The following is a 57,671-nucleotide window of genomic DNA, read 5'->3' as shown; positions in this document are numbered from 1 at the left end:
GAGCACGCCGATAGGGGTGTTGTGCAGGGTGTCCTGGGCGGCGAGGCGGGTCAGGGCGAAGGCGGTGGTGGGGCTGGCCGCGTGGGCGTCGTGGACCAGCACCTGGTCGGCGTTGTCCGGGGTCACGGCCGCGGTGGTGAGGTCGCCGGTGGCCGGGTCTCGGAAGACGCCCTGGCCGTGGTCGGCGCCGAAACGGATCGGCTGCCCGTGCTCCAGCCGGATCAGCGCCTCGTCCCGGGTGGCCGGCTCCTTCAGGGCGTCGAAGGCGCCGTCGTTGAAGATGTTGCAGTTCTGGTAGATCTCCACCAGCGCGGTGCCCTGGTGCTCGGCGGCGGCGCGCAGCACCGACTGCAGGTGCTTGCGGTCGGAGTCGATGGTGCGGGCGACGAAGCTGGCCTCGGCGCCGACGGCCAGCGACAGCGGGTTGAAGGGCGCGTCCAGGGAGCCCATCGGGGTCGACTTGGTGATCTTCCCGACCTCGCTGGTGGGGCTGTACTGACCCTTGGTCAGCCCGTAGATCCGGTTGTTGAACAGCAGGATCTTGAGGTTGACGTTGCGCCGCAGGGCGTGGATCAGGTGGTTGCCGCCGATCGACAGCGCGTCGCCGTCGCCGGTGACCACCCAGACCGACAGGTCGGGGCGGGAGGCCGCCAGCCCGGTGGCGATGGCCGGGGCGCGGCCGTGGATGGAGTGCATCCCATAGGTGTTGAGGTAGTACGGGAAGCGGGAGGAGCAGCCGATGCCGGAGACGAAGACGATGTTCTCCCGTGCCAGGCCGAGCTCGGGCAGGAACGACTGCACGGCGGCCAGGATGGCGTAGTCCCCGCAGCCGGGGCACCAGCGCACCTCCTGGTCGGACTTGAAGTCCTTCATGCTCTGCGGGGCGGCGGCCTTGGGAATCAGGCTCAGCGAGGGAAAGGCGTGCGTTTCGGTGCTCACGACTGGACCTCCAGCTGGGCGGTGAGTGCGTCGGCGAGCTGCTCGGCCTTGAACGGGAGCCCGGTGACCTGGGTGAACGACTGGGCGTCGACCAGGTACTTGGCGCGCAGCAGATGCGCGAGCTGCCCCAGGTTCATCTCCGGGACGAGGACCCGGTCGTACCGGGCCAGGACCTCGCCGAGGTTGGCCGGGAAGGGGTTGAGGTGGCGCAGATGCGCCTGGGCGACCTGACCGCCGGACGCCCTGACCCGGCGCACCGCGGCGGCGATCGGGCCGTAGGTGGAGCCCCAGCCGAGCACCAGCAGCCCAGCTTCGCCCGAAGGGTCGTCAACGGCCAGGTCCGGGACGGCGATTCCGTCGATCTTGGCCTGCCGGATCCGGACCATGTGGTCGTGGTTGGCCGGGTCGTAGGAGATGTTCCCGGTGCCGTCCTGCTTCTCGATGCCGCCGACCCGGTGCTCCAGGCCCGGGGTGCCGGGGACGGCCCAGGGGCGGGCCAGGGTCTCCGGGTCGCGCAGATAGGGCCAGAAGCTGCCGTCCGGGCGGTTGGGCTCGGTGGCGAACGGGACGCGCAGGTCCGGGAGCTCGTCGGGCTCGGGGATGCGCCAGGGCTCGGAGCCGTTGGCCAGGTAGCCGTCGGAGAGCAGGAACACCGGGGTGCGGTAGGTCAGCGCGATCCGCGCGGCCTCCAGCGCGGCGGTGAAGCAGTCCGCGGCGGTCGCGGGCGCGACGATCGGCACCGGGGCCTCGCCGTTGCGCCCGTACATGGCCTGCAGCAGGTCGGCCTGCTCGGTCTTGGTCGGCAGGCCGGTGGAGGGGCCGCCGCGCTGGATGTCGATGACCAGCAGCGGCAGTTCCAGCGACACCGCCAGACCGATCGTCTCGGACTTCAGCGCCACCCCGGGCCCCGAGGTCGTGGTCACCCCCAGCGAGCCGCCGAAGGCCGCGCCGAGGGCGGCGCCGATGCCGGCGATCTCGTCCTCGGCCTGGAAGGTGCGCACACCGAAGTTCTTGTGCTTGCTCAGCTCGTGCAGGATGTCGCTGGCCGGGGTGATCGGGTACGAGCCCAGGAACAGCGGCAGCCCGGACTGCTCGGACGCGGCCACCAGCCCGTAGGCCAGCGCCAGGTTGCCGGAGATGTTGCGGTAGCGGCCCGGGGGGAAGGCGGCGGTGGCGGGGGCGACCTCGTAGGAGACCGCGAAGTCCTCGGTGGTCTCGCCGTAGTTCCAGCCGGCCCGGAAGGCGGTGACATTGGCCTCGGCGATGTCCGGCTTGTTGGCGAACTTCACCCGCAGGAAGCGCTCGGTGCCTTCGGTGGGCCGGTGGTACATCCAGCTGAGCAGGCCGAGAGCGAACATGTTCTTGGCCCGCTCGGCGTCCTTGCGGGCCAGGCCGCTGTCCTTGAGCGCCTCGACGGTGAGCGTGGTCAGCGGGACCGGGTGCACCGAGTAGGCGTCCAGCGCGCCGTCGCCGAGCGGGTCGGCCGCGTAGCCGACCTTGGCCAGGGCCCGCTTGGTGAACTCGTCGGTGTTGACGATGATCTCCGCGCCGCGCGGGACGTCGCCCAGGTTGGCCTTGAGCGCGGCCGGGTTCATCGCCACCAGCACGTGCGGGGCGTCGCCGGGGGTGAGGATGTCGTGGTCGGCGAAGTGCAGCTGGAAGCTGGAGACCCCGGGCAGGGTCCCTGCGGGGGCGCGGATCTCGGCGGGGAAGTTGGGCAGCGTGGACAGGTCGTTGCCGAAGCCGGCGGTCTCCGTGGTGAAACGGTCGCCGGTGAGCTGCATACCGTCGCCGGAGTCCCCCGCGAAGCGGATCACCACCCGGTCGAGCTTGGTCACCCGCTTGCCCTCGCCCTGCGGGGGCACCGGCAGTGGCTCGTCTTCCGTGGACTCCGAAACCTCGACCTGACTGGTCACCGGACTGGCCTCCCTAGACGCCCGGCACCGTAGGACCGGTGCCCTGCTTGGCATCCTATGCCGGTCGCCGACCGCTGTGCGGCAAGCCGACAACATGGCCTCTGACCTTGCCACTAGGTTATCTGACTATCAGTCAGATGTGTCGCAGGAGATACCGACCGGAGGTTTAGGAACTGAGATGCGTGAGCACCGCCAGCACCCTTCGGTGGTCGTCCGAACTCTGGGTCAGACCGAGCTTCATGAAGATGTTGCTGACGTGCTTCTCCACCGCGCCGTCCGACACCACCAGCTGCTTGGCGATGGCGCTGTTGGTCCGTCCCTCCGCCATCAGCCCCAGGACTTCGCGCTCACGCGGGGTCAGCGCGTCCAGCACGTCGTGCCTGCGGCTGCGGCCGAGGAGCTGCGCCACCACCTCCGGGTCCAGCGCGGTCCCGCCCTCGGCGACCCGCACCACCGCCTCGGTGAACTCCCGGACGTCCGCCACCCGGTCCTTGAGCAGATAGCCCACCCCGCGGGTGGAACTGGCCAGCAGCTCCGAGGCGTACCGCTCCTCGACGTACTGCGACAGCACCAGCGTGCCCACCTTGGGGTGCCGCTTGCGCAGTTCCACGCAGGCCCTGACGCCCTCGTCGGTGTGGGTCGGCGGCATCCGCACGTCGGCGACCACGACGTCCGGCAGGGCGCCCGCCGCCGCGAGGCTGTCGATCAGCGCGAGCAGCTCCTCACCGTCGCCAACCCCACCGACGACCTCCAGCCCCCGGTCCGCGAGGAGCCTGGTCAGGCCCTCCCGCAGCAGAACCGAATCCTCGGCGATCACCACACGCACCACAGCGCACTCCCCCGTTTTGGGCTCTGGTCTGTCGAGCGGGTGCGGGAGGTGCCGGGCTGGGGTTCGCGCAGTTCCCCGCGCCCCTAACTTGTGCAACTGGCCCGCTTGCAATCAGCTAGGGGCGCGGGGAACTGCGCGAACCCCAGCCATGCACAGAGCCGCACCCGACGTCACATCGTACGCAGCGCGACCACGTCGCAGAGCCCCTCCAGGGCCGACTTCGCGGGGCAGTCCGGCAGCGGAGCCAGCAACGCACGGGCCTCTTCCGAGTAGCGGAGCGTATCCTCGCGGGCCCGAGCGAGCGCGGGGTGGGCGCGGAAGAGGGCGAGGGCCTCCGCATGGCGCTCGTCCGCGGCCGGGTCGTCCGCGGGGAAGCCCGCGTCCAGCAGCTCGCGCAGCCGCACATCGCCGGGGACCGAGGGGTCCGGGGCGGAGGCCCGCAGCAGCAGTTCGGGGAGGGTCGGGACACCCTCGCGCAGGTCCGTGCCGGGGGTTTTGCCGGACTCGTGGCTGTCGCTGGCGATGTCCAGCACGTCGTCGGCGATCTGGAACGCGGTGCCGATGCGCTCCCCGTACTGGGTGACCACGTTCACCACGGACTCGTCCGCGCCGGCCATCAGCGCGCCCAGGTGGCCGGAGACGGCGATCAGCGAGCCGGTCTTGCCGGAGATGACGTCCAGGTAGTGCTGGACCGGGTCGTCCTCCGGCCGGGGCCCGGCGGTCTCCAGGATCTGGCCGGTGACCAGTCGCTCGAACGCGTCGGCCTGGACCCGAACCGCCTGGGGGCCGAGGTCGGCGAGGATCTTGGAGGCGCGGGAGAACAGGAAGTCGCCGGTGAGGATGGCGACCGAGTTGTCCCAGCGGGCATTGGCGCTGGGGGTGCCGCGCCGCATGACGGCCTCGTCCATGACGTCGTCGTGGTAGAGGGTGGCCAGGTGGGTCAGCTCCACCACGACGGCGGAGGGGACCACGCCGGGTGCGTTGGGGTCGCCGAACTGCGCGGCGAGCAGCACCAGCAGCGGACGGAGGCGCTTGCCGCCGGCCTCCTTGAGGTGCTGGGCGGTGACTGTGATGAACGGCACGTCGCTCTTGGTGGCCTCGGCGAGCGCCTGCTCGACGGCGGCAAGTCCGATCTGGACGTCTGCTTCCAGTGCCTGGTTATGCACGCTCAGCCCGAAGGGCCCCACGACGGTCACCGGGAACTCTCCTGTCGCTGGTCGGTCCATATGTCGATTCTCGTCACACGACGTCTCCACCGAGCCCGCCGCGCCCATGGTGTGCAGCGTATCCGGTCCGAAGAGGATCTCTGTGCCTGGCCGCCGCTCGGATCAACGAGCGAGAGCCCGGGCACGTGCCCGGGCCGGGCTCCTCCGCAGGGTGCGGAGGGCCCGGCCGGGAGGCGCGTCGTCGATGTCAGCGGACGAAGACAGAGGCCTGGTCGGCCAGATGGAGGAAGTACTGGGGCAGGATCCCCAGCCCGAGGGTGACCAGGACGCCGAGGGCGATTGCGGTCGCCGTGAAGGCGCTGGGGACGGCGACCGTGGGCCCGTCCGGCCTGGGGTCGGAGAAGAACATCAGCACGATCACCCGGATGTAGAAGAACGCCGCGACCGCCGAGGAGAGCACACCGACGATCACCAGCGGGGTCGCCCCGCTGCTCGCCGCCGCCTGGAAGACGGCGAACTTTCCGGCGAAGCCGCTGGTCAGCGGGATGCCGGCGAAGGCGAGCAGAAACAGCGCGAAGGTGGCCGCCACCAGCGGCGAGCGACGTCCGAGACCGGCCCAGCGGGAGAGGTGGGTGGCCTCGCCGCCGGCGTCGCGGACCAGGGTGACCACCGCGAAGGCGCCGAGGGTCACGAAGGAGTACGCGCCCAGGTAGAACAGCACCGCGGACACGCCCGCCTTGTTCATGGCGATCACGCCGGTGAGGATGAACCCCGCGTGGGCGATCGAGGAGTAGGCGAGCAGCCGCTTCACATCGGTCTGGGTGACCGCGATGATCGCGCCGACCGCCATGGTGAGGATCGCCACACCCCACAGCACCGGACGCCAGTCCCAGGTGACCCCCGGGAAGGCCGCGTAGAGCAGCCGCAGCAGCGCGCCGAAGGCGGCGACCTTGGTGGCGGCCGCCATGAAGCCGGTGACCGGTGTGGGGGCGCCCTGGTAGACGTCCGGGGTCCAGGCGTGGAAGGGGACCGCGCCGACCTTGAACAGCAGGCCGACGCCCAGCATGGCCAGACCGATCAGCAGCAGCGCGTCATTGGCGGTGGTGTTGGCCAGGGCCGGGGTCGGCGTGGCCGTGCCGGAGACGACGGCGGCGATGCCGCCGAGCGAGACGGTGCCCGCATAGCCGTAGATCAGCGCCAGGCCGAACAGGAAGAAGGCCGAGGAGAAGGCGCCGAGCAGGAAGTACTTGACCGCGGCCTCCTGCGACAGCAGCCGCCGGCGCCGGGCCAGGGCGCACAGCAGGTACAGCGGGAGGGAGAAGACCTCCAGCGCCACGAACATGGTCAGCAGGTCGCTGGCGGCCGGGAAGAGCAGCATCCCGCCGACGGCGAACAGGGTGAGCGGGAAGACCTCGGTGGTGGCGAAGCCGGAGCGGGCGGCGGACTTCTCCGCATCGCTGCCGGGGACGGTCGCCGCCTGCGGTGCGAAGGCGTCGACCGGCGCCCCGGTGGAGCTCCTGGGCTCCAGGTGGCGTTCGGCGAAGCCCAGCACGGCGACGATGGCGACCAGGGCGATGGTGCCCTGCAGGAACAGTGACGGTCCGTCGACGGCCACCGCGCCCATCGCGGCGAGGTGCGCGTTGGTGCCGGCGTAGCCCTTGGCGGCCAGCACCACGATGGCGACGAAGGCGCCGATCAGCCCGGCCAGGGCGATGCCGACCTGGGCCCAGTAGCGGTTGCGGCGGGGCAGGAACGCCTCGGCGAGGATGCCGAGCGCCGCCGCGCCGAAGACCACCAGCATCGGCGACAGCTGGCCGTACTCGATGTGCGGCGTCGGGATGGTCTGCGTCGTGGACGACGCGGCCACTGTCCACAGGCTGTGGACGGCGATGGGCGCGCTCACTGGCCACCTCCCTGGCTGTTGGCGGCTGCCACCTGAGCAGCCGTGATCGGGTGCGCGGGCGCGGGGTCGGTGCGGTGAACGTCCGACATGGTGTCCCGCACCGCCGGGTTGACGATGTCGGCGATCGGCCTGGGGTAGACGCCGAGGACCAGCAGCAGCGCGATCAGCGGGGTGACCACGACCAGCTCGCGGGCGTGCAGATCGCGGAAGCCGGCGACCTCGGGCTTGACCGGTCCGGTCATGGTGCGCTGGTAGAGCACCAGCACGTACAGCGCGGCCAGGACGATGCCGAGGGTGGCGATGATCCCGATGGCCGGGTAGCGGGTGAAGGTGCCGACCAGGACCAGGAACTCGCTGACGAACGGCGCGAGGCCGGGCAGCGACAGGGTGGCCAGCCCGCCGATCATGAACGTCCCGGCGAGCACCGGGGCGACCTTCTGGACGCCGCCGTAGTCGGCGATCAGCCTGCTGCCCCGACGGGACATCAGGAAGCCCGCGACCAGCAGCAGGGCGGCGGTGGAGATGCCGTGGTTGACCATGTAGAGGGTCGCCCCGGACTGGCCCTGGCTGGTCATCGCGAAGATGCCCATGATGATGAAGCCGAAGTGCGAGATCGAGGCGTAGGCGATCAGGCGCTTGATGTCCTTCTGCCCCACCGCGAGCAGCGCCCCGTAGATGATCCCGATCAGCGAGAGCACCAGGATCGCCGGCCCGAAGGTCTTGGAGGCGTCCGGGAAGAGCTGGAGGCAGAAGCGCAGCATCGCGTAGGTGCCGACCTTGTCGACCACCGCGGTGATCAGCACGGCGACGCCGGGGGTGGCCTCGCCCATGGCGTTGGGCAGCCAGGTGTGCAGCGGCCACAGCGGGGCCTTCACCGCGAAGGCGAACATGAAGCCCAGGAACAGCGCCTTCTCGGCGACCGGGGAGAAGTGCAGCTTCCCGGAGGCCAGCGCCTGGGTGATGGTGCTCAGGTCGAAGGTGCCGCGGCCGTCGGTGCCGATGCCCTGCTTGGCGGTGATGACGTACAGCCCGATCACGGCGGCCAGCATGATCAGGCCGCCGAGGAGGTTGTAGAGCAGGAACTTGACGGCGGCGTAGGAGCGCTGGCGGGCGTCCTCCCCCACGGTGCGGTCGCCGAAGCCGCCGATGAGGAAGTACATCGGGATCAGCATGGCTTCGAAGAACACGTAGAACAGGAAGACGTCGGTGGCCTCGAAGGAGAGCACCACCATCGCCTCGACCGCCAGGATCAGGGCAAAGAAGCCCTGGGTGCGGCGGTTGCGCTCGAAGGTGCCGGCGTCATTGGCGACCGGGTCGGCGTCGTGCCAGGAGGCGAGCATGACGACGGGCACGAGGACGGCGGTCAGGAGGATGAGCACCACGGCGATGCCGTCCACGCCGACGCTGTAGCCGATGCCGAAGTCCGAGATCCAGGAGTGGAACTCGGTCATCTGGTAGCGGGCGCCGCCGGGCTTGAAACGGATCGCGACCACGGCCGCCAGCACCAGCGTGAGGAGCGAGACCCCCAGCGGCAGAGCCTTGTTGACGTCCCGTCGCTTGGCCGAGGTGGCGGCGGGCAGCGCGGCGGTGAGGACCGCGCCGACCGCCGGCAGCGCGGCGGCGACCGTGAGGAGAGGAAAGGAACTCATGCGGCCCTCATCAGGAGAGTGGTGGCGACCAGCACCAGCGCACCGCCGAACATCGACAGCGCGTAGGAGCGGACGTAGCCGTTCTGCAGCTTGCGCATCCGGCCCGAGGTGCCGCCCACGGCGGCGGCGATGCCGTTGACCACGCCGTCGAAGCCCTTGGCGTCCAGGTAGACCAGGAAGCGGGTCAGGTGCGTGCCGCCGCCGACCAGCACGACATGGTTGAAGTCGTCCTGCAGCAGGTCGCGGCGGGCCGCCCGGGTGAGCAGCGAGCCGACCGGGGCGGTGGCCGGGACCGGCTGCCGTCCGTACATCAGCCAGGAGACCAGGACGCCGAGGGCGATCACGGCGAAGGTGACACCGGTGACGGTCCAGCTGCTCAGCGGGGAGTGGCCCTCGTCGTGGCCGGTGACCGGGGTCAGCCACTTCACGAAGGAGCTGTTCCAGGCGAACAGGCCGCCGGCGAAGACCGAGCCGAAGGCCAGCACCACCATGGGGATGCCCATGGTCTTCGGCGACTCGTGCGGGTGCGGCTCGTGGCCCTCGGCGTCCGGGACCCAGCGCTTCTGGCCGAAGAAGGTCATCAGCATCACCCGGGTCATGTAGAACGCGGTGACCGCAGCGCCGACCAGGGCGGCGCAGCCGAGGATCCAGCCCTCGCCGCCGCCGTGGGCGAAGGCCGCCTCGATGATCTTGTCCTTGGAGAAGTAGCCGGACAGGCCCGGGAATCCGATGATGGCGAGGTAGCCGAGGCCGAAGGTCACGAAGGTCAGCGGCATGTGCTTGCGCAGACCGCCGTACTTGCGCATGTCGACCTCGTCGTTCATGCCGTGCATCACCGAGCCGGCGCCGAGGAACAGCCCGGCCTTGAAGAAGCCGTGGGTGACCAGGTGCATGATCGCGAAGACATAGCCGATCGGGCCGAGCCCGGCCGCCATCACCATGTAGCCGATCTGCGACATCGTCGAACCGGCCAGGGCCTTCTTGATGTCGTCCTTGGCGCAACCGACGATGGCACCGAACAGCAGCGTCACCGCGCCCACGCACACCGTCGCCAGCTGCGCGGTCGGGGCGAGGTTGAAGATGGCGCTGGAGCGGGTGATCAGGTAGACGCCGGCGGTGACCATGGTCGCGGCGTGGATCAGGGCCGAGACCGGGGTCGGGCCCTCCATCGCGTCGCCGAGCCAGGACTGCAGCGGCACCTGGGCCGACTTGCCGCAGGCCGCCAGGAGCAGCATCAGGCCGATGCCGGTCAGCGTCCCCTGCGAGGCGGTGTGGGCCGCCCCGAAGACCGGGCCGAAGGCGAAGGTCCCAAAGGTGCTGAACATCAGCATGATGGCGACCGAGAGGCCGATGTCGCCCACCCGGTTGACCAGGAACGCCTTCTTGGCGGCGGTGGCCGCGCTGGGCTTGTGCTGCCAGAAGCCGATCAGCAGGTACGAGGCCAGGCCCACGCCCTCCCAGCCGACGTACAGCAGCAGGTAGTTGTCGGCGAGGACCAGCAGCAGCATGGCCGCCAGGAAGAGGTTGAGATAGCCGAAGAAGCGGCGGCGGCGCTCGTCGTGCGCCATGTAGCCGACCGAGTAGAGATGGATCAGCGAGCCGACGCCGGTGATCAGCAGCACGAACACGACCGAGAGCTGGTCGAGTTGGAAGCCGACCTGGGCCTGGAACCCCTCGACCGGCACCCAGGTGAACAGGTGGTCGAAGGCCGGGCGCTGGGCGGTCGAACGGCTCAGCATGTCGAAGAAGAGGGCGAGCCCCACGCCGAAGGAGGCGGTGGAGGCCAGGACGCCGAGCCAGTGGCCGAAGCGGTCCAGGCGGCGACCGCCCAGCAGGAGCACGGTGGCTCCGGCCAGGGGCAGCCCAACCAGTACGGGGATGAGATTGTCCACGGTCAGTCAGCCTCCGCCGCTACAGCTTCATGAGGTTGGTGTCGTCGACCGAGGCCGAGTGACGGGTGCGGAAGACACTCACGATGATCGCGAGACCGACGACGACCTCGGCCGCGGCGACCACCATGGTGAAGAAGGCGATGATCTGCCCGTCCAGGTTGCCGTGCAGCCGGGAGAAGGTGACCAGGGCCAGGTTGGAGGCGTTCAGCATCAGCTCGACGCACATGAAGAGCACGATCGCGTTGCGCCGGACCAGGACGCCGGTGGCGCCGATGGTGAACAGCAGCGCCGCCAGGTAGAGGTAGTTGACGGGGTTCATTCCTGCGACTCCTCTGCGGTCGGTGCCGGTGCCGACGGAGCAGCCGGCGCCTTCGCCAGCTCGGTGCCGTGCCGGGGCTTGGGGGTCCGGCGGCTGAGCCACCCTGCGGTGCTCGCCTCCAGCTCGCCCATCCGGTCCAGCAGGTCGCCGCTGACGTCGCGCATCTGGCCGCGGGCCCGCAGCGTCGGGTTGACGGTGAGCTCGGACGGCGTGCCGTCCGGCAGCAGGCCCGGGACGTCCACCGCGTTGTGGCGGGCGTAGACGCCGGGGGCCGGCAGCGGGGTGACCTGGGTGCCCAGCCGGACCCGGCGCTCGGCCAGGTCGCGCTGCGACTGCTTCTCCTCGGTGTGCTCACGGTGCGTCAGCACCATGGCGCCGATGGCGGCGGTGATCAGCAGCGCGCCGGTGACCTCGAAGGCCCAGACGTACTTGGTGAAGATCAGCGCGGCCAGGCCCTGGACGTTGCCGCCGGCCTTGGCGTTGGCGGCGCCGACCCCGGTAAAGGTCCGCAGCCTGGCGTTGGCGATACCGGCGATCAGCAGCACGCCGAAGCCGAGCCCGGCGACGACGGCCGCGATCCGCTGGCCCTTCAACGCGTCCTTCACGGCGCTTCGGTTAAAGATCTCGTCCTCGGCGGAGACCCCGACCAGCATCACCACAAAGAGGAACAGCATCATGATCGCGCCGGTGTAGACGACGATCTGGACGACGCCCAGGAAGACCGCGCCCTCGGCCATGTAGCAGACGGCCAGCGAGATCATCGTCGCGGCGAGGCAGAGCGCCGAGTGCACCGCCTTGCGGCAGAGCACCATGCCCAGCGCCCCGGCGACCGCGATCACCGCGAGGACCCAGAACTGGACGGCCTCCCCGGTGGACGCGGCCCCGGTGAGGGGGGTGGCGAGGTCGATCACGCCGACGCACCTTCCTCCGTGGGCTGCTCGCCCTTGCTGACGGCGACCTGACGGACCGTCCCGGGAGCGGCCTCGGTGACCAGCCCGCGGTAGTAGTCGCCCTCGTCGGTGCCCGGGAAGATCGAGTGCGGTGAGTCGACCATGCCCTCGGTGAGGCCGACCAGCAGCTGCTCCTTGGTGAAGATCAGCGACTCGCGGCTGCTGTCCGCCAGCTCGTACTCGTTGGTCATCGTCAGCGCCCGGGTCGGGCAGGCCTCGATGCACAGTCCGCAGAGGATGCAGCGGGCGTAGTTGATCTGGTAGACGCGTCCGTAGCGCTCACCCGGGGAGTAGCGCTCCTCCTCGGTGTTGTCCGCGCCCTCGACGTAGATCGCGTCCGCCGGGCAGGCCCAGGCGCACAGCTCGCAGCCGATGCACTTCTCCAGCCCGTCCGGATGCCGGTTGAGCTGGTGGCGGCCGTGGAAGCGCGGTGCGGTGGGCTTCTTGTACTCCGGGTACTGCTCGGTGAGCCGCTTCTTGAACATGGCCGAGAAGGTCACGCCGAAGCCGGCTGCGGGGCCCAAGATGTTGTCAGGCATCCTCGTCCGCTCCCTTCAGTGCTGCAACGGACTGTGCTGCTACGGATTCGGGCGTCCGCGACCTGCGGCGCGGTACGGGGGGAAGCTGCTGCCCGGGCAGCGGCGGAACCGGGAAGCCGCCGGCCATCGGGTCGAACGCGGGCTGTTCTCCTGCTGCCGCCGCCGCAGGCTCCTCCCGCTTGCGGACCATGTCCCAGACGATGGAGAGCAGCAGCAGGACCACCACGGCCCCGCCCACGTACAGCACGTCGGTGCCGAAGCTGTAGCCCTTGTTCCGCAGCGCCCGGAAGGTGGCGACCATGACCAGCCACACCAGCGACACCGGGATGAGGACCTTCCACCCCAGCTTCATGAACTGGTCGTAGCGCAGCCGGGGCAGGGTGCCGCGGAGCCAGATGAAGAAGAACAGCAGCAGCTGGATCTTGATGATCATCCACAGCAGCGGCCACCAGCCGTGGTTGGCTCCGGCCCAGAAGCTGCTGATCGGCCAGGGGGCCCGCCAGCCGCCCAGGAACAGGACGGAGGCGACAGCGGAGACGGTGACCATGTTGATGTACTCGGCCAGCATGAACATCGCGAACTTCAGCGAGGAGTACTCGGTGTTGAAGCCGCCCACCAGCTCGCCCTCGGCCTCGGGGAGGTCGAAGGGGGCCCGGTTGGTCTCGCCGACCATCGAGATGACGTAGATGACGAAGCTCACCGGCAGCAGGCAGACGAACCAGGTGTGGGTCTGCGCGTCGACGATGGCCGAGGTGGACATCGAGCCCGAGTAGATGAACACCGCCGCGAAGGACAGGCCCATCGCGATCTCGTAGGACACCATCTGCGCCGCCGAGCGCACCCCGCCGAGCAGCGGGTAGGTCGAGCCCGAGGCCCAGCCGGCCAGCACGATGCCGTAGATCCCGACGGAGGCCGCGGCGAGGATGTAGAGCATCGCCACCGGGAGGTCGGTGAGCTGCATCGTGGTCCTGGTGCCGAAGATGCTGATCTCGTGGTCGGCCGGGCCGAACGGGATCACCGCGACGGCCAGGAAGGCCGGGATGGCGGAGATCACCGGGGCGAGGATGAACACCACCTTGTCGGAGGCGGTGACGACCAGGTCCTCCTTGAGGGCCAGCTTCACGCCGTCGGCGAGGCTCTGCAGCATGCCCCAGGGGCCGTGCCGGTTGGGGCCGATCCGCAGCTGCATCCAGGCGACGACCTTGCGCTCCCACACGATGGCGACGAGCACCGTGACGAGCAGGAAGGCGAAGCAGAAGACGGCCTTGACGACGACCAGCCACCAGGGGTCGACCCCGAAGACGGTGAGGTCCTCGGCGGCCAGCTGACTGGCTGCCATGTGGAGTGCGGGCGTGCTCATCGGTTCGCCTCCGTGACGGCAGGGGCCTGCGCGAGCCCGACCACCCGGCCGGGGGTCGCTCCGAGGGTGCGGAAGGAGCCACCGGGGGTGGAGTTGAGCGGGATCCAGACCACCCGGTCGGGCAGTTCGGGAGTGATCAGCAGCGGCAGAGTGAGGCTCCCGGCCGGTCCGGTGACGCTGAGCGGGGCGCCGTCGGCGATGCCGACCTCGGCCGCGGTGGCGGGCGAGAGCCGGGCGACGGCGGGGTGACGGGTTCCGGCGAGGGCGGTGTCGCCCTCCTGGAGCGCGCCGTTGTCCAGCAGCAGCCGCCAGCCGCCGAGCACGGCCTCGCCGGCGCTCGGACGGGGCAGCGGACGGGCGAGCTCGGCCGGGGCGTCGACCCGGTCGCCGTGCCAGGCGCCGAGCCCGTCGAGCTCGCGGCGGGCAGCGGTGATGTCCGGCAGCCGCAGGCTGTCACCCATCGCGTCGGCGATCATGTGCAGCACCCGCAGGTCCGAGGTCAGATGACGGGTCATCATCTGATCGGCCTTCAGAGCCGGCTCGAAGAACCTGATCCGACCCTCCCAGTCCATGAACGCCCCGGCCTTCTCGGCGACCGCCGCGACCGGGAACACCACATCGGCGTGCTCGGTGACGGCGGAGGGCCGCAGCTCCAGACTGACCACGAAGCCGGCCCTGGACAGGGCCTCCTCGGCGGCGGCCGGATCGGGCAGGTCGGTAGTCTCGACCCCGCCGACGACCAGGGCGTCCAGGTCGCCGTCGGCGGCTGCGGTGAGGATGCCGGCGGTGTCGCGGCCGAAGCGCTCGGGCAGTCCGTCCAGGGCCCAGGCCGCGGCGATCTGCCGGCGGGCGTCGGGGTCGGTGGCGGGACGTCCGCCGGGCAGCAGGCCGGGCAGCGCGCCCGCCTCGACCGCACCCCGCTCGCCCGCGCGGCGCGGGATCCAGGCCAGTCGCGCGCCCGAGGCCCGGGCCAGCCGGACGGCCGCGCTCAGCGCGCCCGGCGTCCCCGCCAGCCGCTCGCCGACCAGCAGCACCGCGCCGGGCTGCTGCAGCAGTTCGGCGGCGCGGCCCGCGTCCCCGTCCAGCGGGTCCCCCTCGGCCAGCGCCTCCAGCCACTCGGCCTCGGTGCCGGGCGCGGCCGGGAGCAGCGCCCCGCCCAGCTTGGTGAGCCCGCGGGTGGCATGGGCGGCAACGCTGAAGACCTTGAGTCCCTTGGTCCTGGCGGCCTTGCGCAGCCGCAGGAAGACGATCGGCGACTCCTCCTCCGGTTCGAAGCCGACCAGCAGCGCCGCCGGAGCGGCCTCCAGCTGCTGGTAGGTCACCCCGCCGCCGTCCACGTCGATGCCGCGGCCGGCCACCACGGCGGCCAGGAAGTCGGCCTCCTCCGCAGTGTGGATCCGCGACCGGAAGTCGACGTCGTTGGTTCCCAGCACCGCCCGCGCGAACTTGGCGTAGGCGTAGGCGTCCTCGATCGTGGACCTGCCGCCGACCAGCACCCCGGTACGGCCCCGCACCAGCCCGGCCGCCGCCGCCCGCAGTGCCTCCGGCCAACTGGCCGGCTCCAGCTCGCCGCCCGCGCCCCGCACCAGCGGGGTGGTCAGCCGCTCCCGCGACTGCCCGTAGCGGAAGCCGAAGCGGCCCTTGTCGCAGGACCACTCCTCGTTCACCGCCGGGTCGTCCCCGGCCAGTCGGCGCATCACCTTGCCGCGCCGGTGGTCGGTGCGGATCGCGCAGCCGGACGAGCAGTGCTCGCACACGCTCGGCGAGGACACCAGGTCGAAGGGGCGCGAGCGGAACCGGTAGGCGGCCGAGGTCAGCGCGCCCACCGGGCAGATCTGGATGGTGTTGCCGGAGAAGTAGGAGCGGAAGTCGTCGCCCTCCCCGATGCCCACCTGCTCCAGCGCCCCGCGCTCCAGCAGGTCAATGAAGGGGTCGCCGGCGATCTGCTCGCTGAACCGGGTGCAGCGGGCGCACAGCACGCAGCGCTCGCGGTCCAGCAGCACCTGGGTGCTGATCGGGATCGGCTTCTCATAGGTGCGCTTGACGCCCTCGAAGCGGCTGTCGGACTGGCCGTGCGACAGTGCCTGGTTCTGCAGCGGGCACTCACCGCCCTTGTCGCAGACCGGGCAGTCCAGCGGGTGGTTGATCAGCAGCAGCTCCATCACGCCGTGCTGCGCCTTCTCGGCGACCGGCGAGGTGACCTGGGTGCTGACGACCATGCCGTCGGTCACCGTCATGGTGCAGGAGGCGACCGGCTTGCGCTGGCCCTCGACCTCGACGATGCACTGGCGGCAGGCCCCGACCGGGTCCAGCAGCGGGTGGTCGCAGAAGCGCGGGACCTGCACACCGATCATCTCGGCGGCGCGGATGATGAGGGTGCCCTTGGGCACGTGCACCTGGATGCCGTCGATGGTGACGGCCAGAAGCTCCTCGGGTGGTGGAGCCGCCGGAGTCCCAGGGGTGTTGGCCACGGTCGTCATGCGAGCACCCCCTTCTCCTGGGCGGACTGATGGGTGGGTACGTAGCCGCGCCGGCCGCGGGCGTCGTCGGCCCAGACCGTGGAGGCGGCCGGGTCGAACGGGCAGCGGCCCTCGCGGAGGTGCTGCTCGTACTCCTCGCGGAAGTACTGCAGCGAGGAGAAGATCGGACTGGCGGCACCGTCGCCGAGGGCGCAGAAGGACTTGCCGTTGATGTTGTCGGCGATGTCGTTCAGCTTCTCCAGATCGCCCTCGACGCCCTTGCCGGCCTCGATCCGCCGCAGCAGCTGGACCAGCCAGTACGTCCCCTCGCGGCAGGGGGTGCACTTGCCGCAGGACTCATGGGCGTAGAACTCGGTCCAGCGGGTGACCGCGCGGACCACGCAGGTGGTCTCGTCGAAGATCTGCAGCGCCTTGGTGCCGAGCATCGACCCGGCCGCGGCGACGCCCTCGTAGTCGAGGGGGACGTCGAGGTGCTCCTCGGTGAACATCGGGGTGGAGGAGCCGCCCGGGGTCCAGAACTTCAGCCGGTGCCCCTCCCTCACTCCCCCGGTGATGTCCAGGAGCTGACGGAGTGTGATCCCGAGCGGGGCTTCGTACTGCCCCGGGTTGGTGACATGGCCGGAGAGCGAGTAGAGCGTGAAGCCGGGCGACTTCTCGCTGCCCATCGAGCGGAACCACTCCTTGCCCCGGTGCAGGATGCTGGGCACCGAGGCGATCGACTCGACGTTGTTGACCACGGTCGGGCAGGCGTAGAGCCCGGCGATGGCCGGGAACGGCGGCCGCAGCCGGGGCTGGCCGCGCCGGCCCTCCAGCGAGTCCAGCAGCGCCGTCTCCTCGCCGCAGATGTAGGCGCCGGCCCCGGCGTGCACGGTGATGTCGAGGTCGAAGCCGGAGCCCAGCACGTCCTTGCCGAGGTACCCGGCCGCGTACGCCTCGGCGACGGCGGCGTGCAGCCGCCGCAGCACCGGCACGGTCTCGCCGCGCAGGTAGATGAAGGCGTGGCTGCAGCGGATCGCATAGCTCGCGATGATCATGCCTTCGATCAGCGCGTGCGGGTTGGCGAACAGCAGCGGGATGTCCTTGCAGGTGCCCGGCTCGGACTCGTCCGCGTTGACCACCAGGTAGTGCGGCTTGCCGTCGCCCTGCGGGATGAACTGCCACTTCATCCCGGTCGGGAACCCGGCGCCGCCCCTCCCCCGCAGCCCGGCGTCCTTGACCAGCGCGATCACGGCGTCGGGGTCCATCCGCAGGGCCTCGTGCAGGCCCTTGTAGCCGTCGTGCCGTCGGTAGGTGTCCAGCGTCCAGGGGCGGTCGTCGTCCCAGCTGTCGGACAGGACCGGGGAGAGCAGCTTCTCCGGGTGCTCGGCGGTCACTCTGCAGGCCCTTCCTCGTCGCGGGGTTCGGCGTCCGCGGGGGCGGCGTCGGCAGCGGTGTCGGCAGCGGTGTCGTGCGGAGGGTCCTCGTGCCTCGGAGCGACCACCCGGGTGGCGGCGGCGGTGCCCGGCAGGGTCTCGCCGCGGGCCAGCCGGAGGCCGGCCATGGTCGGGGCGCCGCCGGCGCCGGACTCGTCCACCGCGCCCTCGCGGGCGTCGGGGAAGCCGGCCAGGACGCGGGAGGTCTCCTTGAAGCTGCACAACCGCGCGCCGCGGGTCGGCCGCACCTCGGCGCCGTTGCCCGACCGCAGCTGGTCGACCAGCTCCTTGGCGCTCTCCGGCGTCTGGTTGTCGAAGAACTCCCAGTTGACCATCACCACCGGCGCGTAGTCGCAGGCGGCGTTGCACTCGATGTGCTCCAACGAGACCGTGCCGTCCCCGGTCGTCTCGTTGTTGCCGATGCCCAGGTGCTGCTGCAGCTCGGCGAAGATCTCGTCGCCGCCGAGGACCGCGCACAGCGTGTTGGTACAGACGCCCACGTGGTACTCGCCGGCCGGGCGCCGCCGGTACATGGTGTAGAAGGTCGCCACTGCGGTGACCTCGGCCGTGGTCAGCCCCAACTGCTCGGCGCAGTACCGGATCCCGGTACGGCTGACGAATCCCTCGGCGGACTGCACCAGGTGCAGCAGCGGCAGCAGCGCCGAGCGGCTGTCCGGGTAGCGGGAGATCAGCTCGGCCGCGTCCGGGTCCAGCTTCGCCCGTACCTCGGCCGGAAAGACCGGAGCCGGCAACTCGGGCAGCCCGAGCAGCGTCGGCCCTGACAGCCCTGGCCCGGACCCCGCCTCGTTCTCAGTGGTGGTCACCGGTCCACGCCTCCCATCACGGGGTCGATCCCGGCCACGGCGACGATGACGTCCGCGACCTGCCCGCCCTCACACATCGCCGCCATCGACTGCAGGTTCGTGCTCCAACATCCCGGGGAGCGACCCCCCGCACCCCCACGCAGCGGTACCGTCAGCTGACTGCTCACCGGTCCACGCCTCCCATCACGGGGTCGATCCCGGCCACGGCGACGATGACGTCCGCGACCTGCCCGCCCTCGCACATCGCTGCCATCGACTGCAGGTTCGTGCTCCAACATCCCGGGGAGCGACCCCCCGCACCCCCACGCAGCGGCACCGTCAGCTGACTGCTCACCGGTCCACGCCTCCCATCACGGGGTCGATCCCGGCCACAGCGACGATGACGTCCGCGACCTGCCCGCCCTCACACATCGCCGCCATCGACTGCAGGTTGGTGAAGCTGGGATCGCGGAAGTGCACCCGGTACGGGCGCGTCCCGCCGTCGCTGACGACATGCACGCCCAGCTCGCCCTTGGGCGACTCCACCGCCACGTACGCCTGTCCGGCCGGGACGTGGAAGCCCTCGGTGACCAGCTTGAAGTGGTGGATCAGGGCTTCCATCGACTCGCCCATGATGGTGCGGATGTGGTCGAGCGAGTTGCCCATGCCGTCCGGACCCAGCGACAGCTGAGCCGGCCAGGCGATCTTCTTGTCCGCGACCATCACCCGGCCCGGTCCGCCGCGCAGCCGGTCCAGGCACTGCTCGACGATCCGCAGCGACTGCTCCATCTCCGCGAGCCGGATCAGGAACCGGCCGTAGGAGTCGCAGGTGTCGGCGGTCGGGACGTCGAACTCGTACTGCTCGTAGCCGCAGTAGGGCTGGGACTTGCGCAGGTCGTGCGGCAGCCCGGTGGAGCGCAGGATGGGACCGGTGGCCCCCAGCGCCATGCAGCCGGCCAGGTCCAGATAGCCGACGTCCACCAGCCGGGCCTTGAACACCGGGTTGTTGGTGGCCAGCTTGTCGTACTCGTGCATCCGGCCGCGCAGGGTCTTGATGCCCTCACGGATCTGGTCCAGCGCGCCGGGCGGCAGGTCCTGCGCCAGGCCGCCGGGGCGGACGTAGGCGTGGTTCATCCGCAGCCCGGTGACCAGCTCGAAGATGTCGAGGATGATCTCGCGGTCGCGGAACCCGTAGATCATCAGGGTGGTGGAGCCGATCTCCATCCCGCCGGTGGCCAGGCAGACCAGGTGTGAGGAGATCCGGTTGAGCTCCATCATCAGCACCCGGATGACGGTGGCCCGCTCCGGGATGTCGTCGGTGATCCCGAGCAGCCGCTCCACCGCCAGGCAGTAGGCGGTCTCGTTGAACAGCGGGGTCAGGTAGTCCATCCGGGTCACGAAGGTCGTGCCCTGGGTCCAGTTCCTGAACTCCATGTTCTTCTCGATGCCGGTGTGCAGATAACCGATCCCGCACCTGGCCTCGGTGACGGTCTCGCCGTCGATCTCCAGGATCAGCCGCAGCACCCCGTGGGTGGACGGGTGCTGCGGACCCATGTTGACGATGATCCGCTCGTCGTCGGCCTTGGCCGCCGCCGTGACGATCTCGTCCCAGTCCCCGCCGGTGACGGTGTAGACGCGCCCCTCGGTGGTCAGTCGCTCCGGAGCTGTCGCCTGGCGGTCCGGAGCCTGCGGCTCTTGCGTCTGGCTGTCCATCAGTTGTACGACCTCCGCTGGTCGGGAGCCGGGATCTGCGCGCCCTTGTACTCGACGGGAATGCCGCCGAGCGGATAGTCCTTGCGCTGCGGGTGACCCAGCCAGTCGTCCGGCATCATGATCCGGGTGAGCGCCGGATGGCCCTCGAAGACGATGCCGAAGAAGTCGTACGTCTCCCGCTCGTGCCAGTCGTTGGTGGGATAGACGGCGCAGGTGGAGGGGATCACCGGGTCGTCGTCCGGCGCCGAGGTCTCCACCCGGATCAGCCGGTTGTGGGTGATCGAGCGCAGGTGGTAGACCGCGTGCAGCTCGCGCCCCCGGTCACCGGGGTAGTGCACCCCGCTGACGCCGGTGCACAGCTCGAAGCGCAGGGCCGGGTCGTCCCGCAGGGTCTGCATCACCTGCGGCAGGAACTCCCGCTCGACATGGAAGGTGATCTCGCCCCGGTCCACGACCGTCTTGTCGATCACCGCGCCCACGTCCAGGCCCTGCTCCTCCAGCGCGCCCTCCAGCTCGTCGGCGCACTCGTCGAACCAGCCGTGCCCGTACGGACGGGGCGAAGCCCCAGGCAGCACGATCGGCCGGACCAGCCGGCCGTAGCCCGAGGTGTCCCCGCTGTTGCCGCCGACCCCGGCGTCCTCGCTGGGGTTCGACCCGCCGAACATCCCGTGCCGGACGCCGACGACCTCCAGCTCCGTCGCACCTGCGCGCGGCGTCGGCACGCCGCTCTCCGCGGCTTCCGCTTCCGCGGCAGTGCCCTCTTCGGTGCCGTCACTCACCGCAGCAGCCCCTTCATCTCGATCGTCGGGACCGCCTGCAGCGCCTGCTGCTCCGCCTCGTCGTCCGCCTTGGCGCGCTGAGCGCCGAGCTTCTCGTGGCGGATCTGCTCGTGCAGCTTGAGGATCGCGTCCATCAGCATCTCCGGCCGCGGCGGGCAGCCCGGCAGGTAGATGTCCACGGGGATGACGTGGTCGACGCCCTGGACGATCGCGTAGTTGTTGAACATCCCGCCCGAGGAGGCGCAGACCCCCATCGAGATCACCCACTTGGGGTTCGCCATCTGGTCGTAGACCTGGCGGACCACCGGCGCCATCTTCTGGCTGACCCGGCCCGCCACGATCATCAGATCGGCCTGGCGCGGCGACCCGCGGAAGACCTCCATGCCGAACCGCGCCAGGTCGTAGCGGCCGGCCCCGGTCGTCATCATCTCGATGGCGCAGCAGGCCAGGCCGAAGGTGGCCGGGAAGAGCGAACTCTTCCGCACCCATCCGGCGGCCTGCTCGACCGAGGTGAGCAGGAAGCCGCTGGGCAGCTTCTCCTCGATACCCATCTGGTGTCCTCTCAGCTCGTCCGGACCGGATGCGGATGCTTGCGGCGTCTTGAGGCAGGCCGTGCGATCAGTCCCACTCCAGGCCCCCGCGCCGCCAGACGTACGCATAGGCGACAAAGACCGTGGCGATGAACAGCACCATCTCCACCAGGCCGAAGATCCCCAACGAGTCGAAGGAGACCGCCCACGGGTAGAGGAAGACGATCTCGATGTCGAAGACGATGAAGAGCATCGCCGTCAGGTAGTACTTGATCGGGAACCGCCCACCGCCCACCGGCTGCGGCGTCGGCTCGATACCGCACTCGTAGGCGTCCAATTTGGCGCGGTTGTACCGCTTCGGACCGGTCAGCGCGGCCATCGCCACGGAGCCGATCGCGAAGGCAGCCGCGAGGGCGCCAAGTACCAGAATCGGCGCATATGCGTTCATACCGAACGACCTCCCAGGCGTCAGTCCGAGCCGACGTCCATGTCGGTGACTGCGGGTTCGTACAGCTCGGGAGCTTGATCAGCTCATGTGAGGCAGTTCACAAGCCCCCAAGACGGCTGCATCCTATGCCCGTTCATGTGTGATCTGCGACACGGGGGTAAGCACCTTCAATGTGATCTACGCCACCCAATGAACGATCATGAGGTTACGGGCGGGTAAAATCGGCCACTCACTGTGTGCATGCGTTCACAAAGCGCCAACTGATAGGGCATCACTGCAGGTTGGAGGCCATGCTGCGTATCATTGACAGTGCTTCCATCGCAACTTTTGCCACCCGCAGGCGCACGTGTTATTAGTCGCGACCCCGAGAGAGTGGCGAGGCGATCGACGCGTTGACAGAGGCTCGGCGAGCAGCACAGGGGGTGGGCCGGGGGAGGCCGAACGGCGACGCTGAGTGATGCGGCAACTGCGGGTGGCTTACATGGCGCCACCGTTGCCGCCCGCCCCCGTCCGTGGCTTGTTGCTGTAGCTCGCTCCGCTCGCGGCGACAAGGCCGGGGAGGGGTGCGGGCGGCCCGCCGTTGCCGGGCGGCGGGGCGCCGTCTCCCGACGCGGGGCCGGTAGGTGGCTTACATGGCGCCGCCGTTGCCGAGTGGCACGTCCGTGGCTTGTTGCTGTTGCTCGCTTCGCTCGCGGCGACAAGGGCGGGGAGGGGTGCGGGCGGCCCGCCGCTGCCGGGCAGCGGGGCGGCAGGTGGCGGGTCGTGCAGAAACGTTCCTGCCGGGGGGGCTGGCCGGTTTTTGGGTCACTCCCTATACGTTCGGGTCACTCATCAAACGCCTCCTGCCCGCTATGTCCGGATTGGGCGTCGAGGGAGTGACCCGAACGTATAGGCAGTGACCCGAAAAGCCCGGCCCGAGGGGGAACCAGGGTCACTTTTGGGACAGGGCGTCACTTGATCATGCCGCAATGCCCCATTTACCCCCGTCTTGGCGTACCAAAAGTGCCCCGGTGTCCCAAAAGTAACCCCGGTTCGACCGAAGCCCTGCCGCAGAACCGTTTCTGCACGCCCCACCGCCGACCCCAGCCCGGCAACGGCGCTCGGCCCCGACCTCGCTCCCCCGCTGCTGTTGGCCCGCGAGCGGAGCGAGCAACAGCAACAAGCCACGGACGGGGGCGGGCGGCAACGGTGGCGCCATGTAAGCCACCCACAGCGGCCGCGACCAGCGGAAACGCCCCGCCTCCCCCGACTGCCGAGCCGAGCCCCGCCCCTACGCCCTCGGCGCCACCTTCGCCAGCCCGTTGATGATCCGGTCCATCGCGTCGCCGCCCTGCGGGTCGGTGAGGTTGGCCAGCAGCTTCAGTACGAACTTCATCAGCACCGGGTGGGTCAGGCCGTGCTGGGCCGCCATCCGCATCACCAGGGGGTTGCCGATGGCCTTCACGAAGCCGCGGCCCAGCGAGTAGTAGCCGCCGTAGATGTCCTTGAGGATGGTCGGGTACGCCTCCAGCGCCCGCTCCCGGCCCAGGTCGGTCTGCCGGGCCAGGGCCTGGACGATGACGCCGGCCGCGATCTGGCCGGACTCCATCGCGTAGGCGATGCCCTCGCCGTTGAAGGGGTTGACCATCCCGCCCGCGTCGCCGACCAGCAGGAAGCCGCGGGTGTAGTGCGGCTGGCGGTTGAAGGCCATGGGCAGGGCCGCGCCGCGGATCGGCTCGGTCATGTTCTCGGGGGTGTAGCCCCACTCCTCGGGCATCCCCGCGCACCACACCTTGAGCAGCTCGCGGTAGTCGATGTCCTTGAAGGACTTGGTGGTGTTCAGCAGGCCCAGGCCCACATTGCTGGTGCCGTCGCCCATGCCGAAGATCCAGCCGTAGCCGGGGAGCAGTTTCTCCTGGCCGCCGCGCCGGTCCCACAGCTCCAGCCAGGACTCCAGGTAGTCGTCCTCGCTGCGCGGGGAGTTGAAGTAGGTGCGATAGGCGACGCCCATCGGGCGGTCCTCGCGCCGGTGCAGGCCCATGGCCAGGGAGAGCCGGGTGGAGTTGCCGTCGGCGGCGACCACCAGCGGGGCTTTGAAGACGACCTCGCGCTTGTCCTCGCCGAGCTTCGCCGTCACCCCCGTGATCCGCCCCGTCCGCGGGTCGACGACCGGGCCGGTGACGTTGCACAGCTGGTGCAGCTTGGCCCCGGCCTTCTCCGCCTGGTACGCCAGCAGTTCGTCGAAGTCGGCGCGCTTGCGGACCAGCCCGTAGTCGGGGAAGCTCGCCAGCTCGGGCCAGTCCAGTTCGAGGCGCACCCCGCCGCCGATGATCCGCAGGCCCTTGTTGCGCAGCCAGCCTGCCTCCTCGGAGATGTCGATCCCCATGTCCACCAACTGCTTGACTGCGCGCGGGGTCAGCCCGTCCCCGCAGACCTTCTCGCGCGGGAACTGCGCCTTCTCCAGCAGCAGGACCTCCAGGCCGGCCCGGGCCAGGTGATAGGCCGTGGTCGAGCCCGCGGGACCGGCTCCGACGACGATCACATCGGCCTCGGCCTCGACGGCTGCGCTCTGCGCGGTCTGCTGGGTCTGCTGGGTCGACTGCGACACCGGGGACTCCTGCCTGCTCTCGTCGGACGTCTTCGCTGGTTCGGACCCGCGTCGGGCCACTCCGCAGTCTATGTCTGATCACCTACGCTGATCCGGATCCACGACCACACAACCACATCACCAGGGGCGAGCAGGGGCAGGCCATGCACATCGGCGTCATCGGGCACACGGACCTCTCGGAGATCACCGAGATGCTGGTCCGCGGCGAGCTGTGGAAGCTGGTGACCGGCTATCAGACCTACGGCCTGGTCGGCGTCAGCCCGTTGGGCCCGGGATCGGAGAGCTGGTTCGCCGCCGCCGTCCTGGAGCACGGCGGCACCCTGGAGGTGCTCGGCACCCCGGCCGGCCCCGGCGACGCGCTGGCCCGGCAGGCCCGCGCGGTGCACCGGCTGGGCCCCGGAACGGACCCGACCGCCGTTCTGCTCGGCCTGGTCGACGAGCTGGTCGCCGTCTGGGACGGATCGCCGGGCGGGCCGCTCGCCGATGCCGTCGCCCGCGCCGAGGCGCAGGGCACCTACGTCCACCGCATCTGGCCGGACGGCTCCGAGCGCAGCGCCTGAACCGCTTCCCCTGACGGCCTGACGGCTACGTCCGGGTGCCCCGGTGCAGGGCCACGATGCCGCCGGTCAGGTTGCGCCAGGCCACCTTGGACCAGCCCGCCGCCTGGAGCCGGGCGGCGAGGGCCGGCTGGTCGGGCCAGGCGCGGATGGAGTCGGCGAGGTAGACGTAGGCGTCGGGGTTGCTGCTGACGGCGGTGGCCACCGTCGGCAGCGCGCGCATCAGGTACTCCGAGTAGACGGTGCGGAACGGCGCCCAGACCGGGTGGCTGAACTCACAGATGATGACCCGGCCGCCGGGCCGGGTGACGCGCAGCAGCTCGCGCAGGGCGGCGTCGGTGTCCTGGACGTTGCGCAGCCCGAAGGAGATGGTGACGGCGTCGAACACGCCGTCGGCGAAGGGCAGCCGGGTGGCGTCGCCCGCGGTGAGCGGCAGCTCGGGGTGGCGGCGCTTGCCCTCCCGCAGCATCCCGAGCGAGAAGTCGCAGGGCACGACGGTCGCGCCGGCCTCGGCGAAGGGCAGCGACGAGGTCGCCGTCCCGGCGGCGAGGTCGAGCACCCGCTCGCCCGGCCTGGCGTCCACGGCACGGGCGACGGCCTTGCGCCACAGCCGGGTCTGGCCCAGCGAGAGCACATCGTTGGTGATGTCGTACTTGGCCGCGACGTCGTCGAACATGGAGGCGACTTCGTGCGGCTGCTTGTCCAGAGAGGCTCGGGTCACGGACCCCATTGTTCACCCCCGGGCCGCATGCTCCGGCACCGCTCCGGCACCCTCAGGCACCGGTCAGGCCCGGCGGTGGACGAGTCGCCCGCCGAGGACCGTGGCCAGGCAGCTGCCGTCCGCGGCGCGGACCGCCAGGTCGGCCCGGCCGCCGACGGCCAGGGTGGGCGTGTGTCCGTCCGTGGCCAGACCGTTGCGGTGGGCGGCGGCGCGCAGCTCGGGGTCGGCGAAGGCGGCGGGCTGGGCTGCGGTCGCGCCGGAGCGCAGCAGGGCGTACACCCGCTCCCGTGCGCTGGGCGCGTCCGGCAGCGCGCCCTGGTGCAGCGCGCCGGGCGTGACCACCCCGTCCCAGCGCCGCACCCTGGCCTGCGGGTAGGCGGCCGCCAGCTCGTCCGCCGGACCGTGGGCGGCAATGCGCTCGCCGTCCACGGCCACGGCGATACCGTCCGACCCGGTATGAAGAGTCAGCAACGCCGGGTCAGTTGGCGTTCAGGAGCTTGAGCTCCGGGTGTGCCGTTCCGCCGACGATCGCGGTGGAGGCGATGTGCGAGTAGGCGTGGTCGTTGACCGGGTCGTTCGCCGGGTCGTCGTGGACCACGATGTGCTCGTAGGTGGTGGCGCGCTGCGCGGGGACGCGTCCGGCCGAGCGGATCAGGTTGATCAGCTCCATCCGGTTGGACCGGTGCTTGGCCCCGGCCGAGGAGACGACGTTCTCCTCCAGCATCACCGAGCCCAGGTCGTCCGCTCCGTAGTGCAGCGTCAGCTGGCCCATCTCCTTGCCGACGGTCAGCCAGGAGCCCTGGATGTGCGCGATGTTGTCGAGGAACAACCGGGCCACCGCGATCAGTCGCAGGTACTCGAACAGCGTCGCCTGAGTACGGCCCTTGAGGTGGTTGTTCTCGGGCTGGTAGGTGTACGGGATGAACGCGCGGAAGCCGCCGGTCCGGTCCTGCACGTCGCGGATCATGCGCAGGTGCTCGATCCGCTCGGCGTTGGTCTCGCCGGTGCCCATCAGCATGGTGGAGGTGGACTCGACGCCCAGATTGTGGGCGATCTCCATGATCTCCAGCCAGCGCTCGCCGGACTCCTTGAGCGGCGCGATGGCCTTGCGAGGGCGCTCGGGCAGCAGCTCCGCTCCGGCGCCCGCGAAGGAGTCGAGCCCGGCGGCGTGGATCCGGCGGATGGCCTCCTCCGCCGTGACCCCGGAGATCCGCGACATGTGCTCGACCTCTGAGGCGCCGAGGGAGTGGATCACCAGCTGCGGGAAGTCCTTCTTGATCGCGGAGAAGGCCCGCTCGTAGTACTCCACGCCGTAGTCGGGGTGGTGCCCGCCCTGGAACATGATCTGGGTGCCGCCGAGCTCGACGGTCTCCGCGCAGCGGCGCAGGATCTCCTCCAGATCCCGTGACCAGCCCTTCTCCACATCCTTGGGCGCGGCGTAGAAGGCGCAGAACTTGCAGGCCGTGACGCACACATTGGTGTAGTTGATGTTGCGTTCGATGATGTACGTGGCGATGTGCTCGGTGCCGGCGTAACGGCGGCGGCGTACTGCGTCGGCTGCTGCGCCGAGGGCGTGCAGGGGGGCGTGGCGGTAGATCTCCAGCGCCTCCTCCGGGGTGATGCGCCCCCCGGCCGCGGCGCGGTCGAGGACTGCCTGCAGATCCGTCTCCTGGGGCTGGGCGGTCTCGAGCACCTCGGCGTCCTCTCTTGTCACTACTGCGGTCCAACGTGTCCATGCGGTCGCCGCCCAGACTACGCCAGCGCCCCTACCTCACCTTGTGCAAGTCACCGCTGGGCGTCCCGCTGCCGGCGCCGTTGTCCTGGTAGTGCAGGGTGCCATCGGCGTTGAGCGTGAAGACCTGGGTGCCGGAGGCGGTGGAACAGCTGCCCGTGCTGCTGCCGGGCAACAGCCGGTCCTTGAAGGTGATCGTGCTGGTGGTGGACGACGCGAGTTTGTCGGCGCCCAGGCAGGCCAGTCCGGCGAGCCCTGTGACGGTGGTGATGCTGGTGCTGTTCTCGGCCCCGACCGTCCCCGGCCGGATGGCGATCGAGTACGGCTCGCTGAGCAGACCGTCGGAGGTGATCAGCGTCCCGGTCCAGGTCCCGAGGAAGACGGCCGGGACGGCGTTCGGGCTGGTCGGTCCAGGGGACGGAGCGGCCGGCGGGGTCGGGCCGGCGCCCGTGGCGATCCCGGAGTGGGTCGCGGATACGGAAGGCGTCGCCGACGCCGTCACCGTGCTCGTCCCGGCGGCGCCCCCTGTGCTCCCTGTGCTCCCTGTGCTCCCTGTACCGCTACCGCCCTTCTTCGGCAGCAGCAGCGGGACCAGCACCGCGGCGAGCACCGCCAGCAGCACCACTCCGCCGACCAGCACCCGCGTACGACCGCGCCCCGGTCGTTGCGGTGGCGGCTGCTGCCGCGTCGGCGGGGTCGCCATGGGAGGAACGTCGGACACCGCCTCCGACCCCTGCGCCGGTGTTGCATCCATCACCGGCGCAGGACCGAACCCCCTGGGCGCCGAAGCCGAAGCCGAAGCCGGAGCCGAAGCCGGGGCGGCAACCTCCCCCACCGTCTCCAGGTCCAGCAGCTCGGCCGTCCGCCGCCCCACCGAGGCGACCAGCAGCGGCGGCAGCCAGCCGTCGGACGGGCCGACCCCGCCCAGCTCCGCGCGCAGCTCGTCCAGGCCCGGGCGGTCGCCCGGCTCCTTCGCCAGGCAGCGCTCCACCACCGCGCGCAGCGGTCCGTCCGGCAGTCCCTCCAGTCGCGGGGCCTCGTGCATCACCCGGTAGAGCAGCAGCACCGGCGAGGTCCCGCTCTCGCCGAAGGGCCCGGCGCCGGTCGCGGCGAAGGCCAGCACCCCGCCCAGCGCGAAGACGTCGCTCGCGGGTCCCGCCGCCTCTCCCGCGCCCTGCTCCGGCGACATGTAGCCGGGCGAGCCGACCACATACCCGGACCGGGTCAGCGCTGTCGCGGCGTCCAGGGCTCTGGCGATGCCGAAGTCGATCAGTCGCGGTCCGTCCAGGGTGAGCAGCACATTGGACGGCTTCAGGTCGCGGTGCACCAGTCCGGTCGCGTGCACCGCGGCCAGCGAGTCGGCGAGTCCGACCCCCAGCATCCGCACCGACTCCTCCGGCAGCACCCCGAACTCCCTTACCGCGAGGTCGAGTCCGGGTCCGGGGACGTAACCGGTCGCCACCCAGGGCTGATCGCTCTCGGTGTCGGCGTCCAGCACCGGCGCGGTCCAGACACCCCCCACCCGCCGCGCCGCCGCGACCTCCTGCCGGAAGCGGGCCCGGAAGTCGGTGTCGTCGGCCAGGTCGGTGCGCACCAGCTTGACCGCGACGGTACGGCCCCCCGCCGTACGCCCCAGGTAGACCCGGCCCATCCCGCCCGCGCCGAGGCGCCCCAGCAGTCGGTACGCCCCGATCTGTCGCGGATCTCCCGCCCCCAACGGTTCCATGACTCGCCATCATGTCCGCCGGACCGACGGCCTGTCAGCCGTCCAGCAGGATCACGTCCTCCGTGCTCGCGCCGATCCGGCGGGCGAACTCCCGCATGCCCTCCAACTGCCGCTCCCCGAAGGAGAAGTCCAGTGCCTCGGCGAAGTAGCGGCGCAGCAGCTCCTCGTCGAACAGCTCCCAGCGGGCGGTCTGCTCGGCGACCTTGTCGACCTCCTCCATCGACAGGTCCCGCGACGCCAGGAACGCCCGGCGCACCTCGCGGACCAGCTCCGGCTCGCGCTCCAGGAAGTCCCTGCGGGCGGCCCAGACCGCGAAGACGAAGGGCAGCCCGGTCCAGTCCTTCCACATCGCGCCCAGGTCGTGGACGTCGAGGCCGAGCCTGGGCCCGTCGAACATGGTGGCGCGCAGTGCGGCGTCGCCGATCAGCACGGCGGCGTCGGCCTCCTGCATCATCAGCGCTAGGTCGGGCGGGCAGGTGTAGTAGTCGGGCTGCACGCCGTACTGCTCGGCCAGCAGCAGCTGCGCCAACCGCACCGACGTACGGCTGGTCGAGCCGAGGGCGACCTTGCGGCCGTCGAGCTGGTCCAGCGGCACCTGACTGACGATCACACAGGACAGCACCGGCCCGTCGCTGCCCACCGCGATGTCCGGCATGACGACCAGCTGGTCGGCGTTGCGCAGGTACTCGACGCAGGTGATCGGGGAGATGTCCAGGTCGCCGGCGACCAGGGCGTCGCTGAGCCGCTCGGGCGTGTCCTTGCTGAGGTCCAGGTCCAGCAGGCTGCCGGTACGGGCCAGGCCCCAGTAGATGGGGACGCAGTTCAGGAACTGGATGTGCCCCACCCGCGGCCGCAGGCGACGGTGGTCGCTGCCGCTCCCGGTGGGAACGTCCACACTCTCGGAGTTGTCGGGGTCGCCGTCACGCTCGGTGTATGTATCCACACCCAGCACAGTAGTCCGGGGGATGAGATCGTCCCTGGCCGGGCCCGGAAGCGCGTGCTAGGGTTTTCGCAGTTGCAGTTTGATTTCCCATGCAGTACTCGAGCCTGCGGAGCATGTGACCGCGGGCTTCTGTCGTTTTCAGAAGCTTTGTCACAGCGAAGTACCTGAAGCGGGGCGATCAGCGCAGCGGACCGGGCGCCACGAGGTGTGGCGTCCTTTACGTCCCTCGCAAGGAGAACGGTATGGCGACCGGAACCGTCAAGTGGTTCAACGCCGAGAAGGGCTTCGGCTTCATCGCCCAGGACGGCGGCGGCCCCGACGTCTTCGTCCACTACTCCGCCATCAACGCGAACGGCTTCCGCTCGCTTGAGGAGAACCAGACCGTGGAGTTCGACGTCACGCAGGGTCCCAAGGGCCCGCAGGCCGAGAACGTCACCACGATCTGAATCCCACCCACTGATCACCCGCTCCTGATCATCCGTGATCAGGCCGCACGATCGACCGGTGGCTAGCACAGCACCAACCCAAGAGGGCCCGCGCCGCTGCAGCGACGACGGGCCCTCTGCCTGTGCCTGTTCCGGCGGGACGGACGGCGGGACGCGGACGGCAAGGCGGACGGCATCGGCATCGGCATGCCAGGTCCGCCCGCTGGTCAGGGGGCTTGCAGCCGCCGCCCGCGCAACGCCAACTCGATCTCGAAGCGGGCGTCAGGATCCGCCAGCGCCTCCCCGAACAGTTCCTCGATGCCGCGCATCCGCTGACGCACCGTCTGCGGGTGCAGCCCCAACCGGGCGGCGACCTCCGGGGCGCTACCGGTCGAGGTCTCCAGCCACGCCAGCAGGGTCTCCTCCAGCCGCTCCCGCCGCTTCCCGGTCAGCCCCTCCAGCGGTGCCAGCCTCCGCGTCCCCAGCAGTGCGACCAAGTCCTGGTCGCCCAGCAGCAGCACCGAGGACAGCTGCTGGTCGCAGTGCACCAGCCCCGGTGCCGCATCCGCGGGCTGCCGCGTGGCGACGGTGCGGGCCCAGCGCAGCGACTGCGCCGCCTGGGCGACCGGGACGGCGGGTCCCAGCACGGCGGTACGGTCCGCCAGGACGGCGGCCAGCTGGTCGGTCCGGCCGGGCAGCTCCGGGTCCGCGAGGAACAGGCAGGGCTCGTGGCCCTCCAGGTCCGCGAGCACTGCCGGCATCGTCCGCAGCCCGGCGGCCGCGCCGAGCAGCCCGTCCGGACGCAGCGCCACGGCGGCGATCCGCTCGGGCAGCGGGTAGCGGGCCGCCCGCGAGCACTCGGCCAGAACCGGCTCGGCCGCGCCGCCGACGAGCAGTTGCACCAGCCTCCGCCGGGCCCGCCGCAGCGTGCCGGCCGCGTCCGCCCGCGCTTCGGCGTAGCCCTCGACCGAGGCGGCGGCCATCTCGTCGATATGCGCGAAAATCGCCTCCGCCAGAGCCGTCATCGCCGCCTCCGGCACCCCGGCCCGGCGCGCGAGCCGGGCGTACCGGCGCCACGCCAGCCTGGCCCCGAGCCGGTAGGCCGCCTGCAACGCGTCCAGGCTGCGGCCCTCGCGCCACTCGCCTCTCCCCAGCGCCCGGTACACCTGCAGCGATTCCTCGGGGTTGGCACGATCATCCGCGACGAGCTCGGCGAACTGCGCCACCGCCCGCGCCGCACCCTGCTGGATTCCGGCCCCGAACCTGCCGTCCAGCGGCCTCGCGTACTCGGGAATCTGGCGGCGTATCTCCTGCACGATCTCCGGCACCAGCCGCACATTCTCGGCTCTGATCAACGCCGAAAGCCCGGAGGGCAACACCGCCCAGGGACGAGGCTGCAAGTACGCCCGGGCCTGGGCTTGAGCGGGTCCCTGTAGCTGGGTCGAAACGGCCATCAAACCTCCTGCGTCGGTCCGCAATACCTGCCGATGCAGCAATTTCGATAATTGCCAGCAATCGATGGCAAGTTCCGGAGAATCACATCCCCCGACGTGAAGAATCCGCCCACGATTTCCTGCAACAATGAAAATTCTTGATGCCTGGGACGCAGTATCTGTCGCGTGTTACCGGAGTGTCAACATTGAAAAGCGGACGGGGATCACCCGGATAGGGTGGTGGACGGGGGAGGCCGGGCGGCGTAGCGCGCTGGTCCGGAAGCTGCAGGTGGCTTACATGGCGGCACCGTTGCCGCCCACCGCCGTCCGTGGCTTGTTGCTGTTGCTCGCTTCGCTCGCGGCGACAGGAGCAGGAGGGGTGCGGGCGGCCCGCCGTTGCCGAGCGGCGGGGCGGTTGGTGGTGCCTGCAGAAACGATTCGCCAGGTAGGTGCCCTATGCATTTGGGGTCACTCGACCTACTTTGGGGTCACTCATCCGACAGATCCCGCCCTGAATGTCCGATATGCCGTCAAGTCAGTGACCCCAAAGTAGGTCGAGTGACCCCAAAACGGACCACACCGACCGCCGCACGCCCCCCGGCCCGCCCCGCGCCCCCGCCGCACGGGCCCACGGCGCCCGGCCCACGCCCCCGCTCCCTGTAGTTGGCCGCTTTCGGGGCGGAGCCCCGGAGACAGGGGGCACCCCCGCCCGGAGGGTGGGGGCGGGCGCCGTCGCGGCCCGGCGAATGCCGTTGCAGCCAGGGGCGAGACACCGGACGACCTCGGTCCCCCTAGAAGCAGAGCGACCCGGCTTTTGCTCCCACGTAAGTTATACGTATAACCTAGAAGCCGAGCCACCACCCCCCACCCGAGGAGACCAGCCGCTGTGGGCTACCTCACCGTCCTGCGCAGCCCCCGGGTCGCCCGGCTGCTGCTGGGTACCCTCACCGGCCGTCTCCCCGCCGGGATGACCGTCGTCGCCATCGCCCTCGCGCTGCACGGCGCGGGCGCGCCCTACGCCAGGATCGGGCTGACCACCGCCGCGTACGCCGTCGCCGCCGCTGTCGGCGGTCCGGTGCTGGGGCGTCTGGTGGACCGGGCCGGGCAGCCGCGTGTGCTGCTGGTCTCCGCCTCCGTCGCCGCCTGCGGCTATGCCGCGCTGGCGGTGGCGCCGGGGAACCCGGCCGCCGCCCTGGCCGGCGCCGCGCTGGCCGGGCTCGCCATGCCGCCGCTGGAGCCCTGCCTGCGCTCGCTGTGGCCGGACATCGTCGCCCCGGCGGCCCTGGAGACCGCCTATGCGCTGGACTCGGCCGCTCAGCAGATCCTCTATGTGGCCGGGCCGCTGCTGGTCGCCGGGGTCGCCGCCTTCGGCAGCCCGTCGATCGCGCTGTGGCTGGCCGCCGGGCTGGGCATGCTCGGCACCGTGACCGTGGCGACCTCCGCGCCGGCCCGCGCCTGGCGGGCCCCGGTGCGCGCGAACGGCGCGGGCGCCGGCTGGCTGGGGCCGCTGCGCTCCCCCGGGTTGGTGCTGCTGCTGGTCGCCTTCGCCGGGACCGGCTGGGCCATCGGCGCGCAGAACATCCTCTTCGTCGCGTACGCCCAGGAGCACCCCGGCATCCCCGGCGGCGCCGGCGCCCTGCTCGCACTGGCCGCGCTCGCCGGGCTGCTGGGCGCCCTCGGCTACGGCGCGGTCCGGTGGAAAGCCCCGACCTCCACCCGGACCTGGGCCCTCGCCGTCGGCATGGCGCTCTGCTACCTGCCGTTGCTGCTGGTCCCGAGCCCGGGGTGGATGGGCGCAGCGGCGTTCGCCTCCGGCCTGGGCCTCGCTCCGCTGCTCGCCGCCGCCTTCCTGCTGATAGCCGAGCTGGCCCCGGTCGGGACCAGCACCGAGGCGTTCGCCTGGCTGGTCACCCTGTTCGCGACCGGCAACGCCCTCGGCTCAGCCGTCTCCGGTGCGGTCGTCGGCGGCTCGCTGCGTGCCGCCGCGCTGATCGCCGTCGGCGGGATCGCGGCAGGGGCGGTGCTGTTGCTGACCACCCGGCGGCTGCTGGTCGCCGCGCCGGCGGTCGGTTACAGCGGCTCCGACATCGCCGATTCCGATTCCGACTCCGCCGTGCCCAGCGCCCACTCCGCCACCGTCTCGTAGTGCGCTGGCCCGGCGCCCAGATGACTGCGCATCAGGCGTAGCGAGGTGGCTGGCCACTCCGTGCCGGAGAAGTCCGCGAGCGCACCGGCCAGCGCGTGCAGGCCCCTGCCAGCCGCCGTGGGGGGACCGCTGCGGCCGCCCGCCCTGGCCAGGGTGAGGTGGCCCTGGAACGGGCGTTCGTCGACATCGATGCCGGTGTCGCGGGCCGCTTTCGCGACCTCGTCGGCGAGTCGGCGCAGCGGCAGGGTATCCCCCTCGACGCCCGCCCACAGCGCGCGTTCGCCGAAGCGACCGCTGCCGGCGAGGCGCAGCCGGGGCGTCCGGACGACGGAGGCCGCTGCGGCGGCCAGGCGGCCGCGCAGCGGCTCCAGGTGCTCGGCGTCGACCTGGCCGAGGAAGGCCAGGGTGAGGTGCCAGGTGGGTTCCCCGGTCCAGCGCAGGCCGGCGGCCTGCGGCAGCGTGTGCAGCGGCGCCACCGCAGCGGCCAGTTCACGGATCGCCGCCGGGGGCGGCACGACAGCGGCGAAGAGTCTCATGCGGGCAGTCTCGGTCACGGCCTTCTCGTGGGAAAGAGCCGACGAGTACAAAGATCATATGGAGATACGACTTGCCGAACCCGAAGACCTCCACCCCGTGCTGAAGATCCTGGACGGGACGGTGGAATGGCTGGGCGCCCAGGGGCGCGCCGGCCAGTGGGGCACCGAGCCCTGGTCCACCCGTCCGGCTCTGGTGGAACGGGTGAGCGGACGGATCGCCCGCCGTGAGGCGCGGGTGGCGGTGCTGGACGGGGAGGTCGCCGGGGTGGTGTCGGTGTCCGGGGAGGCGCAGCCCTACGTCCGCCCGGCCGGGGAACCGGAGCTGTACGTGAACCTGCTGGCGACCGAACGCCGCCTCAAGGGCCGTCGCGTCGGCGGCGCGCTGCTGGACGCCGCGCGGGCGGAGGCCCTGCGACAGGGGCTCGGCCTGCTGCGGGTGGACTGCTACGCCGGGGACGACGGCAAGCTGGTGGCGTACTACCGCAGTCAGGGGTTCCAGGAGGTGGAGCCGTTCGTCGTCTCCCGCGAGGGGCTGCCCGACTGGCCGGGGATGCTGCTGGCACAGCGGCTGGACTGAAGCCGAACTGGGGATACGGATCGGGGATCTGTCCCGCTTTTCGCGACAGATCCCCGATCCGTACCGCCGCTCAGACCCGCGCCGGGCTCACGCCGCGACGACGACCTGCGGTGCCTGCCGCGGGACGAAGGCGATCAGCTGGTGCTCGGGACCGCGGTGCAGGTCGAGCTGGACCCGCAGATTGCCGATCCGGGCCAGCACCAGGCCGATCCCCGCAGCGGCGGCGGCCGAGACGAGACCGCAGGCCAGCAGCCCGACCCTGGGGCCGAACTGCTCGGTGACCCAGCCGACCAGCGGCGCGCCCAACGGCGTCCCGCCGGCGAAGACCATCATGTAGAGGCTCATCACCCGGCCCCGCATCGCCGGGTCGGTGCGCAGCTGGATCAGCGAGTTGGCCGCCGTGTTCGTGGTCATGCCGAACAGGCCGACCAGGGTCAGCAGCGCCGCGAAGACCCAGTACGAGGGCGACACCGCCGAGACCGCCTCCACCAGGCCGAAGACCAGCGCGGCCACCACCAGCAGCCGCAGCCGGGGCCTGCTGCGACGCGCGGCGACCAGCGCGCCGGCCAGCGAGCCGACGGCCATCGCGGTGTTGAGCAGACCGTACAGCCCGGGTCCGACATGGAAGACCGAGTACGCGAACGCGGACAGGATGGTCGCGAAGTTGAACCCGAAGGTGCCGATGAAGCCGACCAGGACGATCGGCCAGATCAGGTCGGGGCGTCCGGCGACGTAGCGCAGCCCTTCCCTCAACTGTCCCTTCTCGCGCGGCAGCTGCGGGGTGCGGTGCAGCTCGGCGCTGCGCATCGCGAGCAGGCCGAGGATCACCGCGCCGAAGGAGACGGCGTTGACCGCGAAGGCGTACCCGGCGCCGACGGCGGCCATCAGGCCACCGGCGACGGCCGGGCCGATCAGCCGGGCGGTCTGGAAGTTGGCGGCGTTCAGGCTGACCGCGTTACCGAGGTCCTTCTTGCCGACCATCTCCACCACGAAGGTCTGCCGGGTCGGGTTGTCGACCACGGTGACCAGGCCGAGCAGGAAGGCGAAGAGGTAGATGTGCCAGACCTGGATGACGCCGGAGAGCGTCAGTGCGGCGAGCCCCACGGCGAGCAGCCCCATCGCGGCCTGGGTGGCGATCAGCAGCTGCCGCTTGGGGAAGCGGTCGGCGAGGACGCCGCCGAAGAGGCCGAACAGCAGCATGGGCAGGAACTGCATGGCGGTGGTCACGCCGACGGCGAAGGCGCTGCCGGTGATGCTGAGGACGAGCCAGTCCTGGGCGATGCGCTGGACCCAGGTGCCCGAGTTGGAGATGACCTGGCCGATGAAGAAGTAGCGGTAGTTGCGGTTCCGCAGCGCGGAGAACATCCCGCGATTGGTCTTCTCGGTCTTCTGGGTCCTGCCGCTCGTGCCGGTCCTGTCCCCGGCGCTCGTACGGCCGGGGCTGGTGCGTTCGTCGGGGTCGTCGTCGACGGGGACGACGAGTGACTGCGTCGGGGTCTCCTCGGCGGCGTCGGCCTCGGTGGCGAGGCTGACCGCGTTGGCGGTGGTGCGGCTGGTGTCACTGGTACGGATGTTCGCTGTGGTGGCTCCGGTCTGTGCAGGCAATAGCTTGTCCCCTGGCTGGTAACGAATGATCGAATTCTGTAGGGCGCGGCGGGTCAGAGCTGCGCGAGGCGCTCCAGTACCGGCGCGGCGGCGCGCAGCACGGCCCACTCCTCCTCGCTGAGCTCCCCCGCGAGGTCGGCGAGCCATGCGTCCCGCTTGGCCCGGCTCTGGTCGAGGATGCTCTCGGCCTGCTCGGTGCTGCTGACGACGACCTGCCGACGGTCGTCGGGGTGCGGTTCCCTCCGCACCAGGCCCTTCTCCTCCAGCATCGCGATGATCCTCGTCATCGACGGCGGCTGGACGTGTTCCTTGCGCGCCAGCTCGCCCGGGGACGCGCTGCCGCAGCGGGCGAGAGTCGCCAGCACCTGCATCTCGGTGGGCGTCAGCGACTCCTCGACGCGCTGGTTGCGCAGGCGGCGGGAGAGTCGCATCACGGCGGACCGCAGCATGCTGACCGCTGCGGCGTCGCTCTCGGAGAGCTCGGGCATGTTCCTTAGCCTAACTCATTACCGAGCCTAAGTAAAATTCATTGCATGGGACACGCATCACAGCCGAGCACCGATCGGCAACGCAGCGGCCCGCCCCTCTGGCAACAAGGGACGGGCCGCGGAATCCACAGAACGAACACGGTCAGCTGTGGCTGCCGACCGCCTTCCGGCGGCGCGCCACCAGAACGGCCCCCGCGCCCAGCGCGATGGCGGCCGCACCGGCCAGCATCAGCGGCGTGGAGTCACTGCCTCCACCGGTGCTCGCCAGGGAACCGCCGCCGGCCGTCGGCGAGGCCGACGCCGCGCTGCTCGGCTGCGCAGAAGAAGAGGACGAGGCGGCAGTGGAGGACGGGGCGGATCCGCCCGAGGACTTCGCCGAGTTGATGACGAGCCTGGCGACATCGTCAGTGAAGTTGGCCGTCGTGTCCTCGGCGGCCAGGGCCACCACATTGCCCCAGTCTCCGCTGAACGTGCGGAGCGGCTTGATCCCGAAGGCGAACGTGACCGCCTGTCCGGGGGCAACGGTCTTCTGGGTGGCGCAGGCGTAGGCGTGAGGGGTACCGGAACCCGAGTACCCGGAACCGTCGGGGCCGGACAGCTCGACCACGCACGCCTTGGGAACGGAGGTGACCTGCACGTCCCCAGGGAACGTGACGTAGGTGCCCAGCGTGCCCTTGGGGAGGTCGGGCCCGATGTTGATCAGGCTCGTGAAGGTGGTGTTCCCCGAGTTGCGCGTACCCACGGTCACCGTGGACACCTTGCCGACGACGCCGTTCACCGTCCCGCCGACCGCTGCGACATCGCTGACGATGCCGGTGTCGATGTTGGTGTAGTAGAGGTTGTTGTAGGTGTCGATGTCCTTGCTGGGGTCCGGCGTGGCCACGGCCCTACCGGCGCCGGTGACCTGCACGAGCTGCAGGACCGGGCCGGTGCCCTTGGTCCCGGTCGGCGTGCCGATCCAGTCGTCCTTGCTGAGCCCGGCGTAGTACTGGATCTGATCGCCGTGCGCCCCTGCGGGCACCGAGACCGAGAACGGGGTCTGCAGTTGGAACGTCTGACCGGGCTTCACCACGGCGTCGGGGAAGCTGCACTCGACCTCGCGGACGCCGCCCTGGTACGAACCGTAGACGCAGTTGCTGAAGTTGCCGGGGACCGTGGCGTTTCCGCGCTGGTCGTGCAGGCCGATGACGATGCCCTTGGCGTCGGTGCTGCCGAGGTTGGTCAGCCGCAGCGGAAGCGCGGTGGTCTTCCCGGCCGGGGTCTTGATGACCGACCCCAGGTCGTTGATGGCCAGGTCGGGGCCGTCGCCTACGGTGACGCCCAGGTAGTCGTGCTGGTTCGCCGCCTCGACGGCGTTGTCTGCCGTCACCTTGAAGGTGACATTGCCCTGCTGGCCGGCAACGGCTCCGACCGCGGCCCGAACGCCGACCGAGAACTCGGCAGCTGCTCCCGCGCCGCCGAGGGCGCCGATCGGCAGGTTCCCCAGCGTGCACAGCTCGTGCTGGTGGTCCGCACCGGTGAAGCTGCAGTTCTTGCCGAGGGACAGCTCGACGGCACCCTTCAGACCGGTGGCGTCCACCACGACCTTGACCCCTTGCAGGGCGGTCCCATCAGCCCTGATCGACATGGACAGGGGCCGGAACGCCTCACCGTGGCCCCCCGTGCGCACGGGAACCGTGCGGTCGAAGCCGGTCTCGACCCAGAACGTCGGCTTGCTCGACGCCGAGGCGTGGGACACGCCCGCACCGGCGAGCAGACCGACAGAAGCGGTTATCAGGGCGGTCGCCGTCCCGGCAGCCCGAAGCACGCGCATGCGTCCCATCAGAGTCCTCTGTTCACAGGATTATCACGGCGGAGCATACGACTGCACACAGACTCCGTCCGACCGCTTCCGCTCGCATACATCGGATGGATACGGACAATCACCTGGGAACCGCCCTCGGCCGTTACCGAAGTGTTGTTGCCTCGCCCGCCGCCGCGTACGCACAAGGCCCCCGTTCCCGGGTCTGGGAACGGGGGCCGGCGCGTGAGCGGGAGCGCTACTGCCCCAGGCCGAGGGCCGGCATCAGGTAGTAGAAGGCGAAGACCGCGGCGACGACGTAGAGGGCTACAGGCACCTCGCGGAAGCGGCCGGTGGCGAGCTTGAGGATGCAGAAGACCAGGAAGCCGATGCCGATCCCGTTGGTGATCGAATAGGTGAACGGCATGATCACCATGGTCAGGAACGCCGGGACGGCGAGGGTGAAGTCGGACCAGTCGATGTCCCTGATGCCGTTGGAGAGGATCAGGAAGCCGACCACGACCAGCACCGGGGTGGCCGCCTGGGTCGGGACCATGGTGGCCAGCGGGGTGAGGAAGAGCGCCACCACGAAGAACAGGCCGGTGACGATGGAGGCCAGGCCGGTGCGGGCGCCCTCGCCGACGCCGGCGGTGGACTCGACGAAGCAGGTGTTGGCGGAGCTGGAGGTCGCGCCGCCGATGGCGGTGGCGATGCCGTCGACCATCAGCACCTTGCTCATACCGGGCAGGTTGCCGTTGTCGTCCAGCAGGTGCGCCTCGTCGCTGACGCCGAGGATGGTGCCCATCGCGTCGAAGAAGCAGGACAGCAGCACCGTGAAAACGAAGAGGATCCCGGTGAGGATGCCGACCTGGTGGAAGCCGCCGAACAGGCTGACCTTGCCGATCAGGCCGAAGTCCGGGGTGGAGACGAGGTGGTGCGGGATCTCGGGGACGGTCAGACCCCACTGGGCGGCCGGGACGTGGGCGGCCTTGTCGAGTACGACGGCCAGCACGGTGGCGACCACGATGCTGATCAGGATGGCGCCGGGGACCTTGCGGGCCATCAGCACCAGGGTGAGCAGCGCGGCGACCACGAAGACCAGCACCGGCCAGCCGTTGAGGTGGCCGTTGTCACCCAACTGCAGCGGCACTGTGGTCTGCGCGGCGTCCGGGATGCGGGTGACGAAGCCGCCGTCGACCAGGCCGATCAGCGCGATGAACAGGCCGATGCCGATGGCGATGAACTTGCGCAGACCGAGCGGGACGGCGTTCATGACCCGCTCGCGCAGGCCGGTGGCGACCAGCAGCATGATCGCCAGACCGGCCAGCACCACCATGCCCATGGCGTCGGGCCAGCTCATCTTGGGGGCGAGCTGCAGCGCCACGATGCTGTTGGTGCCCAGGCCGGCGGCCAGGGCCAGCGGGATGTTGCCGATGACGCCCATGAGCAGGGTGGTGAACGCCGCGGTGATCACCGTGGCGGTGACCAGCTGGCCGCCGTTCAGGTGGTGACCGAACTTGTCCGTGGCCGAGGACAGGATGATCGGGTTCAACACGATGATGTACGCCATCGTGAAGAAGGTCGCGGCGCCGCCACGGATCTCCCGGGCGAAGGACGAGTCGCGCTCGCTGACCTTGAAGTAGCGGTCGACGGCATTGGCCGGGGCCACGGATGACATGCGCTGTTCCTTTTGCAAGTGCTGTTCGATCAAAGTCGGAGTACGAAACGTCAAGAAGACGCGCCGCATCAAACCGGAACGGCCAGTATGAATTCACTCAACCAAAGTGGCCATCTGCGCGCGTAGACTGTACTTTCCTCCAAAGAACGGCCGAACGGGGGTGTCATCCGTCCCGCGCTACGGCCCCCCGTACGCTTGTCACGTGAAGACGACCAAGCTCCCCTCGGCACCGCCCATGGAGGCCAACGATGTCGCCATCGTGACCGGTGGCACCGTGGTGTGGCTGGTGGGCTTCGTCGTGCTGCTGCCCTTCCACGGCTGGCTCGCCGACCACGGCGACACCAAGTGGCTGTGGACCTGCCTGGCCGGTTTCGGCCTCGGGCTGATCGGCATCTGGTACTGCCGCGCCCGCCGCGACGCGATCCGGCGCTCGCAGGCAGCCGAGGCCGCCGGGACGGCGGAGGCGGCCGACGCTTCCCGGGCGGAGTAGGCCCAGCGGGCATCCGCACACCCCGACGTCTAGGGTCGGGAGCATGACTGCAGCGGGCGAACGCGCGACCGGCCTCACCTCCGCAGAGGTCGCCGAGCGGGTCTCCCGCGGCGAGGTCAACGACGTACCCGTGCGGTCCAGCCGTTCCACCACCGAGATCGTCCGGGCCAACGTCCTCACCCGCTTCAACGCCATCATCGGCACCCTGTTCGTCGTGATCATGGCGGTGGGGCCGGTCCAGGACGCGTTGTTCGGCTTCATCATCGTCGCCAACACCGGCATCGGGATCATCCAGGAGCTTCGCGCCAAGCGGACCCTGGACAACCTCGCCGTGGTCGGCGAGGCGCACCCCAGGGTCCGCAGGGACGGCGCGAGCCGGGAGCTGACCAATGCCGAGATCGTCCTCGGCGACCTGGTCGAGCTGGGATCCGGCGACCGGGTCACCGTGGACGGCCGGATCAGCGAGGCCGACGCGCTGGAGATCGACGAGTCGCTGCTCACCGGCGAGGCCGACCCGGTGCTGAAGCACCCCGGCGACCCGGTGCTCTCCGGCAGCTTCGTGGTCGCCGGCTCCGGCGCCTTCACCACCACCAAGGTCGGCCGCGAGGCGTACGCGGCCCAGCTCGCCGAGGAGGCCAGCCGGTTCACCCTGGTCTCCTCCGAGCTGCGCAGCGGCATCGACACGATCCTGCGCTACATCACCTGGATGCTGCTCCCCACCGCGCTCGGGCTGATCCTCAGTCAGCTGTACGTCAACAAGCAGAACGTCGCCGAGGCCGTACGGCGGATGGTCGCCGGGATCGTGCCGATGGTGCCCGAGGGCCTGGTCCTGCTCACCTCCATGGCCTTCGCCATCGGGGTGATCCGGCTGGGGCGGCGGCAGTGCCTGGTCCAGGAGCTGCCCGCGATCGAGGGGCTGGCCCGGGTGGACACGGTCTGCCTGGACAAGACCGGCACCCTCACCGAGGGCGGCATGGACATCGCCGAGCTGCGCCCACTCGACGGCGCGGACCCGGCCATGGCCGAGCGGGTGCTCGGCATCCTGGGCACCGCCGACCCCCGGCCCAACGCCAGTCTCCAGGCGATCATCGACACCTATCCGGTCGGCGAGGGCTGGCGGCTGCTGGAGGCCGCCCCCTTCTCCTCGGCCCGCAAGTGGTCCGGGGCGGTGCTCCAGGAACCGGCCGGCGGGGAGGCGACCTGGCTGCTCGGCGCGCCCGACGTACTGCTGCCGGCCGGGCACCCCGTCCTCGCCGAGGTGGACCGGCTGGGCGAGCAGGGCCTGCGGGTGCTGCTGCTGGGACGCTCCGGGACTCCGCTGAGCGGGCCCGACCCGGCGGCGGGGCTGGCGGCCCTGGCGCTGGTGGCGCTGCGGCAGCGGGTGCGTCCGGACGCGGCGCAGACCCTCGCCTACTTCCGGCACCAGAACGTCGACGCCAAGGTGATCTCCGGCGACAACGCGGTGTCGGTCGGCGCCGTCGCCGCCTCGCTCGGGCTGCCCGGGGCCGAGGACCCGGTGGACGCGCGGACCCTGCCCACCGACCCCGTGCTGCTGGCCCAGGTCGTCGAGAAGCACTCCGTCTTCGGCCGGGTGACGCCCCAGCAGAAGCGGGACATGGTGGGCGCACTGCAGTCCCGCGGCCACCATGTGGCGATGACCGGCGACGGCGTCAACGACGTGCTGGCGCTGAAGGACGCCGACATCGGCGTGGCCATGGGCGCGGGCAGCGAGGCGACCCGCGCGGTCGCCCAGATCGTGCTGCTGGACAACCGGTTCTCCACGCTGCCGCAGGTCGTCGGCGAGGGCCGCCGGGTGATCGGCAACATCGAGCGGGTGGCCAACCTGTTCCTGGTGAAGACGGTGTACTCGGTGCTGCTGGCGCTCGCCGTGATCATCTGCCGGGTGCCGTACCCGTTCCTGCCGCGGCACTCCACCGTGCTGAGCGCGCTGACGATCGGGGTGCCCGGCTTCTTCCTGGCGCTGGCGCCCAACAACGAACGGGCCAGGCCGGGCTTCGTCCGACGGGTGCTGCGGTTCGCGGTGCCGGCCGGGGTGATCGCCGGGGCGGCCTCGTTCACCTGCTACCTGCTGGCCCGGGCCGACCATGCGACCGGGCAGGTCGCGGACACCAGCAGCACCACGCTGACGCTGTTCCTGGTCGCGCTGTGGGTGCTGGCGATCATCGCCAGGCCCTACACCTGGTGGCGGGTGCTGCTGGTACTGGCCATGGGCGGGGGCTTCGCGCTGGTGCTGGTGGTGCCCTGGCTGCAGACCTTCTTCCAGCTGCACCTGGTCGGCTGGCGGGACCCGTGGACCGGGGTGGCGATCTCGGTCGGCGCCGGGCTGCTGCTGGAGGTGGTCTGGCGGGTGATCCGGCCCGAGGCCGGGGCCGGGGCCGGAGTCGGGGCCGGGGCCGGGGCCGATGCCGGGGCCCAGGTCGCGGACGGCGTCACCGCCGAGGTCGCGGCCAGGGTCACCGGGGACGCCGCCAAATAGACGTCGCTTCGGTCTGCTGGCCACATATGGATCCCCTGTACCGTTCTGGGCACACACGTTCCATGCGGCAGGGGAGATCATGACGACTGACACCGATGCCCCCGAGGCGGACATCGGCGTTCCGGCCGAGACCCCGCGCCGCCTGCGCCTGATGCCGCCGCGAACGGCGCTGCCGCACCTGGCGCTGGGGATGGTCTTCCTGGCCGGCTACTGCGCGATCTCGATAGTCCGGTACACCCACTTCGCCTCGATGTCCTGGGACACCGCGATCTTCGTCCAGGAGGTCAGGGACTACGCCCACTTCCAGGCGCCGATCGTCACCATAAAAGGCGTCGGCTACAACATCCTCGGTGACCACTTCAGCCCGGTCCTGGCACTGCTGGCTCCCTTCTACCGGATCTTCCCCTCCCCCGTCACCCTGCTCGTCGCCCAGGCAGCGCTGTTCGCGGGCTCGGTCGCGATCGTCTCGGACACCGCGGCGAAGGTGACCACCCGGGCCAAGGGGCTGTGCGTGGGCATCGCCTACGGGCTGTCCTGGGGGGTGCAGCGGGCGGTCGACTTCGACTTCCACGAGATCGCCTTCGGCGTGCCGCTGCTCGCCATGGTGCTGCGCAACATCGTGCTGAAGCGCTGGTACCCGGCCGCGTTCTGGGCGCTGCCGCTGGTGCTGGTCAAGGAGGACATGGGGCTCACCGTCTCGGCGATCGGCATCGTGCTGGTGCTGCTGCGGCAGCGGCTGATCGGCGCGCTGCTCACGGTCTACGGCGCGGCGATGCTGCTGATCACCGTCTACCTGGTGATCCCGCATTTCAACCCGACCGGACAGTACGACTACATGTCCAAGCTGCCCGGCAACTCCCCCACCCACGAGCTGCTCACCGCGCCGTTCGGGCTGCTGCACAGCCTGATCTCGCCGGACGTGAAGCTGCACACCCTGGGCTATCTGCTCGCGATCACCGGCTTCCTCGCGCTGCGCTCGCCGCTGGTGCTGATCGCTCTGCCGACCCTGCTGTGGCGGTTCACCTCGTCCAACGACGCGTACTGGGGCATGGACTGGCACTACAGCGCGGTGCTGATGCCGATCCTCTTCCTGGCCCTGGTGGACGCGGTCCAGCGGTCGGAGGCCGGCCCGTGGGAGTGGCTGCGCGCCTACGCCGGCCGGGCCGTCGTCCCGGCCGTGACCGGGATCGCGGCGGCGCTGTGCATCACCATGAACCTCCCGGCCGCCAATGTGCTGTCCCCGTCCACCTATGCGTCCAGCGACCGGATCACCATGCTGCAGCGGGCCTCGGCGACGGTCCCGGACGGGGTGACGGTCGAGGCCAATGTCACGCTGATGGCCCATCTGGCCGGGCGCACGCAGCTGTACTGGATCGGCGGCGACAAGACCTCGCCGCCGCAGTACATGGCCCTGGACATGTCGTACGGCTGGTCGCCCAGCGCGCCGACCGACGTGCCCGGGTACGCGGAGGGGCTGCACCCGGGCACGGTCTACCAGACGGTCTTCGCCGAGCAGCAGTTCTACGTGCTGAAGCTGGTCAGCGGCTGAGTCCTGGTCCCGGCCGGTGGGAACTCACTCGAAGTCCCTGGCCGCGCTGAGCTCATAGGCACGGTCGGGGTCGGACAGCACCGCCAGCACCTCGAAGCGACGGTGCCACTGACCCGCCGCCCAGGCCAGCCCGGCGGCCAGGCCCTCCGGGGTGGCCGCGTGCAGGGCGCCGTGCGGCACGGGGGCGGCGAACTCGTCCGGCTCCTCCTCGTCCCCGGACTCGCCGCCCTCGCCGTCCGCCTGGGCCGGCCGGGGCGCGGGGCTGTCCGCGTCCCAGCGCCAGTCCACCGCCGCGTCCTGTCCGTCCGGGCCGACGACCAGCAGCTCCTCGTGCTCCTCGTAGACCTCGGGGCAGCCCGGCAGCAGTTCCTTGACCTCCTCGGGGACCCGGTGCACGGTGCCCTCGCTGAGCACCCGGCCGCCGGCCACCTCGCTGGCCAGCGAGACGTGCAGCCGCTCGCCCAGGGCGGCGGCCAGCGCCGGGGCGACGGTGATCAGCGGGAAGTCGTCCAGCAGCTGGACCAGGTCGGGGGCGTCGGCGATGACGGCCTCGGTGACGTCCACGATGACCGTGCCCTCGGGACGGCGGAGGGTGTCCGGCTCCATCGGGGGCAGCGCGCGGACCTCCTCGGGCAGGGCGATCCGGCTCAGCTCGACCGAGGCCAGCGCGGTGTAGAGGCCGTGCAGCTGACGGTGCGACACCTCGCTGTCCGGGTCGGTCATCCGGTACAGCACCTCGTCGGGCCCCTCGGTCTCGGCGAGCAGCGCGGTCAGGGTGGTGCGCACCCCGAGGGCATGCAGGAAGACCTCGTCCAGGCGGGTGCGGGCCTCCTCGTAGAGGCCGCGCAGCAGCGGGTCCGCGCCGGCGGCGCGCAGCCCGGCCGGTCGGCGGCCGTCCAGCACCGGGTGGTCGCGCAGCCACCAGGCCGCGTACGGCGGCACCTGGGCGGTGCGGCCGTCCGGGAGCAGCAGTCGGACCGGCGTCACCACGGCGTCGCGCAGCGGCGGGGCGGCGAGCATGGCCAGGGCCTGCGGCCAGGCGTCGTCGGCGACCAGGTCGAGGTCACGGACGGCGAGCAGTTCGGCGGCGACGGGCGGGACCTCGGGGCCGTCCGACTGATCCTTGGTCAGCTGCTCGGCGGCCTCCTCGGCCCAGTCGGCGAATCCGTCCGGGGCCTCGTCCAGCAGTCCGCTCGGCTCGCCGCCGGCGGCGCGGTCGGCGGGGGCGGTCGGGTCGAGGCGCTCCAGGTCGTCCGGGTCGAGCACGACCTCCTCCGCGCGGACCAGCCCCAGGACGTGGCCGACGCCCACCGCGCGCAGCACCTCGGGGCCCCAGCGCTCCAGCCACTCGTCGTCGAGGAACACGGCGTCGTCCTCGTCCACGATCGCGGCCAGCGGGCTGCCCGGCAGCACCAGCTCACCGGCGGCCACCAGCTCGCCCTCGTCGTCCGGAAGCGCGAGGTGCGCGAGCCACGGGTACGCGCCCTCGGCCAGGTCCCCGGCCTGGACGGCGGCCCGGACGATGCGCAGCACGGCCTCGGCGACGTCCTCCGCCTCGTCCTGGTCGTCCAGGTCGGCCGAGCGGCGGACGGCGGCCTGCAGCTCGGCGCTCTCCAGCAGGCCGATCGGGCTCGCCGTCCCGGCGCCCAGCTTCTCCAGCAGCGGATGCGCGGCCTCAGGATGGGCCAGCCGCAGGCCGAGCAGCGCCAGGTCCTCGGCCGGGATGGCCGAGCCTTCGGGCAGGTCGACGGGGACCAGCACCCGGCGCGGCCCGGTGACCATCCGGCCGTCGGCGAGCGGGACCGGCAACGCGCCCAGAGTCTCCGCGGCGGCGCCGCCGGATCCGCTGCCGGCCAGCGCACCGTAGAGGTTGCGCCACCAGGCGGGCTCCTTCTCCAGGTTGGCGAGCTGGTCCACGGTCTCGGCCAGGGCGACCCGGCGCACCCCGAGGGTACGGAGCTCCTGGCGCCGCTCCAGCCCCGCGGGCAGCAGCCCCGGCAGGACGTCGGCGAGAGCGCGGACGGTTCCGGCGTCCGCGCCCTCCAGCACGACCGCGTCGCGCGGACGGAGAGCGGTGCCTTCGCCTTCCCCTACCGGCGGCAGGAACGGAACCTCCGGCAGGTGGTCCAGCACGGCACGGCGCAGCCGCGCGTCCAGCTCGCCCTGGCCCAGCGGGCCGGGGACCAGGTCGAGCGAGGACAGGTCGGCGCCGCGCTCGCGCAGCAGCGAGGCGTAGACCTCGCCGGCCCGGGCGACCAGGAAGTCGGTGAGCGCCCCCGGCGCGATGTGACGGCGCGTCGAGTCCAGCGGGAAGGAGGCGATCAGCAGCGCGGGGATGCCCAGCGGCTCGTCCGTCGGCGTCGGCGCGTGCACGACCGGTGCGGTGCCCGGGCGCTGCGGGCGCCCGTCCGCATCCACCGGTACGGCCCAGGTCAGCGACCAGTGCGGGCGGTGCCGTTCCTCGACGGTGCGGTCCTGGAGCAGTTCGGCGGCCAGCTCGCCGCCGGCCGAGGCCACCTGCCAGCGGCTCTCCCCCGCCTCGCCCGCGACGACGACCATCGCCGGGCCGCCCTCCTCATTGACCGGAGGCAGTTCGCGACGGGTCAGCGTCCTGGTACCGGCCTCCGTCTCGACGACCACCTCGACCAGACCGCCGAGCGTCAGCAGCAGGGCGTCGTCGATCTCGTCCAGCAGCCGGCGGGTCAGATCGGTGGCGGCGGAGTCGCGCAGCGGCAGCACCACCACGGTCTCGTACCCGTCCGGCGGGGTGCCCTGGGCGGGCAGCGGCAGCCGCAGCAGCGGGACGTGCCCGTCCCTGCGGCGCAGTTCCTGGGTCAGCTCGGCGCGCTCCTCGACCAGGGCCCTGGCCTCGCCCAGCGACCAGCGCACGCCGCCGGGACGGCTCAGCACCGCAGGCTCGTCCGACACCGCGAGGACGGCGGCGAACCCGACGCCGAACCGTCCCACCTGCGATTCCTGCTCACGCTTGGACGAGGCCCGGAGCGTGGACAGCGACTCGACGCCCTGCGGGTCCAGCGGCGCACCGGTGTTGGCGGCACAGAGCACGCCGTCGCGCAGCGCCAGCCGCAGCCGCCCGGGCACGCCGGCCCGCGCCGCCGCGTCGGCGGCGTTCTGGGCCAGCTCGACGACCAGCCGGTCCCGGTAACCGCCGAGGGCGAGCTCCTCCTCGGCGTTGGCGTCCTCCCGGAACCGCGCCGGCGACGCCGTCCACGCCTCCAGCACCCGCCGCCGCAGCTGCGCCGTCCCGAACCCGTCGGCCACGCCGCCGCCGGCCGTGTCTCCTACGATCCGCGTATCCATGGCCGTCGTCTCCCCGCTCTCACCGCCCCCACCCGTTGGCGAGGCCGAAGCCGTACGGGTCGGTCAACCTGTACGCGGGCATTCTGCCTGTTTCCACCGACATCGTCAGGCGGGGGCCGGGTGTGCGGGCGGTTCGGGGAGGCGGGGCGGCGCTGCTTGCGGGGCGGCAGCTGCGGGTGGCTTACATGGCACCACCGTTGCCGCCCACCGCCGCCCGTGGCTTGTTGCTGTAGCTCGCTCCGCTCGCGGCGACAGGAGCGGGAGGGTGCAGGCGGGGCGCCGTTGCCGGGCGGCGGGCCGCCGCCTCCCGGACGCGGGGCCGGTAGGTGGCTTACATGGCGCCACCGTTGCCGCCCTCCGCCATCCGTGGCTTGTTGCTGTAGCTCGCTCCGCTCGCGGCGACAAGGCCGGGGAGGGGTGCGGGCGGGGCGGTTGGTGGCGGGGCGTGCAGAAACGTTCCTGCCGAGGCGTTGGCCGGTTTTGGGGTCACTCCCTATACATTCGGGTCACTCGTCCGACGCCTCCTGCCCGCAATGTCCGGATTGGGCGTCGAATGAGTGACCCAAAAGCATGGGCAGTGACCCGAAAAGCCCGGCCCGAGGCGGAACCGGGGTCACTTTCGGGACAAGGTGTCACTTGATCATGCCGCAATGCCCCATTTGCCCCGGTCTTGGCGTACCAAAAGTGCCCCGGTGTCCCAAAAGTGACCCCGGTTCGCCCGAAGCCTTGCCGCAGAACCGTTTCTGTACGCCCCACCCACGACCCCAGCCCGGGAACGGCGCCCGGCCCCGACCTGGCTCCCCGGCTGCAGTTGGCCCGCGAGCGGAGCGAGCAACAGCAACAAGCCACGGACGGCGGAGGGCGGCAACGGTGGCGCCATGTAAGCCACCCACAGCTGCCGCCAGGGCAATTGCGCCGCTCCGCCTCCCCCGCCGTGCCTCCCGTCCCGGCTGTTGCCCTGCTGTAACGGCTGATGGACGATGCAGGGATCTTCTGGTGGCAGGCTGGTTGCTATCACCACCACCGTTCCCAAGGGGGAACCTGCCATGTCCACTCGTGTCCGCATCGCCGTCATCGCCGCCGTCCTGCTGACCGCCGCCGTGACCGGCTGCACCGTGCTGCTTCCGACGGCCGCGCATGCGGCGGAGGCCACCCGGGTGGCGCACAGCAGCAGCTCGGACGGGACCAACGCGGGCGTGCTGGCGTGGGGCGCGGCGGCGTTCATCGGCACCGGCGTGGTGCTGATGATCGGCATCAGCCGCCACGGCCGACACCGTCACTGACGCCGCTTCAGACTGGGCGGCCTACAGACCTGCGTAGGAGTGGACCCCGTTGATGCTCCATCCCCCGGGGGACAACCCCCGGACCCCGGGCCTACAGACCGGCGTAGGAGTGCACCCCGTTGATGAAGATGCTGACGCCGTAGGCGTTGATCAGGTAGCAGCTGAAGGCGATCAGGGCCAGTACCGCGGCCTTGCGGCCCTTCCAGCCGGCCGTCGCCCGCGCGTGCAGGTAGCAGGCGTAGACGACCCAGGTGATGAAGGCCCAGGTCTCGGTCGGGTCCCACTGCCAGTAGTGGCCCCAGGCCGACTCCGCCCAGATCGCCCCGGCGACGATGGTGAAGGTCCACAGCGGGAAGACGATGGCGTTGATGCGGTAGGACAGCTTGTCGAGGCTGGCCGCCGACGGCATCCGCTCGCAGATGTCCGACCAGCGGCCGCCCTTGGTGCGGCCCTCGGCCCGGGCGACCTCGTAGAAGTCCTTGCAGATGTACATCCCGGAGGTGATCGCGCCCGCGTACAGCGCGCCGCCGCAGATCATCGCGCCGGAGACGTGGATCCACAGCCAGTACGAGTGCAGCGCCGGGACCAGCTGCTCGGAGGCGGCGTAGAGGGCGGTGACGGCGACGCCGAGGCCGGTCAGCACGCCCAGCATCAGCGGCAGGCCGAGCCAGCGGACGTCGCGCCCGGAGTACAGCAGGCCCAGGAACAGCATCACCGCGACCAGCGTCATCGCGCAGGTGAACTCGTACAGGTTGCCCCACGGCGGACGGCCCGCCGAGAGCCCCCGCGCGACGACGCCGCCGAGTTGCAGCAGCGCGGCGAGGGTGGTGAGGCTGACCGCGATCCGGCCGAGCCGGTCGGCCTGCTCGTCGCCGCCCGACGCACCCGCGCCCTCGACCGGCGGGGCGGAGTCGCCCTTCGCCACGATGTCGACCTTGCCGGCCTTGGCGGCGACGGTGCGGGTCAGCGTGGTGGTTCCACCGCCGGCCTTGGCGACGCTGACCGAGACCTTGGGCGCCGCCGTGTCGGCGGCAGCCTCGGCCTCCGCCATCGCGGTGGCGACGGACGCCCCGGGACGTGCGGCGAGCGCCGCCGACTGGCGGGCGACCCGGCTGCGGCCGCCGAAAGTCCACTCGGCCGTGTAGGCGAGGAAGGCGCAGAGGTACACCGCCATCGCCGAGTAGATGAGGACGTTGGAGATATGGGCGAGGCTGCTGTTGACGGACTGTGCCGCTGCGAGGTTCATCGCGCTCAGCGTTCCTTGGAGAGGGAGGTGGCGGTCAGTTCAGGATCTTCTGCTGACGGATCGTCGTCTTCGTCGCCGGCGCGTTGGTCGTCGGCGCGTCGGTCGTCGTCGCCTTCGCCGTCCCGGTCGGCCGGCGCGGAGTCCTGGAGGGCCAGGGCCACTTCGGCCAACTCGTCGGCGATGCGCGAGGACTCGTTGCGGGCCAGCCCGGCCAGTTCGACGGTGGTCACCCCGTCCGCACCGGTCACCGCGCGCACCCAGATCCGGCGGCGCTGGACGAACAGCGAGCCGATCAGTCCGAGGATCGCCAGCGCCGAGCTGACCAGCGCGGATCCGGTGCCCGGGTTGTGCGCCACGGTGAAGTTGGCCCACTGCTTGAGGCCGGTCATGGTGATCGTGCCGCCGTCCGGCAGCTTCATGCCCTGACCCGGGTGCAGCTGGGCCTTCCAGAGGTTGGTGCTGTCCAGCTTGAGCTGCTTCATGGCGGTGGTGTCGAGCTCGTAGACGCTCTGCGCGTTGCCCGTGTCCATGCCCAGGTCGCCCTGGAAGCCGGTGATGAACAGACCGGGGTTGTTCGCGGCCGGGAAGGTCGACCTCGGGCCGAGGACGGAGTCGATCTCCGCGGTGGGGGCGAAGATGCCGCTGAAGCCGAGCTGGGTCTTCTTGCCATCCTTGCCGACATAGCCGTCGGTGACCTTGATGGTGCACAGGGAGGTCACATTGGCGTCCTGCGGCAGGCAGGGCGTCGCGCCGTTGAAGATGACCTCGCCCTTGGCGTTGGTCACCTGTATCACCGGGGCGAAGCCGTGCGCGGTCAGGTAGACGTTGTCGCCGCCCACCTGGAGCGGGTGGTTGACGGAGGCCGTGCCGGAGGTCTTCTTGCCGTCCGCGCCCAGCCAGTAGGAGAGCCTGGCGTCGAAGTTGATGGCCTGTCCGCGCCCGCTGCCGCTGGTCTGGAAGCTGGCGTCGAAGCCGTCCAGGGTGAAGCCGAAGGGCGCGAGGCTGTCCGCGGTGTAGAGGCTGCTGGGCTCGAAGTCGTCGTACTGGGTGACGTTGTTGCTGAAGGTGCCGCCCTCCACGACGATCACCGTGCCCTGTCCTCCGGCCAGTTTGGTGACCGCGAAGGCGATCAGCATCGCCACCAGCGAGATATGGAACAGCAGATTGCCGAACTCGCGCAGGTAGCCCTTCTCCGAACTGATCGCGTCGCCCGCGGCCGAGGTCCGGAACCGGCGCTTGCGCAGCACCCCGTGCGCCGCAGTGAGGACGGTGTCGGCGTCCGCGCTGCTGCGCCAGGTCGCGTACACCGGCAACCGGACCAGGTGCCGCGGCGCCGCCGGCGGCCTGGCCCGCAGCACACCGACGAACTGCCAGGTGCGCGGGATGATGCAGCCCACCAGGGAGACGAACAGCAGGATGTAGATCGCCGAGAACCAGAACGAGCTGTAGACGTGGAACATCCCCAGCTCGTTGAAGAGCGACACCCAGGACTTGTGCTTCGCCTGCCACGCCTGGACCTTCGACGGCGAGGCGGCGGTCTGCGGGATCAGCGAGCCGGGGACGGCGGCGAGCGACAGCAGGAACAGCAGGATCAGGGCGACCCGCATGGACGTCAGCTGGCGCCAGGTCCACCGCAGCCAGCCCAGCACGCCTATGCCGACGACCTCGGCCTCGGGCTGGTCCTGCTCGGCGACGGGCGCGCTGCTGAGCCGTCCGGCGGCGGACAGTTCGTCGCGCTCGTCGGCGGCTCGTTCGTCGGCCGCTCGTCCGTCGGCGGCTTCTCGATCGTCGGTCATGAGTCAGATTCCCGTGGTGAAGTCGGAGGTCCAGTAGCGCAGCTGGCCGACCAGCTGATCCCACGCCCCCGTGACCAGGAGGATGCCGACCACGACGAGCATTCCGCCACCGATCCGCATCACCCACTGGTAGTTCTTCTTGATCCACCCGAACGCGCCGAGCGCCCGCCGGAAGGCGATCGCCGCGACGATGAACGGCAGGCCGAGGCCGATGCAGTACACCGCCATGAGCAGTGCGCCGCGGCTCGCGCTGGCCTGGTTCATCGACAGGGCGTTCACGGCGGTGAGGGTCGGCCCCAGGCAGGGCGTCCAGCCGACCCCGAAGACGATCCCCAGCATCGGCGCGCCCAGCAGTCCGACGATCGGCTTGCGATGGCTGCGCAGCTCACGCTGGCTGAAGCCGGGCAGGAAGCCCATGAAGGCCAGGCCCATGGCGATGGTGAGCACCCCGGACACCTCGGAGATCACCCGCTGGTGGGCCAGCAGGCGGTTGCCGAAGAAGCCGAACAGCGCGCCCCCGGAGACGAAGACCGCAGTGAAGCCCAGGATGAACAGCACCGCCCCGAGCACGACCCGTCCGCGGCGCCTGCCCTCGGCGCTCGCCAGGTCCACCGCGGAGAAGCCGGTCACATAGGAGAGGTAGCCGGGCACCAGCGGCAGCACGCAGGGCGAGAAGAAGGAGACCAGCCCGCCGAGCAGGGCCACCGGGACGGCCAGTACCAGCGCCCCGGAGACCTGGCCGCTGATGTCCGCGAGCAGTACCGGCGCGGCGCCGCTCACGACTTCTCCGCGAGTACCGGTGCCAGCATCTGCGTCAGCTGCCCGCTGCTGAGCGGGAGCAGCGCGCGGGCGGCGACCCGGCCCTGACGGTCCAGGATGATCGTGGTGGGGATGGTCTGCGGGTTGAGCGTGCCGGCCGGGAACTTCAGCAGCAGGTCACCGGCCGGGTCGTAGAGGCTCGGGTAGGTGATGTTGTGGTCGGCGACGAAGGCCTTGGGCTGCGCGGTCTGCAGGTCGCGGGTGTCGATGCCGACGAACTGCACGCCCTTGTCCTTGTCGGCGGTGTACACCGTCTCCAGGCCGTCCGCCTCGGCCCGGCAGGGAGAGCACCAGGAGCCCCAGACATTGAGGACGACGATCTTGCCCCGGTAGTCGGAGAGGCTGAGCTGGCTGCCGTTCAGGTCCTTGCCGGAGATGCTGATCGGCGCTCCCCGGTCCTTGACCGCCACCGTGCTCGTCTCGCCGGTTCCCTTGACGAAGTTCGTACCGGCGCTGTCACTCGACCCCGATGAGGTCGAGCAACCGGCCAGAGCAAGGGCCGACGCGGCCGCGAGGGCGGCGATCAGCGTGCGAGCGGAGCTGTGGCGGAGCGGACGGGAACGCATGTGAAGAGTTTCGCATGGGTGTTTTGAGCGGGTTCACCGACCCCGGCGACGGGTCGCGGCAGGCCTCCTGACCTGCCGCGACGCCATGTTCTGTCAACCCGTCAGACAATCTTTCGGACGCTAGGCGCCGAAGCTCTTGGCGACCGGGGCGTCGCCGAAGCGGGTCTTGGCGGTGAGGTGGGTCGGCAGTAGGTCCCTGGCCGGCTCGCTGTAGCCGATGGAGACGATCTTGTCCCCGTGGTACGTGAAGCTGGTGAGGCTCGCCAGCGAGCACTGCCGCTTGCGCGGGTCGTGCCACAGCCGCCGGTGCTCGGCGAAGCTGCGGGTGATCCAGATCGGCAGCTGGTGGCTGACGCACACGGCCTCGTGCCCGCGCGCGGCGTCCCTGGCCGCGTTCAACGCGCCCATCATCCGGACCACCTGCTCGATGTACGGCTCACCCCAGGACGGGCGGAACGGGTTGGTCAGGTACTTCCAGTACTGGGGGTTGCGCAGCGAGCCGTCGCCGACGCCGAAGGTCTTGCCCTCGAAGACGTTGGCCGCCTCGATCAGCCGCTCGTCGGCCGCGACGGCCAGCCCGTGGGCCGCACCGATCGGAGCCGCCGTCTCCTGCGCCCGCTCCAGCGGGGAGGCGACCACATGCGTGATGTCGCGCCCGCTGAGATGGTCGGCCACCCGGTCCGCCATCTTCCGCCCCAGCTCGGAGAGGTGGTAGTCCGGCAGCCGCCCGTAGAGCACGCCCTCCGGGTTGTGCACCTCACCATGCCGCATGAGGTGGACGACGGTGGTCTCAGCACTACTCACCTGTACTGCTCCTCTATGTCGAAACCTAGCGTCAGTATCGCCCCGTCAGGGGCGCGGGGAACTGCGCGGCCAACCATCCACCGACCCGCACCCCGCAGCAAACCCGCAACCCCCGCACACCTACCCGGCCTGCGCCGCCGCGCGCGCCGCCGCCGGCAACGCCTCAGCGATCCGCCCGACCGCCCCCGCATCGTGCGCGGCCGAGACAAACCAGGACTCGAACGCCGACGGCGGCAAATACACCCCGTTCGCCAGCATCGACTGGAAGAACGCCGTGAACCGGAACGACTCCTGCCGCCGCGCCTCGTCGTAGTTGGTCACCACGTCGTCCGTGAAGAACACCGAGAACATATTTCCGGCCTTCTGCACCCGGTGCGCGACGCCCTCCTTGCTCAGAGCCTCGCCGACAAGACCGGAGATCTCCTCCGCGACCCGGTCCACCGTCGCGTACACCGCGTCGGTGCAGCCGCGCAGCTGGGCCAGGCCCGCGGCGGTGGCGACCGGGTTACCGGAGAGCGTGCCCGCCTGGTAGACCGGTCCGGCCGGGGCCAGCATCGCCATCACATCAGCGCGTCCGCCGAACGCGGCCGCCGGGAACCCGCCGCCCATCACCTTGCCGAAGGTCATCAGGTCCGGGACGGTGTCCGGGCCCCAGCCCTCCCTCGCGGACTCGTAGCCGTACCAGCCGGAGCGGGAGACCCGGAAACCGGTCATCACCTCGTCGGAGACGAACAGCGCGCCGTCCTCGCGGCAGAGCCGCGCCAGGCCGGCGTTGAAGCCCGGGAGCGGCGGGACGACGCCCATGTTGCCGGGCGAGGCCTCGGTGATGACGCAGGCGATCTCACCGGGGTGCGCGGCGAACGCGGCCCGTACCGCGTCCAGGTCGTTGTAGGGGAGCACGATGGTGTCGGCCGCGGTGGCGCCGGTGACCCCGGGGGTGTCCGGCAGCGCGAAGGTGGCCAGGCCGGAGCCGGCCGCCGCCAGCAGGGCATCCACATGGCCGTGGTAGCAGCCGGCGAACTTCACGATCTTGGTACGCCCGGTGAAACCGCGGGCCAGCCGGATCGCCGACATGGTCGCCTCGGTGCCCGAGGACACCAGCCGGACCTGCTCGACCGGAGTGACCCTGGTCACAATCTCCTCGGCCAGCTCGACCTCGCCCCGACCGGGCGTACCGAACGAAGTACCGCGCGAGACGGCCGCCTGTACGGCCTCGATGACCTCGGGGTGGGCATGGCCGAGGATCATGGGACCCCAGGAGCAGACCAGGTCGACGTACTCCCTGCCGTCCGCGTCGGTGAGGTAGGGGCCACGGCCGGAGACCATGAACCGGGGCGTACCGCCGACCGCGCGGAATGCCCTGACCGGGGAGTTGACGCCGCCGGGGGTCACCGCGGAGGCGCGATCGAACAGCTTCTGGGACTCGGGGGCTTCGTAGGGGTAGCTCACAGAGGACATGGTCTCAAATCCCCATCTTCTCCAAACCGCAGCCTGTCCTTCGGCATGTCCCGGCCGATCATCTGGGACGATGATCGTGCCGCAGTGCACACGCGTCTGCCGACAGAACTCGGCGGACAGTGCCACTTTCGGGGAGGGCGGACTGTCACACGCCCGTTGCCTGTTGGCAAAACGATGACTGCCAGTAAGGATGGTGCCGTGTCGGAGGCGCGCGAGGGGTCCGAGGGTCCGGCGAGGGCTTCGCGCAGGCGTCGCGGGGGCAGTGGTAGCGGTAACAGCGGTGGCAGCAACAGAGGCGGTGGCGGTGTGGGGGTGACCTACAAGTACTTCGGCGCACCCGACCGCGCCACCGCCGCACGGGTTCCGACCGCCCTGGGCCGGGACGGCCTCGGCCTGGACGCCGGCGAGCTCGGCACTCTGGGCCGCCTCGGCGAGCTCTTCGGCGCGGAGGGCCGCGACGGCGACGAGACCTTCAGCGGCGGTCTCTCCACCAAGATCAAGCCGGAGACCATGAGCGCCATGGTCCTCACCGGCATCAAGGGCATCCCGCTGGCCAACGTCCCACCGCTGGAGCTGGTCGTGCTCCACCCCGACTACGCCGTCTTCCAGCTCCCCCACACCGTCGTCGAACCCCTCCGCAAGGCCGACGAGGCCGAGCTCGGCACCGCCGCCTTCATCTGGTCCACCGTCCCCGACCGCCGCGGCCCCCGCGACGCCTTCGTGATCTACCAGATGCTCCACGAGTGGCACGACTTCGCCAACCGCCTCCACGACGCCGGCCACCAGCTCTACTGCCTGATGTGGCCCTGACCGGCGGGTTTACCCTCTTGGCCGGCCTAACTCAGCGACGACGTCAACGCCAACTGCCAGATATCCAGCTGGCACGTTGAGGGCACACTAGAAAATGTCCAGGTAGCTCCGTCGCGCGCCGGAGACATCGGATCGCCCCGTACGGCTCGTGACCAACGGGAGACGCGGCTCAGCCGGACGGGTTTGGGCCTGCCCTCAGGGCGCTTGCGGACTCGATCAAGCCGGAACGTTCCAGTTGATCGAGCACCTCAGCGAAGGTTCCGGGCGGATTCCGTCGTGCGGCGGCGATCTGCTGGACGCACGAATACACGACGCGGTCATCCATCCCGATGAGGTCCATGACGAACTCGTCGGGAGACTTCGCTTCGATGTCCCATTCGTGCGCCACGAGGCGCTACTTGACCGTGCGGGGGTGGGAGACCGCCGCCGTGGCCTTGTCGCAGCAAGGCCACGAAGCTGAGGACAGCCTGA

General features: G+C 70.7%; 47 protein-coding genes and 2 pseudogenes (1 of these 49 running past the window's edge). 9 read left to right on the top strand and 40 right to left on the bottom strand.

The window, feature by feature from the left end; all coding sequences use genetic code 11:
* The 21 genes and pseudogenes from ABH941_RS11285 to ABH941_RS11185 all read right to left on the bottom strand — a co-directional run.
* Positions 1–873: the 5' portion of a 2-oxoacid:ferredoxin oxidoreductase subunit beta gene (locus ABH941_RS11285; RefSeq protein WP_370129053.1), read on the bottom strand. Its footprint begins 126 nt before the window's first position; the window shows 873 of its 999 coding nt (coding positions 1–873); the start codon lies at positions 871–873; its stop codon lies off the left edge, out of view.
* A gap of 62 nt (positions 874–935) precedes the next feature.
* Positions 936–2,909: a 2-oxoacid:acceptor oxidoreductase subunit alpha gene (locus ABH941_RS11280; protein ID WP_370128760.1), complete on the bottom strand. Its 1,974-nt coding sequence runs from the start codon at positions 2,907–2,909 to the stop codon at positions 936–938.
* 112 nt (positions 2,910–3,021) lie between these two features.
* Positions 3,022–3,681: a LuxR C-terminal-related transcriptional regulator gene (locus tag ABH941_RS11275; protein WP_370129051.1), complete on the bottom strand. Its 660-nt coding sequence runs from the start codon at positions 3,679–3,681 to the stop codon at positions 3,022–3,024.
* Positions 3,682–3,854: 173 nt separating this feature from the next.
* Positions 3,855–4,880: a polyprenyl synthetase family protein gene (locus ABH941_RS11270; RefSeq protein ID WP_370129050.1), complete on the bottom strand. Its 1,026-nt coding sequence runs from the start codon at positions 4,878–4,880 to the stop codon at positions 3,855–3,857.
* A gap of 217 nt (positions 4,881–5,097) precedes the next feature.
* Positions 5,098–6,753, bottom strand: coding sequence for an NADH-quinone oxidoreductase subunit NuoN (gene nuoN / locus ABH941_RS11265; protein ID WP_370128758.1), 1,656 nt, complete (start codon positions 6,751–6,753; stop codon positions 5,098–5,100).
* Positions 6,750–8,402 carry an NADH-quinone oxidoreductase subunit M gene (locus ABH941_RS11260; protein ID WP_370128756.1) on the bottom strand — a complete coding sequence of 551 codons (1,653 nt, stop codon included), beginning with the start codon at positions 8,400–8,402 and terminating at the stop codon, positions 6,750–6,752. Before ABH941_RS11260 ends, nuoN begins: the two co-directional genes overlap by 4 nt.
* Complete coding sequence (gene nuoL, locus ABH941_RS11255) at positions 8,399–10,294, bottom strand: NADH-quinone oxidoreductase subunit L (protein ID WP_370128754.1); 1,896 nt, start codon at positions 10,292–10,294, stop codon at positions 8,399–8,401. The genes ABH941_RS11260 and nuoL overlap by 4 nt, the downstream gene beginning before the upstream one ends.
* 19 nt (positions 10,295–10,313) lie before the next feature.
* Entirely contained in the window at positions 10,314–10,613 is a 300-nt protein-coding gene (nuoK, locus tag ABH941_RS11250) for an NADH-quinone oxidoreductase subunit NuoK (RefSeq protein ID WP_030261239.1), read from the bottom strand.
* Positions 10,610–11,524, bottom strand: coding sequence for an NADH-quinone oxidoreductase subunit J (locus tag ABH941_RS11245; RefSeq protein ID WP_370128753.1), 915 nt, complete (start codon positions 11,522–11,524; stop codon positions 10,610–10,612). Before ABH941_RS11245 ends, nuoK begins: the two co-directional genes overlap by 4 nt.
* Complete coding sequence (gene nuoI, locus ABH941_RS11240; RefSeq protein ID WP_370128752.1) at positions 11,521–12,102, bottom strand: NADH-quinone oxidoreductase subunit NuoI; 582 nt, start codon at positions 12,100–12,102, stop codon at positions 11,521–11,523. The genes ABH941_RS11245 and nuoI overlap by 4 nt, the downstream gene beginning before the upstream one ends.
* Positions 12,095–13,441, bottom strand: coding sequence for an NADH-quinone oxidoreductase subunit NuoH (gene nuoH, locus ABH941_RS11235; RefSeq protein WP_370129049.1), 1,347 nt, complete (start codon positions 13,439–13,441; stop codon positions 12,095–12,097). The genes nuoI and nuoH overlap by 8 nt, the downstream gene beginning before the upstream one ends.
* 17 nt (positions 13,442–13,458) lie before the next feature.
* Positions 13,459–15,942 (bottom strand): NADH-quinone oxidoreductase subunit G, encoded by a 2,484-nt coding sequence (locus ABH941_RS11230; RefSeq protein ID WP_370128751.1) that lies wholly within the window; start codon positions 15,940–15,942, stop codon positions 13,459–13,461.
* On the bottom strand, positions 15,939–17,315 hold the full coding sequence (nuoF, locus tag ABH941_RS11225; protein WP_370128750.1) for an NADH-quinone oxidoreductase subunit NuoF: 1,377 nt from the start codon (positions 17,313–17,315) through the stop codon (positions 15,939–15,941). The genes ABH941_RS11230 and nuoF overlap by 4 nt, the downstream gene beginning before the upstream one ends.
* Positions 17,312–18,178, bottom strand: a complete 867-nt coding sequence (gene nuoE / locus ABH941_RS11220) for an NADH-quinone oxidoreductase subunit NuoE (RefSeq protein WP_370128749.1) — start codon at positions 18,176–18,178, stop codon at positions 17,312–17,314. Before nuoE ends, nuoF begins: the two co-directional genes overlap by 4 nt.
* A pseudogene (locus ABH941_RS11215) lies at positions 18,175–18,264 on the bottom strand (hypothetical protein); the annotation flags it as partial. The pseudogene ABH941_RS11215 and the gene nuoE, both read right to left, overlap by 4 nt.
* Positions 18,265–18,341: 77 nt before the next feature.
* A pseudogene (locus tag ABH941_RS11210) lies at positions 18,342–18,446 on the bottom strand (hypothetical protein); the annotation flags it as partial.
* A 62-nt stretch (positions 18,447–18,508) separates the two neighbouring features.
* Positions 18,509–19,870, bottom strand: coding sequence for an NADH-quinone oxidoreductase subunit D (locus ABH941_RS11205; RefSeq protein ID WP_370128748.1), 1,362 nt, complete (start codon positions 19,868–19,870; stop codon positions 18,509–18,511).
* Complete coding sequence (locus ABH941_RS11200) at positions 19,870–20,649, bottom strand: NADH-quinone oxidoreductase subunit C (RefSeq protein WP_370128747.1); 780 nt, start codon at positions 20,647–20,649, stop codon at positions 19,870–19,872. Before ABH941_RS11200 ends, ABH941_RS11205 begins: the two co-directional genes overlap by 1 nt.
* The gene (locus ABH941_RS11195) at positions 20,646–21,200 is read right to left on the bottom strand and encodes an NADH-quinone oxidoreductase subunit B family protein (RefSeq protein ID WP_030261219.1); all 555 of its coding nucleotides are present in this window, start codon (positions 21,198–21,200) and stop codon (positions 20,646–20,648) included. Before ABH941_RS11195 ends, ABH941_RS11200 begins: the two co-directional genes overlap by 4 nt.
* A gap of 67 nt (positions 21,201–21,267) precedes the next feature.
* On the bottom strand, positions 21,268–21,627 hold the full coding sequence (locus tag ABH941_RS11190) for an NADH-quinone oxidoreductase subunit A (protein ID WP_030261217.1): 360 nt from the start codon (positions 21,625–21,627) through the stop codon (positions 21,268–21,270).
* A 1,270-nt stretch (positions 21,628–22,897) separates the two neighbouring features.
* Positions 22,898–24,214: a geranylgeranyl reductase family protein gene (locus ABH941_RS11185; RefSeq protein WP_370128745.1), complete on the bottom strand. Its 1,317-nt coding sequence runs from the start codon at positions 24,212–24,214 to the stop codon at positions 22,898–22,900.
* 143 nt (positions 24,215–24,357) lie between these two features.
* Between ABH941_RS11185 and ABH941_RS11180 the strand changes: the two genes are divergently transcribed.
* A complete protein-coding gene (locus ABH941_RS11180; RefSeq protein WP_370128743.1) occupies positions 24,358–24,774 on the top strand; it encodes a hypothetical protein in 417 nt (138 codons plus the stop codon).
* Positions 24,775–24,799: 25 nt separating this feature from the next.
* Here the strand turns inward: ABH941_RS11180 and ABH941_RS11175 are convergent, their stop codons facing one another.
* The 5 genes from ABH941_RS11175 to ABH941_RS11155 all read right to left on the bottom strand — a co-directional run bounded on the left by ABH941_RS11175 (position 24,800) and on the right by ABH941_RS11155 (position 29,845).
* Complete coding sequence (locus ABH941_RS11175; RefSeq protein WP_370128742.1) at positions 24,800–25,492, bottom strand: demethylmenaquinone methyltransferase; 693 nt, start codon at positions 25,490–25,492, stop codon at positions 24,800–24,802.
* A 63-nt stretch (positions 25,493–25,555) separates the two neighbouring features.
* Complete coding sequence (locus ABH941_RS11170; protein WP_370128741.1) at positions 25,556–25,963, bottom strand: hypothetical protein; 408 nt, start codon at positions 25,961–25,963, stop codon at positions 25,556–25,558.
* Positions 25,964–25,970: 7 nt separating this feature from the next.
* Entirely contained in the window at positions 25,971–27,185 is a 1,215-nt protein-coding gene (mqnC, locus tag ABH941_RS11165) for a cyclic dehypoxanthinyl futalosine synthase (RefSeq protein ID WP_370128740.1), read from the bottom strand.
* A gap of 73 nt (positions 27,186–27,258) precedes the next feature.
* Positions 27,259–28,950 carry a serine/threonine-protein kinase gene (locus tag ABH941_RS11160; protein ID WP_370128739.1) on the bottom strand — a complete coding sequence of 564 codons (1,692 nt, stop codon included), beginning with the start codon at positions 28,948–28,950 and terminating at the stop codon, positions 27,259–27,261.
* A gap of 34 nt (positions 28,951–28,984) precedes the next feature.
* Positions 28,985–29,845: a menaquinone biosynthetic enzyme MqnA/MqnD family protein gene (locus ABH941_RS11155; protein ID WP_370129048.1), complete on the bottom strand. Its 861-nt coding sequence runs from the start codon at positions 29,843–29,845 to the stop codon at positions 28,985–28,987.
* 290 nt (positions 29,846–30,135) lie between these two features.
* On the opposite strand from ABH941_RS11155, the gene ABH941_RS11150 reads away from it, so the two are divergent.
* Complete coding sequence (locus tag ABH941_RS11150; RefSeq protein ID WP_134003615.1) at positions 30,136–30,339, top strand: cold-shock protein; 204 nt, start codon at positions 30,136–30,138, stop codon at positions 30,337–30,339.
* A 206-nt stretch (positions 30,340–30,545) separates the two neighbouring features.
* On the opposite strand, the gene ABH941_RS11145 is transcribed toward ABH941_RS11150, so the two are convergent.
* Positions 30,546–31,673, bottom strand: coding sequence for a PucR family transcriptional regulator (locus ABH941_RS11145; protein WP_370128737.1), 1,128 nt, complete (start codon positions 31,671–31,673; stop codon positions 30,546–30,548).
* Positions 31,674–32,637: 964 nt separating this feature from the next.
* Between ABH941_RS11145 and ABH941_RS11140 the strand changes: the two genes are divergently transcribed.
* A complete protein-coding gene (locus ABH941_RS11140) occupies positions 32,638–33,897 on the top strand; it encodes an MFS transporter (RefSeq protein ID WP_370128736.1) in 1,260 nt (419 codons plus the stop codon).
* Here the strand turns inward: ABH941_RS11140 and thpR are convergent.
* The gene (gene thpR / locus ABH941_RS11135; protein ID WP_370128735.1) at positions 33,822–34,433 is read right to left on the bottom strand and encodes an RNA 2',3'-cyclic phosphodiesterase; all 612 of its coding nucleotides are present in this window, start codon (positions 34,431–34,433) and stop codon (positions 33,822–33,824) included. The genes ABH941_RS11140 and thpR overlap by 76 nt on opposite strands.
* Before the next feature lie 58 nt (positions 34,434–34,491).
* On the opposite strand from thpR, the gene ABH941_RS11130 reads away from it, so the two are divergent.
* On the top strand, positions 34,492–35,010 hold the full coding sequence (locus ABH941_RS11130) for an N-acetyltransferase family protein (protein WP_370128734.1): 519 nt from the start codon (positions 34,492–34,494) through the stop codon (positions 35,008–35,010).
* Between the two features lie 87 nt (positions 35,011–35,097).
* On the opposite strand, the gene ABH941_RS11125 is transcribed toward ABH941_RS11130, so the two are convergent.
* From ABH941_RS11125 to ABH941_RS11110, 4 genes are all read right to left on the bottom strand, one after another.
* Complete coding sequence (locus ABH941_RS11125) at positions 35,098–36,375, bottom strand: MFS transporter (RefSeq protein WP_370129047.1); 1,278 nt, start codon at positions 36,373–36,375, stop codon at positions 35,098–35,100.
* Between the two features lie 293 nt (positions 36,376–36,668).
* On the bottom strand, positions 36,669–37,103 hold the full coding sequence (locus ABH941_RS11120; protein WP_134003605.1) for a MarR family winged helix-turn-helix transcriptional regulator: 435 nt from the start codon (positions 37,101–37,103) through the stop codon (positions 36,669–36,671).
* Between the two features lie 142 nt (positions 37,104–37,245).
* Positions 37,246–38,916 carry an LPXTG cell wall anchor domain-containing protein gene (locus tag ABH941_RS11115; RefSeq protein WP_370128733.1) on the bottom strand — a complete coding sequence of 557 codons (1,671 nt, stop codon included), beginning with the start codon at positions 38,914–38,916 and terminating at the stop codon, positions 37,246–37,248.
* Positions 38,917–39,142: 226 nt separating this feature from the next.
* Entirely contained in the window at positions 39,143–40,561 is a 1,419-nt protein-coding gene (locus tag ABH941_RS11110) for an NCS2 family permease (RefSeq protein ID WP_370128731.1), read from the bottom strand.
* A 202-nt stretch (positions 40,562–40,763) separates the two neighbouring features.
* On the opposite strand from ABH941_RS11110, the gene ABH941_RS11105 reads away from it, so the two are divergent.
* The 3 genes from ABH941_RS11105 (at position 40,764) to ABH941_RS11095 (ending at position 45,097) form a co-directional block, all read left to right on the top strand.
* Positions 40,764–41,051 carry a DUF2530 domain-containing protein gene (locus ABH941_RS11105; RefSeq protein WP_370128730.1) on the top strand — a complete coding sequence of 96 codons (288 nt, stop codon included), beginning with the start codon at positions 40,764–40,766 and terminating at the stop codon, positions 41,049–41,051.
* A 43-nt stretch (positions 41,052–41,094) separates the two neighbouring features.
* The gene (locus ABH941_RS11100) at positions 41,095–43,548 is read left to right on the top strand and encodes an HAD-IC family P-type ATPase (RefSeq protein ID WP_370128729.1); all 2,454 of its coding nucleotides are present in this window, start codon (positions 41,095–41,097) and stop codon (positions 43,546–43,548) included.
* Between the two features lie 79 nt (positions 43,549–43,627).
* A complete protein-coding gene (locus tag ABH941_RS11095) occupies positions 43,628–45,097 on the top strand; it encodes a DUF2079 domain-containing protein (RefSeq protein ID WP_370128727.1) in 1,470 nt (489 codons plus the stop codon).
* Positions 45,098–45,121: 24 nt separating this feature from the next.
* Here ABH941_RS11095 and ABH941_RS11090 read toward each other — a convergent pair whose 3' ends face one another.
* Positions 45,122–48,418, bottom strand: a complete 3,297-nt coding sequence (locus ABH941_RS11090; RefSeq protein WP_370128726.1) for a sacsin N-terminal ATP-binding-like domain-containing protein — start codon at positions 48,416–48,418, stop codon at positions 45,122–45,124.
* Positions 48,419–49,464: 1,046 nt separating this feature from the next.
* Here ABH941_RS11090 and ABH941_RS11085 point away from each other — a divergent pair.
* Positions 49,465–49,701, top strand: a complete 237-nt coding sequence (locus ABH941_RS11085; protein ID WP_370128724.1) for a hypothetical protein — start codon at positions 49,465–49,467, stop codon at positions 49,699–49,701.
* Between the two features lie 91 nt (positions 49,702–49,792).
* Here ABH941_RS11085 and ccsB read toward each other — a convergent pair whose 3' ends face one another.
* From ccsB to hemL, 6 genes are all read right to left on the bottom strand, one after another.
* Positions 49,793–50,947, bottom strand: a complete 1,155-nt coding sequence (gene ccsB, locus ABH941_RS11080) for a c-type cytochrome biogenesis protein CcsB (RefSeq protein ID WP_370128722.1) — start codon at positions 50,945–50,947, stop codon at positions 49,793–49,795.
* Positions 50,948–50,952: 5 nt separating this feature from the next.
* A complete protein-coding gene (locus tag ABH941_RS11075; RefSeq protein WP_370128720.1) occupies positions 50,953–52,743 on the bottom strand; it encodes a cytochrome c biogenesis protein ResB in 1,791 nt (596 codons plus the stop codon).
* 3 nt (positions 52,744–52,746) lie between these two features.
* Positions 52,747–53,523: a cytochrome c biogenesis CcdA family protein gene (locus ABH941_RS11070; RefSeq protein WP_370128718.1), complete on the bottom strand. Its 777-nt coding sequence runs from the start codon at positions 53,521–53,523 to the stop codon at positions 52,747–52,749.
* Positions 53,520–54,128, bottom strand: a complete 609-nt coding sequence (locus ABH941_RS11065) for a TlpA family protein disulfide reductase (protein ID WP_370128717.1) — start codon at positions 54,126–54,128, stop codon at positions 53,520–53,522. The genes ABH941_RS11070 and ABH941_RS11065 overlap by 4 nt, the downstream gene beginning before the upstream one ends.
* 120 nt (positions 54,129–54,248) lie before the next feature.
* Positions 54,249–54,899, bottom strand: a complete 651-nt coding sequence (locus ABH941_RS11060) for a histidine phosphatase family protein (protein WP_370129046.1) — start codon at positions 54,897–54,899, stop codon at positions 54,249–54,251.
* Between the two features lie 153 nt (positions 54,900–55,052).
* On the bottom strand, positions 55,053–56,390 hold the full coding sequence (hemL, locus tag ABH941_RS11055) for a glutamate-1-semialdehyde 2,1-aminomutase (protein ID WP_370128715.1): 1,338 nt from the start codon (positions 56,388–56,390) through the stop codon (positions 55,053–55,055).
* Positions 56,391–56,702: 312 nt separating this feature from the next.
* Here hemL and ABH941_RS11050 point away from each other — a divergent pair, with 312 nt between their 5' ends.
* Entirely contained in the window at positions 56,703–57,200 is a 498-nt protein-coding gene (locus ABH941_RS11050; RefSeq protein ID WP_084715161.1) for a hypothetical protein, read from the top strand.
* A gap of 169 nt (positions 57,201–57,369) precedes the next feature.
* Here the strand turns inward: ABH941_RS11050 and ABH941_RS11045 are convergent, their stop codons facing one another.
* Entirely contained in the window at positions 57,370–57,588 is a 219-nt protein-coding gene (locus tag ABH941_RS11045; RefSeq protein ID WP_370128712.1) for a hypothetical protein, read from the bottom strand.
* Between the last annotated feature and the right edge of the window lie 83 nt (positions 57,589–57,671).

The sequence above is a fragment of the Streptacidiphilus sp. EB103A genome, from assembly GCF_041261405.1.
GTDB lineage: Bacteria > Actinomycetota > Actinomycetes > Streptomycetales > Streptomycetaceae > Streptacidiphilus.
The sequence above is the reverse complement of the archived record's forward strand: the minus strand, read 5'-3'. Positions and strand labels throughout refer to the sequence as shown.

What these genes read in the sequence shown, in the direction of transcription:
- ABH941_RS11280 (WP_370128760.1), bottom strand. Translation starts at nt 2,909, where the DNA reads ATGCCAAGCAGGGCACCGGTCCTACGGTGCCGGGCGTCTAGGGAGGCC.
- ABH941_RS11260 (WP_370128756.1), bottom strand. Translation starts at nt 8,402, where the DNA reads ATGAGTTCCTTTCCTCTCCTCACGGTCGCCGCCGCGCTGCCGGCGGTC.
- nuoK (WP_030261239.1), bottom strand. Translation starts at nt 10,613, where the DNA reads ATGAACCCCGTCAACTACCTCTACCTGGCGGCGCTGCTGTTCACCATC.
- nuoI (WP_370128752.1), bottom strand. Translation starts at nt 12,102, where the DNA reads ATGCCTGACAACATCTTGGGCCCCGCAGCCGGCTTCGGCGTGACCTTC.
- nuoH (WP_370129049.1), bottom strand. Translation starts at nt 13,441, where the DNA reads ATGGCAGCCAGTCAGCTGGCCGCCGAGGACCTCACCGTCTTCGGGGTC.
- ABH941_RS11230 (WP_370128751.1), bottom strand. Translation starts at nt 15,942, where the DNA reads ATGACGACCGTGGCCAACACCCCTGGGACTCCGGCGGCTCCACCACCC.
- ABH941_RS11205 (WP_370128748.1), bottom strand. Translation starts at nt 19,870, where the DNA reads ATGGACAGCCAGACGCAAGAGCCGCAGGCTCCGGACCGCCAGGCGACA.
- ABH941_RS11195 (WP_030261219.1), bottom strand. Translation starts at nt 21,200, where the DNA reads ATGGGTATCGAGGAGAAGCTGCCCAGCGGCTTCCTGCTCACCTCGGTC.
- ABH941_RS11190 (WP_030261217.1), bottom strand. Translation starts at nt 21,627, where the DNA reads ATGAACGCATATGCGCCGATTCTGGTACTTGGCGCCCTCGCGGCTGCC.
- ABH941_RS11180 (WP_370128743.1), top strand. Translation starts at nt 24,358, where the DNA reads ATGCACATCGGCGTCATCGGGCACACGGACCTCTCGGAGATCACCGAG.
- ABH941_RS11160 (WP_370128739.1), bottom strand. Translation starts at nt 28,950, where the DNA reads ATGGAACCGTTGGGGGCGGGAGATCCGCGACAGATCGGGGCGTACCGA.
- ABH941_RS11150 (WP_134003615.1), top strand. Translation starts at nt 30,136, where the DNA reads ATGGCGACCGGAACCGTCAAGTGGTTCAACGCCGAGAAGGGCTTCGGC.
- thpR (WP_370128735.1), bottom strand. Translation starts at nt 34,433, where the DNA reads ATGAGACTCTTCGCCGCTGTCGTGCCGCCCCCGGCGGCGATCCGTGAA.
- ABH941_RS11130 (WP_370128734.1), top strand. Translation starts at nt 34,492, where the DNA reads ATGGAGATACGACTTGCCGAACCCGAAGACCTCCACCCCGTGCTGAAG.
- ABH941_RS11125 (WP_370129047.1), bottom strand. Translation starts at nt 36,375, where the DNA reads ATGTTCTCCGCGCTGCGGAACCGCAACTACCGCTACTTCTTCATCGGC.
- ABH941_RS11120 (WP_134003605.1), bottom strand. Translation starts at nt 37,103, where the DNA reads ATGCCCGAGCTCTCCGAGAGCGACGCCGCAGCGGTCAGCATGCTGCGG.
- ABH941_RS11115 (WP_370128733.1), bottom strand. Translation starts at nt 38,916, where the DNA reads ATGCGCGTGCTTCGGGCTGCCGGGACGGCGACCGCCCTGATAACCGCT.
- ABH941_RS11110 (WP_370128731.1), bottom strand. Translation starts at nt 40,561, where the DNA reads ATGTCATCCGTGGCCCCGGCCAATGCCGTCGACCGCTACTTCAAGGTC.
- ABH941_RS11100 (WP_370128729.1), top strand. Translation starts at nt 41,095, where the DNA reads ATGACTGCAGCGGGCGAACGCGCGACCGGCCTCACCTCCGCAGAGGTC.
- ABH941_RS11095 (WP_370128727.1), top strand. Translation starts at nt 43,628, where the DNA reads ATGACGACTGACACCGATGCCCCCGAGGCGGACATCGGCGTTCCGGCC.
- ABH941_RS11090 (WP_370128726.1), bottom strand. Translation starts at nt 48,418, where the DNA reads ATGGATACGCGGATCGTAGGAGACACGGCCGGCGGCGGCGTGGCCGAC.
- ABH941_RS11085 (WP_370128724.1), top strand. Translation starts at nt 49,465, where the DNA reads ATGTCCACTCGTGTCCGCATCGCCGTCATCGCCGCCGTCCTGCTGACC.
- ccsB (WP_370128722.1), bottom strand. Translation starts at nt 50,947, where the DNA reads ATGAACCTCGCAGCGGCACAGTCCGTCAACAGCAGCCTCGCCCATATC.
- ABH941_RS11075 (WP_370128720.1), bottom strand. Translation starts at nt 52,743, where the DNA reads ATGACCGACGATCGAGAAGCCGCCGACGGACGAGCGGCCGACGAACGA.
- ABH941_RS11065 (WP_370128717.1), bottom strand. Translation starts at nt 54,128, where the DNA reads ATGCGTTCCCGTCCGCTCCGCCACAGCTCCGCTCGCACGCTGATCGCC.
- ABH941_RS11060 (WP_370129046.1), bottom strand. Translation starts at nt 54,899, where the DNA reads ATGCGGCATGGTGAGGTGCACAACCCGGAGGGCGTGCTCTACGGGCGG.
- hemL (WP_370128715.1), bottom strand. Translation starts at nt 56,390, where the DNA reads ATGTCCTCTGTGAGCTACCCCTACGAAGCCCCCGAGTCCCAGAAGCTG.